47 protein-coding genes, 1 pseudogene and 1 riboswitch (1 of these 49 running past the window's edge) are annotated in these 57415 nt (G+C 71.6%); of the genes and pseudogenes, 14 read left to right on the forward strand and 34 right to left on the reverse strand.

Features of this window, described 5'->3' with window-relative positions; all coding sequences use genetic code 11:
* The 11 genes from BOQ63_RS18365 to BOQ63_RS18415 form a co-directional block, all read right to left on the reverse strand.
* Positions 1-4575, reverse strand: partial view of a non-ribosomal peptide synthetase gene (locus BOQ63_RS18365; RefSeq protein ID WP_072654637.1) — the 5' portion only. Its footprint begins 474 nt before the window's first position; only the first 4575 of its 5049 coding nucleotides appear in the window; it begins with the start codon at positions 4573-4575; the stop codon falls past the left edge of the window.
* Positions 4572-4817 carry an MbtH family protein gene (locus BOQ63_RS18370; protein WP_046386617.1) on the reverse strand — a complete coding sequence of 82 codons (246 nt, stop codon included), beginning with the start codon at positions 4815-4817 and terminating at the stop codon, positions 4572-4574. Before BOQ63_RS18370 ends, BOQ63_RS18365 begins: the two co-directional genes overlap by 4 nt.
* The gene (locus tag BOQ63_RS18375; protein WP_030286995.1) at positions 4814-6049 is read right to left on the reverse strand and encodes an aminotransferase class V-fold PLP-dependent enzyme; all 1236 of its coding nucleotides are present in this window, start codon (positions 6047-6049) and stop codon (positions 4814-4816) included. The genes BOQ63_RS18370 and BOQ63_RS18375 overlap by 4 nt, the downstream gene beginning before the upstream one ends.
* Entirely contained in the window at positions 6046-7332 is a 1287-nt protein-coding gene (locus BOQ63_RS18380) for a phenylacetate--CoA ligase family protein (protein ID WP_030286997.1), read from the reverse strand. The genes BOQ63_RS18375 and BOQ63_RS18380 overlap by 4 nt, the downstream gene beginning before the upstream one ends.
* Complete coding sequence (locus tag BOQ63_RS18385; protein ID WP_078867471.1) at positions 7329-8339, reverse strand: TauD/TfdA family dioxygenase; 1011 nt, start codon at positions 8337-8339, stop codon at positions 7329-7331. Before BOQ63_RS18385 ends, BOQ63_RS18380 begins: the two co-directional genes overlap by 4 nt.
* On the reverse strand, positions 8339-11446 hold the full coding sequence (locus BOQ63_RS18390; protein WP_197697971.1) for a non-ribosomal peptide synthetase: 3108 nt from the start codon (positions 11444-11446) through the stop codon (positions 8339-8341). The genes BOQ63_RS18385 and BOQ63_RS18390 overlap by 1 nt, the downstream gene beginning before the upstream one ends.
* Positions 11446-12045 (reverse strand): DUF6817 domain-containing protein, encoded by a 600-nt coding sequence (locus tag BOQ63_RS18395; RefSeq protein WP_072654639.1) that lies wholly within the window; start codon positions 12043-12045, stop codon positions 11446-11448. The genes BOQ63_RS18390 and BOQ63_RS18395 overlap by 1 nt, the downstream gene beginning before the upstream one ends.
* A 249-nt stretch (positions 12046-12294) precedes the next feature.
* Positions 12295-13110 carry a phytanoyl-CoA dioxygenase family protein gene (locus tag BOQ63_RS18400; protein ID WP_499504368.1) on the reverse strand — a complete coding sequence of 272 codons (816 nt, stop codon included), beginning with the start codon at positions 13108-13110 and terminating at the stop codon, positions 12295-12297.
* 30 nt (positions 13111-13140) lie between these two features.
* Positions 13141-14529, reverse strand: coding sequence for a condensation domain-containing protein (locus BOQ63_RS18405; RefSeq protein WP_030287008.1), 1389 nt, complete (start codon positions 14527-14529; stop codon positions 13141-13143).
* 590 nt (positions 14530-15119) lie between these two features.
* A complete protein-coding gene (locus BOQ63_RS18410; protein WP_030287010.1) occupies positions 15120-15818 on the reverse strand; it encodes an SDR family oxidoreductase in 699 nt (232 codons plus the stop codon).
* Between the two features lie 13 nt (positions 15819-15831).
* On the reverse strand, positions 15832-16356 hold the full coding sequence (locus tag BOQ63_RS18415) for an LOG family protein (RefSeq protein WP_030287012.1): 525 nt from the start codon (positions 16354-16356) through the stop codon (positions 15832-15834).
* 85 nt (positions 16357-16441) lie between these two features.
* Between BOQ63_RS18415 and BOQ63_RS18420 the strand changes: the two genes are divergently transcribed.
* The gene (locus BOQ63_RS18420; RefSeq protein ID WP_046387365.1) at positions 16442-17236 is read left to right on the forward strand and encodes a class I SAM-dependent methyltransferase; all 795 of its coding nucleotides are present in this window, start codon (positions 16442-16444) and stop codon (positions 17234-17236) included.
* An 87-nt stretch (positions 17237-17323) separates the two neighbouring features.
* Here the strand turns inward: BOQ63_RS18420 and BOQ63_RS18425 are convergent, their stop codons facing one another.
* The 3 genes from BOQ63_RS18425 to BOQ63_RS18435 form a co-directional block, all read right to left on the reverse strand.
* Complete coding sequence (locus BOQ63_RS18425; protein WP_072654640.1) at positions 17324-18505, reverse strand: alpha/beta hydrolase family protein; 1182 nt, start codon at positions 18503-18505, stop codon at positions 17324-17326.
* A 121-nt stretch (positions 18506-18626) separates the two neighbouring features.
* Positions 18627-19763, reverse strand: a complete 1137-nt coding sequence (gene mnmA, locus BOQ63_RS18430; protein ID WP_030287018.1) for a tRNA 2-thiouridine(34) synthase MnmA — start codon at positions 19761-19763, stop codon at positions 18627-18629.
* Positions 19764-19824: 61 nt separating this feature from the next.
* Positions 19825-21006 carry a cysteine desulfurase family protein gene (locus tag BOQ63_RS18435; protein ID WP_030287020.1) on the reverse strand — a complete coding sequence of 394 codons (1182 nt, stop codon included), beginning with the start codon at positions 21004-21006 and terminating at the stop codon, positions 19825-19827.
* A 168-nt stretch (positions 21007-21174) separates the two neighbouring features.
* On the opposite strand from BOQ63_RS18435, the gene BOQ63_RS18440 reads away from it, so the two are divergent.
* On the forward strand, positions 21175-21951 hold the full coding sequence (locus tag BOQ63_RS18440) for an IclR family transcriptional regulator (RefSeq protein WP_030287022.1): 777 nt from the start codon (positions 21175-21177) through the stop codon (positions 21949-21951).
* Here the strand turns inward: BOQ63_RS18440 and BOQ63_RS18445 are convergent.
* The 8 genes from BOQ63_RS18445 to BOQ63_RS18480 form a co-directional block, all read right to left on the reverse strand.
* Positions 21857-22516 (reverse strand): trimeric intracellular cation channel family protein, encoded by a 660-nt coding sequence (locus BOQ63_RS18445; protein WP_030287024.1) that lies wholly within the window; start codon positions 22514-22516, stop codon positions 21857-21859. The two genes, BOQ63_RS18440 and BOQ63_RS18445, sit on opposite strands and share 95 nt — an antisense overlap.
* 45 nt (positions 22517-22561) lie before the next feature.
* Positions 22562-23647 carry an ABC transporter ATP-binding protein gene (locus BOQ63_RS18450; protein ID WP_072654642.1) on the reverse strand — a complete coding sequence of 362 codons (1086 nt, stop codon included), beginning with the start codon at positions 23645-23647 and terminating at the stop codon, positions 22562-22564.
* A 34-nt stretch (positions 23648-23681) separates the two neighbouring features.
* Entirely contained in the window at positions 23682-24752 is a 1071-nt protein-coding gene (locus BOQ63_RS18455; protein WP_030287028.1) for an ABC transporter ATP-binding protein, read from the reverse strand.
* Positions 24749-25759 (reverse strand): ABC transporter permease, encoded by a 1011-nt coding sequence (locus BOQ63_RS18460; RefSeq protein WP_030287030.1) that lies wholly within the window; start codon positions 25757-25759, stop codon positions 24749-24751. Before BOQ63_RS18460 ends, BOQ63_RS18455 begins: the two co-directional genes overlap by 4 nt.
* 99 nt (positions 25760-25858) lie before the next feature.
* Positions 25859-27631, reverse strand: a complete 1773-nt coding sequence (locus tag BOQ63_RS18465; RefSeq protein WP_030287032.1) for an ABC transporter substrate-binding protein — start codon at positions 27629-27631, stop codon at positions 25859-25861.
* A 51-nt stretch (positions 27632-27682) separates the two neighbouring features.
* On the reverse strand, positions 27683-28672 hold the full coding sequence (locus BOQ63_RS18470) for an ABC transporter permease (protein ID WP_030287034.1): 990 nt from the start codon (positions 28670-28672) through the stop codon (positions 27683-27685).
* 457 nt (positions 28673-29129) lie between these two features.
* The gene (locus tag BOQ63_RS18475) at positions 29130-30092 is read right to left on the reverse strand and encodes an enhanced serine sensitivity protein SseB C-terminal domain-containing protein (protein ID WP_079183665.1); all 963 of its coding nucleotides are present in this window, start codon (positions 30090-30092) and stop codon (positions 29130-29132) included.
* Positions 30093-30207: 115 nt separating this feature from the next.
* A complete protein-coding gene (locus BOQ63_RS18480) occupies positions 30208-31017 on the reverse strand; it encodes an enhanced serine sensitivity protein SseB C-terminal domain-containing protein (protein WP_030287038.1) in 810 nt (269 codons plus the stop codon).
* Positions 31018-31203: 186 nt separating this feature from the next.
* A riboswitch (glycine riboswitch) is annotated at positions 31204-31308 on the forward strand.
* Between the two features lie 246 nt (positions 31309-31554).
* Between BOQ63_RS18480 and gcvT the strand changes: the two genes are divergently transcribed.
* The 4 genes from gcvT (at position 31555) to BOQ63_RS18500 (ending at position 36035) form a co-directional block, all read left to right on the forward strand.
* Positions 31555-32676, forward strand: coding sequence for a glycine cleavage system aminomethyltransferase GcvT (gcvT, locus tag BOQ63_RS18485; RefSeq protein ID WP_030287040.1), 1122 nt, complete (start codon positions 31555-31557; stop codon positions 32674-32676).
* Between the two features lie 100 nt (positions 32677-32776).
* A complete protein-coding gene (gene gcvH, locus BOQ63_RS18490) occupies positions 32777-33157 on the forward strand; it encodes a glycine cleavage system protein GcvH (RefSeq protein WP_030287042.1) in 381 nt (126 codons plus the stop codon).
* A 79-nt stretch (positions 33158-33236) separates the two neighbouring features.
* The gene (gene glyA / locus BOQ63_RS18495) at positions 33237-34517 is read left to right on the forward strand and encodes a serine hydroxymethyltransferase (RefSeq protein ID WP_030287044.1); all 1281 of its coding nucleotides are present in this window, start codon (positions 33237-33239) and stop codon (positions 34515-34517) included.
* Positions 34518-34667: 150 nt separating this feature from the next.
* On the forward strand, positions 34668-36035 hold the full coding sequence (locus BOQ63_RS18500; RefSeq protein WP_030287046.1) for an L-serine ammonia-lyase: 1368 nt from the start codon (positions 34668-34670) through the stop codon (positions 36033-36035).
* Between the two features lie 72 nt (positions 36036-36107).
* Here BOQ63_RS18500 and BOQ63_RS18505 read toward each other — a convergent pair whose 3' ends face one another.
* Positions 36108-37652: an MDR family MFS transporter gene (locus BOQ63_RS18505; RefSeq protein WP_223885970.1), complete on the reverse strand. Its 1545-nt coding sequence runs from the start codon at positions 37650-37652 to the stop codon at positions 36108-36110.
* Positions 37653-37674: 22 nt separating this feature from the next.
* A complete protein-coding gene (locus BOQ63_RS18510) occupies positions 37675-38268 on the reverse strand; it encodes an NADPH-dependent FMN reductase (RefSeq protein WP_072654645.1) in 594 nt (197 codons plus the stop codon).
* A gap of 142 nt (positions 38269-38410) precedes the next feature.
* Here BOQ63_RS18510 and BOQ63_RS18515 point away from each other — a divergent pair, with 142 nt between their 5' ends.
* Positions 38411-39172 (forward strand): TetR/AcrR family transcriptional regulator, encoded by a 762-nt coding sequence (locus BOQ63_RS18515; RefSeq protein WP_030287052.1) that lies wholly within the window; start codon positions 38411-38413, stop codon positions 39170-39172.
* A gap of 5 nt (positions 39173-39177) precedes the next feature.
* On the opposite strand, the gene BOQ63_RS18520 is transcribed toward BOQ63_RS18515, so the two are convergent.
* Together BOQ63_RS18520 and BOQ63_RS18525 are read right to left on the reverse strand one after the other, a co-directional pair.
* The gene (locus tag BOQ63_RS18520) at positions 39178-39636 is read right to left on the reverse strand and encodes a nuclear transport factor 2 family protein (protein ID WP_037830396.1); all 459 of its coding nucleotides are present in this window, start codon (positions 39634-39636) and stop codon (positions 39178-39180) included.
* A 90-nt stretch (positions 39637-39726) separates the two neighbouring features.
* Positions 39727-39942, reverse strand: coding sequence for a hypothetical protein (locus tag BOQ63_RS18525; RefSeq protein WP_030287055.1), 216 nt, complete (start codon positions 39940-39942; stop codon positions 39727-39729).
* Positions 39943-40097: 155 nt separating this feature from the next.
* On the opposite strand from BOQ63_RS18525, the gene BOQ63_RS18530 reads away from it, so the two are divergent.
* Entirely contained in the window at positions 40098-41171 is a 1074-nt protein-coding gene (locus BOQ63_RS18530; protein ID WP_150475982.1) for an SUKH-4 family immunity protein, read from the forward strand.
* Positions 41172-41424: 253 nt separating this feature from the next.
* On the opposite strand, the gene BOQ63_RS18535 is transcribed toward BOQ63_RS18530, so the two are convergent.
* The 3 genes from BOQ63_RS18535 to BOQ63_RS18545 form a co-directional block, all read right to left on the reverse strand.
* Positions 41425-42351 carry a DMT family transporter gene (locus BOQ63_RS18535; RefSeq protein ID WP_046385508.1) on the reverse strand — a complete coding sequence of 309 codons (927 nt, stop codon included), beginning with the start codon at positions 42349-42351 and terminating at the stop codon, positions 41425-41427.
* 236 nt (positions 42352-42587) lie between these two features.
* Positions 42588-42812 carry a PIN domain-containing protein gene (locus BOQ63_RS18540; protein ID WP_223885971.1) on the reverse strand — a complete coding sequence of 75 codons (225 nt, stop codon included), beginning with the start codon at positions 42810-42812 and terminating at the stop codon, positions 42588-42590.
* Positions 42813-43040: 228 nt separating this feature from the next.
* On the reverse strand, positions 43041-43490 hold the full coding sequence (locus BOQ63_RS18545) for an ATP-binding protein (protein ID WP_043388647.1): 450 nt from the start codon (positions 43488-43490) through the stop codon (positions 43041-43043).
* Between the two features lie 163 nt (positions 43491-43653).
* Between BOQ63_RS18545 and BOQ63_RS18550 the strand changes: the two genes are divergently transcribed.
* The 3 genes from BOQ63_RS18550 to BOQ63_RS18560 all read left to right on the forward strand — a co-directional run bounded on the left by BOQ63_RS18550 (position 43654) and on the right by BOQ63_RS18560 (position 45745).
* Positions 43654-44460 (forward strand): helix-turn-helix domain-containing protein, encoded by an 807-nt coding sequence (locus BOQ63_RS18550; RefSeq protein WP_305953114.1) that lies wholly within the window; start codon positions 43654-43656, stop codon positions 44458-44460.
* Positions 44457-44657 carry a DUF397 domain-containing protein gene (locus BOQ63_RS18555; RefSeq protein WP_072654647.1) on the forward strand — a complete coding sequence of 67 codons (201 nt, stop codon included), beginning with the start codon at positions 44457-44459 and terminating at the stop codon, positions 44655-44657. Before BOQ63_RS18550 ends, BOQ63_RS18555 begins: the two co-directional genes overlap by 4 nt.
* A gap of 209 nt (positions 44658-44866) precedes the next feature.
* Positions 44867-45745: a hypothetical protein gene (locus BOQ63_RS18560; RefSeq protein WP_223885972.1), complete on the forward strand. Its 879-nt coding sequence runs from the start codon at positions 44867-44869 to the stop codon at positions 45743-45745.
* Between the two features lie 243 nt (positions 45746-45988).
* Here BOQ63_RS18560 and BOQ63_RS18565 read toward each other — a convergent pair whose 3' ends face one another.
* The 4 genes from BOQ63_RS18565 to BOQ63_RS18580 all read right to left on the reverse strand — a co-directional run bounded on the left by BOQ63_RS18565 (position 45989) and on the right by BOQ63_RS18580 (position 50513).
* Positions 45989-46546: an ATP-binding protein gene (locus BOQ63_RS18565; RefSeq protein ID WP_435796351.1), complete on the reverse strand. Its 558-nt coding sequence runs from the start codon at positions 46544-46546 to the stop codon at positions 45989-45991.
* A 149-nt stretch (positions 46547-46695) separates the two neighbouring features.
* On the reverse strand, positions 46696-47910 hold the full coding sequence (locus BOQ63_RS18570) for a L,D-transpeptidase (protein ID WP_223885974.1): 1215 nt from the start codon (positions 47908-47910) through the stop codon (positions 46696-46698).
* A 162-nt stretch (positions 47911-48072) separates the two neighbouring features.
* The gene (locus BOQ63_RS18575; RefSeq protein ID WP_223885975.1) at positions 48073-49314 is read right to left on the reverse strand and encodes a L,D-transpeptidase; all 1242 of its coding nucleotides are present in this window, start codon (positions 49312-49314) and stop codon (positions 48073-48075) included.
* Between the two features lie 200 nt (positions 49315-49514).
* Positions 49515-50513 (reverse strand): L,D-transpeptidase, encoded by a 999-nt coding sequence (locus tag BOQ63_RS18580; RefSeq protein ID WP_232543120.1) that lies wholly within the window; start codon positions 50511-50513, stop codon positions 49515-49517.
* A 548-nt stretch (positions 50514-51061) separates the two neighbouring features.
* Between BOQ63_RS18580 and glgX the strand changes: the two genes are divergently transcribed.
* Positions 51062-53236, forward strand: a complete 2175-nt coding sequence (gene glgX, locus BOQ63_RS18585; RefSeq protein WP_046386490.1) for a glycogen debranching protein GlgX — start codon at positions 51062-51064, stop codon at positions 53234-53236.
* Position 53237: 1 nt separating this feature from the next.
* Here glgX and BOQ63_RS18590 read toward each other — a convergent pair.
* Positions 53238-53387: pseudogene (locus BOQ63_RS18590) on the reverse strand (Crp/Fnr family transcriptional regulator); the annotation flags it as partial.
* 233 nt (positions 53388-53620) lie between these two features.
* Here BOQ63_RS18590 and BOQ63_RS18595 point away from each other — a divergent pair.
* Positions 53621-55456, forward strand: a complete 1836-nt coding sequence (locus BOQ63_RS18595) for an ABC transporter ATP-binding protein (RefSeq protein WP_030551390.1) — start codon at positions 53621-53623, stop codon at positions 55454-55456.
* Positions 55453-57312 (forward strand): ABC transporter ATP-binding protein, encoded by a 1860-nt coding sequence (locus tag BOQ63_RS18600; protein ID WP_072654650.1) that lies wholly within the window; start codon positions 55453-55455, stop codon positions 57310-57312. The genes BOQ63_RS18595 and BOQ63_RS18600 overlap by 4 nt, the downstream gene beginning before the upstream one ends.
* Positions 57313-57415: the final 103 nt, after the last annotated feature.

Genomic DNA, 57415 nt, shown 5'->3' on the forward strand with positions numbered 1-57415 from the left:
CAGCCGCTGCTCGCCCGAAGGCATCCGGTCCGCCAGGACGGCCGCCTGCCCGACGCCGGGACAGCCGAGCAGCACGTTGACGATCTCGTCGAGCTCGATCCGCACGCCGCGGATCTTCACCTGGTCGTCGACCCGGCCGAGGAACTCGATGGCGCCGTCGGCCCGGAATCGCGCCCGGTCGCCCGAGCGGTACATGCGGGTGCCGGGTGGACCGAAGGGGTCGGCCACGAAGCGACCGGCGGTCAGGTCGGGCCGGTTGAGATAGCCCCGTCCCACGTTCTCGCCGGCCAGGTACAACTCCCCGACGACTCCGGGCGGGACCGGTCGCAGGGTGTCGTCGAGGATGTGCACCCGGCAGTTCCCGATCGGTCGGCCGATCGGGGCCGTGGCCGGCCACTCGTCCACGTCCTCGGGCAGTGTGGCCGCGGTGATGACATGGGTCTCCGACGGTCCGTACTCGTTGTGCAGCGTGACGTGCGGCCGTTCCTGGAAGAACCGGACCACCTGCTCCGTCAGCCGCAGCGCCTCGCCCGCCTGCCGGATGTGCCGCAGGTCCGCCAGCTTCAGCCCCAGGTCGTTGGCCGCCTCACAGACCGCGTTCACCACCAGGTCGGGCGCGAAGAGCTCGGTGGCGCCCTCCCGGTCCAGCCAGCGGGCCAGCGCCACCGGGTCGAGCCGGGTCTCCTCCGTGGGAACGAGCAGCGCCTTGCCGTGCAGGAAGGCGGCGAGGAACTCGTGGATCGACGCGTCGAAACTGAGCGAACTGAAGTGCGCAACCCGGCAGTTCTCGCCGCCCGGGTACACGGTGCGCCCCCAGGCCAGCAGGTTTACCATCACCCGGGACTGGACGACGACGCCCTTGGGCTTGCCCGTCGACCCCGAGGTGTAGATGACGAAGGAGGCGTTCTCGGGTCCGGCGACGCCGAGGACCTCGTCCGGAGCCAGGTTCGTCCCGTCGTACGCCGCGACGATCCCGGCCCAGCCCGCCTCGTCCAGGCGCACCGAGGGGACGCCGGGCAGCAGGTCGTCGTCCAGCGTCAGCGCCAGTGCGGGCCGCGCGTCACCGGCAATGTAGGCGCGGCGGTCGGCCGGATACTGCGGATCGACGGGCACGTAGACCGCGCCCGCCTTGAGGATCGCCACGTACGCGAGCACCAGGTCGATGGAGCGCGGCAACGACACCGCGACCCGGGCCTCCGGGCCGACGCCCCGGCTGACCAGGAGTCTGGCCAGGCGGTTGGCGCGCTCGTTCATCTGGGCATAGGTGAGCCGCGTACGGTCGTCGGCGAGGGCCAGGCTGTCGGGGGCCTCGGCCACGCGCTGTTCGATCTGCGCGGCGAGGGAGGTCCCCGGCAGCGGCATCGCGGTCGCGTTCCACTCCCGGAGCAGCCCGCGCTCCCGGGGGCTGATCAGGTCGATCGTCTCGATCCGCCGGTCCGGGCTCGACACCACCGCCCGCAGCAGCCGTTCGAGGCGTTCGACCATGGCCTTCACGGTGGAGCGGTCGAACAGGCTGGTGGCGAACTCGACGCTGCCCGCCACCCCGCCGTGCCCGCCCTGGTCGTCGAAGTGCTCGGCCAGGTTGAACAGCAGGTCGAACTTGGCCGTGTCGGTGCCCAGCGTCTCGACGCGGTCGGCGAGGGCGGGGGCCTCGAAGCGGTCACCGTTGACGTCCTCGAAGACGAGCATGGTCTGGAACAGCGGGTGCCGGGCGGGGGAACGCACCGGGTTGACCGCCTCGACCACCGCCTCGAACGGCACGTCCTGGTGGGCGAGCGCGGCCAGGGTCCGGGTGCGCACGCGGTCCAGCAGGTCGCGGAAGGTCGGCCGGTCGCTGAGGTCCGTGCGCAGCACGACGGTGTTCACGAAGAATCCGACCAGGTCGTCCAGGGCCTCGTCGGTGCGCCCGGCGATCGCGGAACCCAACGGGATGTCGTCGCCGCCGCCCAGCCGGTGGACCAGGGCGGCCAGCGCGGCCTGCACGGCCATGAACACCGTGCAGCCGTTCGCCCGCGCGACCGCGGCGAGCTCGCGGTGCAGGCCGGCGTCCAGACGGATGGCGATCCGGCCGCCCCGGTGGTCGGCGACGGCCGGGCGGGACCGGTCGTAGGGCAGCGCCAGCTCCTCCGGCAGGCCGCTCAGCGTGTCCCGCCAGTACCGGACCTGCCGGGTGAACCGGCTTTCCGGATCGGCCGGATCGCCGAGCAGCAGCCGCTGCCAGAGGGTGTAGTCGGCGTACTGGACCGGCAACGGGGCGAAGTCGGGCGCGCGGCCCTGCGAGCGGGCTAGGTACGCGGCGTCCAGGTCGCGGCCGAGCGGCACGTCGGACCAGCCGTCGGTGGCGATGTGATGCACGGTCAGCAGCAGCAGGCGCCGACCGTCGGTGACGTCGAGGACCTTCGCGCGCAGCGGAGGCTGCGAGGTCAGGTCGAACGGCTGGGCCGTCTCGGCTCCGACGGCCGCGTCGAGCCCGTCGGCCGAAACCGTCGCCCGCGACAGCGCCGGGACCGCCGCGGGCCCCTCCAGGACGTGCTGGTAGGGCTCGCCGTCGGACTCCGGGAAGACGGTGCGCAGGCTCTCGTGCCGTCGCATCACGTCGGCGAGCGAGTCCCGCAGGACGTCCAGCTCGACGTCATCGCGCAGGGCCAGGCCGACCGTGGTGTTGTACGTGGCCGAGGGGCCTTCGAGCCGGTCGAGGAACCACACCCGTTGCTGCGCGTACGACAGCGGGACGCGTTCCGGGCGGGCACGGGACGCCAGCGTCGGTGGCGCGGGCTCCGAGCCCGCCAGCCGCTCGGCCAGCAGGGTGGCGGTCGGCGCCTCGAACACCGCCTGCACGTCGACCGCCGCGTCCAGGGCCGACCGGATGCGGCTGGCCAGCCGGGCCGCGGCCAGCGAGTGCCCGCCGAACGCGAAGAAGTCGTCGTCCGGGCCGATCCCCGGCAGCCCGAGCACCTGGGCGAACAGGTCGCACAACAGCCGCAGTCGCGGGTCCCGGACGTCGGGGTGGGCGGCCGGCGTCGCGAACCGCGGCTCGGGCAACGCGGCCCGGTCGACCTTTCCGCTCGCGCCGGTGGGCAACGCGTCGAGCTCCGTGATCACCTCCGGCACCAGGTACTCCGGCAGTTGCTCCCGCATCCGGGCGAGGACGCGTTCGGCGGAGAAGTCGCCGCCGGCGGCCGGCACCGCGTAGGCCACCAGGTGCTTCTCGCCCGCGCCGTCCGGGCGGACGACCGCGACGGCCTGCGCCACGCCCGAGACCCGGCGTAGGACGGCCTCCACCTCGCCGAGTTCGATGCGGTGTCCGCGGATCTTGACCTGGTCGTCCGTCCGGCCCAGGAAGAGCAGTGTGCCCTCCGGCGTCAGGCTCACCCGGTCGCCGGTGCGGTACATGCGTGCGCCCGGCTCGTCGGTGAACGGGCACGCGACGAACCGCGACGCGGTGAGGCCGGGCCTGCGGAGGTAGCCGTCGGCCAGGGCCTCCCCCGCGATGTAGAGTTCGCCCACTCCGCCCTCCGGCACGGGCCGCAGCCGGCCGTCGAGCACGAAGTACCGGAAGCCGGGGTTGGGCCGGCCGATCGTGACGGGCGCGCCGGACACCACCTCGACGCCCGACGTGTCGACCGTGCACTCCGTGGGACCGTACGTGTTGTGCGCGACCACCCCGGGGGCCCCGGCGAGCCGCTCCCACAGCGGCTCCGGCAGCGCCTCTCCGCCGAGGACGCACAGCAGCGGACGCCGGGCGGCCCGCGCCAGCAGTCCGTCCTCGACGAGCGCCTCGAAGTAGGTGGGCGTGCCGTCGAGGTAGTCGATCCCTGCCTCGTCCACGTACCGGACCACCTCGGCCGGATCCCGGCGCGTGCGCTCGTCCAGGAAGTGCAGCTCGTGTCCGGCGAACATCAGCAGCAGGGCCTGCAAGGACGCGTCGAAGGACATGGACGTCGTGTGCGCGATCTTGAACACGGTCCCGGCGGGCCGACCGGTCGCCCCGGCGAATCCGACGACCTTCCGCCGGTACTCGGCGGCCAGCCCGGCCACGCCGGTGTGCGGGACCACGACGCCCTTGGGCGTGCCGGTCGACCCCGAGGTGTAGATGACCCACGCGGGGTGGCCCAGGTGCAGCGGTCGCAGCCGGTGGGCGTCGGTCGGGTTGCCCGCATCCGTCTCCGCCCACCCGGACGGCAGCTCCGCGCCGAGCACCAGGACCGCCGCGTGCTCGCCGTACCGCCCGGCCCCTTCGGTCGAGTCGGTGACGATCAGACCGGGCCGGGCGTCGGCCACCATCAGGGCCAGCCGGGCCGCCGGGTACGCCGGGTCGAGCGGGAGGGAGGCCGCGCCGGCCTTCGCCACGGCGATGGTCGCCACGACGGTGCGCAGGTCGCGCGGGAGGGCGAGGCCGACCAGGTCGCCCGGACCGAGGCCCCGCCGGATCAGCTCGTGCGCCAGCCCGTTGGCGAGCCGGTTGAGGCGGTCGAAGGTGAGGGTGGTCGCACCGGCCGTCAGCGCGGGTGCGCCGGGCGAGGCGGCCACCCGCTCCTCGAAGAGGGCGGCCAGGGTGCGCGGTACCGGACTCATCGGTTCGCCGCCCCCTCGGCCGTCACGGTGCCGGAACGCTCCGGCGAGCCCACGCTCCTGGGCCGGATGTCGGTCCAGGAGGTCTCGACGTACTCCAGGGCGGAACCCCGGGAGCCGGGGCCGAAGACGGACTGCCAACCGGCGGGCACCGCGGCGAAGGCCGGCCACAGGGAGTGCTGCCCCTCCTCGTTGACCAGCACGTGGAACTCACCCGCGTCGTTGTCGAAAGGGTTCGCGGTCATGCCAGTTTCCCCTCCATCGCGGCCGTCGGCGCGATCCAGCTCACCAACTCGTCCAGCGCCTGGTAGAAGCCCTCGATCTCCGAGACGTCGTTGTAGAGGTACGCCGCCACGCGGAGGACCTCGCCCCCGGCCATCCCGCTGACCAGCGGCTGCGCGCACATGTGCCCGCTGCGCACCATGTAGCCGTACGAGTCGCTCAGCAGGCGGGCGACCTCGCCGGTCGGGATGCTGTCGTCGAGCCGCAGGCTCACCAGCGCGATCCGGTCGGTGGAGTCGGGAGGACCGATCAGGCGGACCCCGGGACGGGCGACGGCCCCGCCGATCAGGGCAGCACCGAGCTCCTGCGCGTGCCGGTGCCGCTCCGGCGTGTCCTGCGCCTCCAAGTAGCGGATCGCCGCCGCGCTGCCGATGATCGAGGCGATCGCCGGTGTGCCCGCCTCGAACCGGTAGGGGATGCGCCGGTCGACGCTGCCGTCGAGGTCGACCCAGTCGACCATGCCCCCGCCGACGGACGCGGGGCGCAACCGCGCCAGCCGCTCGCTGCGGCCGAACAGCACGCCGACGCCGGTGGGGCCCAGCATCTTGTGCATCGAGAACGCCATGAAGTCGACGTCCAGCTCCTGCACGTCGATGCGCTGGTGCGGCAGTGACTGCGCGGCGTCGAGGACGATGACCGCGTCGCAGGCGGCACGGATCTCGGCGACGAGTTCCGCGACCGGGTGGACGACACCCGTGACGTTGGAGCAGTGGGTGAGCGCCACCACATGGGGACGGCCGCGCAGCAGCGTCCGGAAGTGGTCGCGGTCGAGTCGGCCGTGCTCGTCCAGCCTGGTCAGTTCGAGCTGCCCCACCCTGCGCCACGGCAGCAGCTGGGAGTGGTGAGCGTCCAGGCAGCCGACCACGCGCGCGTCCGGGGGCAGGTCCAGGCCGCCGGCGACCAGGTTGAGCGCCTCGGTGGTGTTGCGCAGCAGCACGACCTCGTTCGCGGCCGCGCCGAGGTGCCGGGCGATCACCACCCGCGCGCCCTCGTACGCGTCGGAGGCCTCCTCGGAGAGCCGGTGCTTCCCGCGGTGGATGTTGGCCCCGTTGGTCTCGTAGTACTCGGTGATGGCCCGGATGACCGGGCGGGGCTTGAGGGTCGTCGCCGCGTTGTCGAGGTAGGAGATCGACTGACCGTCGAACTCCCTCCGCAGTACCGGGAAGTCGTCCCGGACGGCGTTGCGTGCGGTCATCGGGCACCTTCCGCGGAGAGGTGGGAAACACACGACTGGAACTTCCCGCTGCGTTCGCAGGAGATGTAGCCCACGGACTCCAGGCGGACCCGGTTCGGCGCCAGCGTCTCGGCGAGACGGGCTTCGAGCGCGGCCTCGTCACCGGGCCGCGCCGTGTCGTTGGGGAGGTAGCGGAACGTGCAGTCGCCGTCCTCGCCCTGCTCCAGCTTGTAGAGGTCGAGCCAGGGCGCGTCGCCGACCACGGCGTCCACGGCACCGGGGGTGACGACCCGCCCGTCACGCAGCCGCACCATGTGGGTGCCGCGGCCCTCGATCCGCACCACCGGCAGATCGGAGCCGCACGGGCAGGCCTCACCCGTCGGCGTGAACCAGTCGCCGGTGGCGTAGCGGATGCGCGGGATCAGCCCGTCGTCGATCGTGGTGACGTACAGCTCGCCCATCTCGCCGTTCTCGACGGGCCGGTCGTCACGGACGAACTCCGGGTAGAACTCACGGTCGTTGATGTGACGCTGCCCGAGGTGGCACTGGAATCCCAGGTAGCCGAGCTCGGACATCCCGATCATGTCGCCGATCGGCACCTCCGGCCCCATGAACTCCTCGATCTGGCGCCGCGCGACGCGGGTCATGAGGGTGTACCCGCACACCATGTGCAGTTTGCGCGGCGAGGTGATCTTCCGCCCGAGCCGGCGCGCCCAGCGGGTCAGGAAGGCGAAGTGCGTCGGGTCCACCACCAGCAGGTCGGGCTGGTACTGCTCGATCTCGTCGAGCGCCTTGACGATCTGCCATTCCGGCGTCGCCAGCAGGTCGTGGGCGACCGTCAGGACCAGGGTGCCGTCCGCGAGGATGCGGTCCTCCATGGTGGAGAACCCGGTGGCGCACTCGACGTCCGAACAGTTCGGCGGGGCGAACCGGCAGAGCCGGGGCCGGCTTCCGGGCTGCCACAGACCGTCGAACCCCCGGTGGACGCCGAACCCGGTGGCCTGCCGACGCGCCAGGTCATAGGACATGATGGCGCTGTTCAGGCGCTCACCGGAGGTGCCGGAGCTCTGGAAGCGCATGACGTTCGGCGAGGTGAGGGTGTACCCCTTGGCGAGCACGCCGGCCGGGAAGCCGCGGCGGTAGTGCCCCTTGGAGGTGGGCGGGATCCGCCGGAAGTCCGCCAGGCTCCGGATGTCCTCCGGCCGCAGGCCGTTGGCCTCCATGTGCTTGCGGAAGAACGCAGTGTTCTCGAAGGCGTACGCGATCTCCTCGCGGACCGCGTCGAAGAGGAGGGAGTCGGTCATGCCATCGCCACCAGCGTCGACCGGGTGCCGGAGTAGGGCCTGCGCCCGTGCGCGAACTGCTCGTTGTCGATGATCACGATGTCACCGCTCTGCCAGGGGAACGCGATCTCCTCGGCCGCGTACGCCGCGCGGATCCCGGCCAGGTCGGCCGGGTCGAGCGGACTGCCGTCCCCGTACAGGGCGTTGCGCGGCAACTCGTCCTCGGCGAAGCTCTCGCGCAGCACCTTCTCGACACCGCCGGGAAGCGAGCTGACGTGGAACAGGTGGGCCTGGTTGAACCAGACCTTCCGCCCGGTCGTCCGGGACACCGTGGTCGCCTGGACCACGTGCCGGGTGCGGAGCCGATCGCCGCCCAGCCACTCGGTCTGCATGCCGTGCTCGCGGCAGTAGGCGTCGACCTCGTCGCGGTCCTCGGACTGGAACGCCTCCTGCCAGCTCAGGTCCACGCCGTGGCCGAAGTTGCGCACGTACATGACCCCGTGCCGCTCGAAGCGCTCCCTGATCCCGGCCGGCACCCGGTCGTACACCCGGGCGCTGTCGGCGAACGGCGTCTCGCCGCCCTCCTCGGCCGGGACCACGCAGGCGAAGAACAGCGTGTCCGGCCACGCGTCCGTGTACGACATCTCGTTGTGCAGCGGGATGGTCTGGTCGGCCGGGTACTCGGTCGAGGTGAACACGTTGCCGCTGACCCGAGTCCGCGGGGTGGAACGGTTGTTGTAGTCGAGCAGGCCCCCCGACATCGCCGTGGCGAGCTCTCCGAGCCCGTCCGCGTCCAGCGGGCTGAATCCCCGGAGCAGGACGGCGCCGTGCTCATCGCGCAGCCGCCGGAGCATGGTGCCCGAACCGGCCAGCCATTCCCGCGCGTCGAGCAGGGCGACCGTCGGGGTACAGGAGACCATCCGGGTTCCTTCGAACAGTGGCTCCACCGCGACCAGGGCCTCGGCACGGGCCGAGACGGGCTTGCGGGTGCGGCGCGTGCCGGCGAGCGGCGACGTCTTCTGGCTCATCATTCCCCCGCCTTCTGCTCGAGGAGCTGGTCGATGAACTCGGCCAGCTCCGACACGACGGGCCGCTCGAAGAGGGCCCGCAGCTTCAGGTTCACCTTGAACTCGTCGCGCAGCCTGAAGATCAGCTGGGTGGCCAGCAGCGAGTGGCCGCCGATCTCGAAGAAATCCTGGTCGGCACCGACGTCGTTGAGCAGCAGCAGCTGGGCGATGACGTCGGCGACCTTCTTCTCGGTCGGAGTCCGCGGCGCGACGCCCGAGGCCGATGCCGCGTTGTAGCTGGAGGGCGCGGGAAGCATCGAGGAGTCGATCTTCCCGGTGCCGGTCATCGGGAAGGCGTCGAGGGCCACGAAGTGCGTGGGGATCATGAACTCCGGCAGGCTCTCGGCCAGGAACGGGCGCAGCCACTCCGCCTGGCCCCGGCTGCCCTCGGCGTCGGTCAGGTACGCGACCAGGTGCATGGCCGTGCTCTCACCGGTCACCACCACCAGGCTGCCCGTGACGCGCGGGTGCCGACGCATGACCGCCTCGATCTCGCCCAGCTCCACCCGGAACCCGCGGACCTTGATCTGGCGGTCGACCCGGCCGAGGAACTCGAGGCTGTGGTCCGGGAGCAGGCGCACCTTGTCGCCGGAGCGGTACATCCGGGCCCCGGGCAGCTCGGCGAACGGGTCTTCGACGAATCGTTCCTGCTGCTCGGCGGTCCCGGCGAGATAGCCCTGCGACACCGACGAACCACCGATCCAGAGCTCTCCCGGAACGCCGACGGGCACCGGCCTGCGCTGCGGGTCCAGGACGTAGGTGCGCGCGTGGCGCATCGGCGTGCCCAGCGGCACGGTCGAGGTCAGCCCGGCGAACTCGTTCGAGGTGACCTGGCCGCACAGCACGCCGACGGTCGTCTCGCTCGGCCCGTAGTGGTTGTAGAGCCGGCAGTCGCCGAGGAATCCCTTGAGCATGGTGTACGTGCCCCAGCCCAGCGGCTCCCCGCCCAGGACCAGAGCCTCGCGGGGCAGCAGCTTCGCCGGGTCCTCGGCTACCGTGATGACGGCTTCCAGGTGCGTGGGCGTGATCTTGACGAGGTCGTAGCTCTCCGCGGCCAGCAGCTCCGCAAGCGCCTGGGCGTCCGAGGAGACGTCCGCGGCGACGATCCGGAGCCGGCCGCCGGTCATGAGCGGCGGGAACAGCGCCGTGTTGCCCAGGTCCGTGCCCAGGGTGCTCAGGGCCACCGAATCGATCGCGCCGGTGAGCCCCAGGCGGTCCATCGCGCCGTCGAGGTAGGCCGCGAGCTGCCCGTGGCCCACCAGCACGCCCTTGGGGGTGCCGGTGGAGCCCGAAGTGAACAGCACGTACGCCGGGGAGTCGTCGCGCGTCTCCACGTCCGGACGCTCGCTGTCGCGACCGGCGCAGACCGACAGGTCCGGGTCGACCACGACGACCTCGCAGTCCACCGGCATGTCCGGCACCTTCTCGGTGGTCGCCACGACGTGCCGCAAGCCCACGGCGGTCGCGATGGCGGAACGGCGCCGCGCGGGCAGCTGCGGGTCGACCGGCACGTAGCCGGCCCCGGCCTTGGCGATGGCCAGCATGGTCACGACGGCCAGGTCGGAGCGCTCCAGACACAGTCCGACCAGGCTCCCGGCGCGCACGCCGCGGGCGGTGAGCTCATGGGCCAGGCGGTTGGCGGCCCGGTCCAGTTCCCGGTAGCTCCAGTCGCGGACGTCCGTGCTGAGCGCCACGGCGTCCGGGGTGCGCTCGGCGGTCCCCTCGACCTGCCGGTGCCAGTGCATCGGCGCGGCGCTCGACGCACGCGCGGGCTGCGTGGCCGAGACGAGTGCCCGGGCCTCGTCCTCGTCGAGCAGGGCGAGCTCCGGTACGGCGGCCGAGCGGTCGCCGCCCAGCGCCGTCAGGGTGGCCCGCAGACAGGCCAGGACCGCTTCTGCGCCGCCCTCGGCCATGCCATTGGCCTGGTGGCGCAGCGTCACCCGGATCTCCTCGCCCGCGCCGCGCACCTGGAGGCCGATCTTGCGGCCGTCGTCCGACGGCTCGATCCACAGGCCGGAGAAGGCGGGGGCACCGACCGCCGTGAAGTCCGCGACGTCGCTGAAGCCGAACCCCGGCAGGGCGGCACCGTGGTGCCTGGGCGGCAGCACGGAGCCCTCGTCGGCCCGCTCCAGGGCCGAGAGCTGCTGGTCCACGGCGCGCAGCAGGTCCGCCAGCGTCGTCCCGTCGGAGATGTCCGCGAAGACCGGCATCGGCAGCTCGAAGAGCCCGATCGCGGATTCCAGTTCGCCCATGGCGCGCCGGGAGAGCGTCGCGTCGACGGCGAGGCTCGCCGGTCGGCCGGTGGCGTGCCAGAGCGCGGCGAGCCAGCCGGTCAGCATGACGCCCCGAAGGCCGCTGTCGTACGCGCCGCCGAGGGCACGCAACTCACGTGCCAGGGACGCCGGAACCGTCCAGTCCAGGGCCTCGTGAGCGGTCTCCGCGGAGCGGACTTCGAGCGGGAGGTGCCGGGGCGGCAGGTCCGCCAGGCGCGTCTGGCGGTCGGCGGCGGCCTCCTTGTCCTCCCGCGTTGGCATCGCCTCCTCGAACTGCCACTGCGCGTAGTCGGCGTACTGGACCTCGATGTCGCGGTCCCACCGCGCACCGTCCTGCCGTGCGGCATAGGCCTGTTGCAGGTCACGGAGGAAGACCTCGACGGAGCGGCCGTCCATGCTCAGCCGCGGCGCGGACAGGAGGAGCGACCGGCTCCCGTCGGCGTGGCCGAACAGCGCGAGCCGTACGACGCGGTCCTCGGGGTCCGCGTCGCGGAGCTCGTCGGCGACGGCCGCCAGGGTCGCGCCGTCCCCCGTGTGCTCCGTCACCCGGATCCGCGGCTCGTCCTCGATCACCATCAGCACGGTGCTGTTCTCGCCGAGGACCTTGCGGTAGGCGGTGCGCAGGCTCTCGTGCACGGACGCCACGTCGTGGGCGGCCCGCTCGAGCACCTCCCGGTCGACCGGCCCGGACAGCCGCACGCCGGAGACCGTACGACCCGCCGGCCCGCCGGCGACGCGGCCGAGCAGGTGCTCCTGCTGCCGCGACAAACGGAAACCTTCCCAGGACTCGTTCATCAGATCTCCTCCGGGTCGATCCACAGTTGCCCTCCGGTGATGCTCGTGGTCTTGTTCCAGGTGCTGATCGCGTCGGGGCCCAGCCATTCGGCGGCGGTCTTCCAGAAACCCGCGTACTCCGTCGGCACGTCGAGGACGGTGTGGCCGACCTGCTGGGGAAGGTGCGCCAGGACATCGCCCAGCTTCATGCGCAGGAGGTCCAGGAACTGCTCCCGCTCCAGCGGGATGTCCTCGCCGGTGCGCCGGTCCTTGAGCTCCGGGAGGCCCTTCGGGCGCATCACGTTGCGGAAGCTCTTCCCCAGCGACGCGTAGCTCATGACGGAGAAATTGAAGATCATCTGCTCGATCTCGGGGCCGATGACCCTCCGGACCTCGGCGCGCCTGTGGTCCGGAATGGACTCGACGTCGTCGTTGTGCAGTCCCTCCGTGCCGTAGACGCCATGGAACAGCCCGGCGACGCAGACCTGCTCCTTCGCCTTCATGTCCTGCAGGATGGAGCAGACTCGGAACATGTGATCGATCAGGCTCTCGTCCTGGTGCGCGATCTTGTGCAGGCCCAACCGGACCAGATCGTCGCGGTACACCTCGGCGTCAAGCATGTGACTTTCACTCCTTCCTCTGGCTTGGTTCGCCGCAGGGCGCGCGGATTCCGACCCGGCTCCGGGCACGGCGGAAGCAGCACCGTGAGGCTGCTCACCGAAGTCGGGAATCCGGGCCGATCGGAATCGGTACGCGGGAACGCGCGGCGTTGACGGTGTGTCGGAACGCGGGAAGTGCGCGGGGGACGGGCGCGCCGCCGGAAGGGAGCACGCGCGACGGCGGTCGGACGCTACCGCGCCCATCGCCGGTCAGAGGGTGTTCGCCGCCACCGGGGTCAGTGGGGTGGTGTCCCTGCTCACGAGGAACTCGGGCCGGCTCAGCCGCTCGGGGGCGTTGCTGACGGCGTTGTACGTCACCAGGAGCAGGGCCCGGCGGTCGTCCGAGAGGTTGTCGGTGGACGAGTGGACCAGCGTCGGATGGAAGGCGTAGATCGCCCCCTTCGGGCCGGTGGCGTACATGAGGCCGTACTCGCCCACGAGGTCGTCGGCGACCTGGTCGGGAACCGTGTACTCCAGGTCCGCCGAGACGTGGTTGCGCCAGTCGCCCCCGCCCCCGCTCGGCTCCTTGTCGAGCAGGCCCAGGTGATGGGTGCGCGGCACGATCTGCAGCGGACCGTTCTTCGCGTGCACCTCGTCGAGGTGGATCGCGATGTTGACCGCCTTGTCGGCGACCATTCCGTCCTCGTGGTGCCAGAAGGAGTAGTCCTGGTGCCAGGGCCAGGCGACGCCCTCCCTCGGCTGCTTCATGTTGACCTTGAACTGGTACACGTACACCGGCTCACCGAGCAGTTCCTCGGCGAGTCCGAGCAGCGCGGGCAGCCGCACGAGCCGCCGGCAGAGGTCGTCGAACAGATGACAGCCGTGGATGGCCCGTAAGGTGCGGGTGCCCTTCTCGTACACCGCCTCGGGCCGCTCCTGCGCGCTCAGTTCCTCGATGCGGGCGGTGATGCCCGCGACGAGTTCCGCGTCCAGGGTGTGCGGCGCCAGTAGCCAGCCCTCCCGCTCGTAGACGCTCTTGGCGGTCTCTGGCGTCGCGGCTTCCGGAACCCTTGTCACGTCGATCACGATGGTTTTCCCCCGGGGATCGGTGGTGGACTACGTTGTCGGCTGGAGTTTGACCGGTTTCCTCTGAACGGCTCTGAGCTTTCGCGGGGAGTTCATCGACGTCAGCCGGAGCTCCGGCTCGGCCGCGGCGGCCCGCAACAGCGCGAGGAACTTCTCCACGAGGTTCTGCATGGTGGCGCGATCGAAGAGGTCGGTGCTGTACAGCAGTTCTCCGACGACTCCTCGGCACTCCCCGTCCGGACCCTTCAGCTCGGTCAGACCGAGCCACATGTCGAAGCGCACGACGGGGAATTCGACGGGTTGGTCCAGGCATTCCACACCCGGCAGGCGGAGGGTGGAGTCACCCTTCTCGGTCACGTCGAGCACGACCTGGAAGAAGGCCTGCCGGGACAGTGAGCGACGCGGGTTCAGCTCCTCGACCAGCCGGTCGAACGGCACGTCCTGATGGCTGAAGGCCCCCAGGGCGGCGTCCCGGACCCGGGTCAGCAACTCCTCGAAGGTCGGGTCGCCGGAGGTGTCCGCTCTCACCACGAGCGTGTTGATGAAGAATCCGACCAGGTCGTCCAGGGCCTCGTCGACGCGGCCGGCGGTGGGGACCGCGATGGGAATGTCGTGTCCGGCGCCGAGGCGGGTCAGCGTCGCCGCCAGGGCGGCGTGGAACACCATGAAGGGGCTGGCACCGGCCCGCTTGGCCATCGCGGCCAACGACTCGTGCAGCTCCGCGTCCAGGTGCAGAGGGACGACGGCGCCGTGGCGCGAGGGGACCGCCGGACGCCGGCGGTCGAAAGGCAGGGGGATCTCGTCCGGTATTCCGGCGAGCGACCCTTTCCAGTACAGGAGTTGGCGGCTGATGAGACTATTCGGGTCCGACGCCTGCCCGAGCAGTTCGCGCTGCCATTCCGCGTAGTCGGTGTACTCGACCGGGAGGGGTTCCCACAAGGGCTCCCGCCCCTCGATCGCGGCGCGATAAGCGGCCGACATGTCGCGGAAGAGCGGCCCCAGGGACCATCCGTCCATCGCGATGTGGTGCATTACCAGGAGCAGGACGTGATCCTGTGGCCCGAGAATGAAGAGCCTTGCGCGTAAGGGGATTTCCTCGGCCAGATGGAAACCGCGAAGGGACTCGGCGGTCAGCCGCTCGGCCAACTCGGAACGGGTGGCCGGCGCCGTGAGAATCTCCAGCGGGACGTGCACCTCGCTCGGCTCCAGGATCCGCTGCCAGGGAACGCCACCCACGTCGACGAACACCGTCCGCAGCGTGCTCTGCCGGATGACCGTTCTCCGTAAGGCCGTTGTCAGCGCATCGTGGTCCACGGGACCGCGCAGCCGCACCGCGACGGGGACGTTCCAGGTGCCATTGGATTCTTCCAACTGATTTAGGAACCACAATCGCTGCTGGGTCAGCGATGCCTGGATCACGCGACTACTCCCAACGGGCTTGCCAAACGAAGAGGGATCGCTGGTTCTGAAGGGAAACGAGGGCCCTCACTGATCCGGTCGGCCCGAAAAGCGGGAAAGGGGACGACGCGGAATCGCATCGCGACGGTGCCCCTCCGTCGCCCTGTCGGGGACCTGACCATCTTCGCCCGTCCCAGGGCACCGCGCAAGCCCCTTTGACCACCATCCGTCACAACCGGGAGCTAAGCTCGCGTTCCCCGCCCTGTCGAATTTCAAACTCTGAACTTTGCCTTTAGTGACCATAATTGATGCTTATTCAGAGATGCATGGGAACGTCGGTCACGGTCCCTCGGCGGCCGCTGCTCTCGTGATCGACTTGGCGCTTCGCCCGAAATACTCCCGTAACGGAGGAGGGGGTTGAGCGGGGCGAGCGGGATGAGCGGTGGTGTCCCGAGATGATGCAGCCGATCAGGGCGAGGCGGCCGGGGTGGGCCCGCTACCGGGCCCACCCCCACGAGAACGGGTTTTGGACCCGGTCTTCGCGGACCTTCATGTGCACGCGGTCGATGGAGATCACCGGGTGGACGGAGTCGAGGGGTCGGTTCTGCCCCTCACCGCGCGCCGGGCCCCGGGCGGACGGTGATCTCCGTGATCTCGGCGTCCCGGGAGGCGTCCAGGGCGGCGATGATCGCCTTGGCCACGGACGCCGGCTCGATCCAGCGGCTGGCGTCGTACTCCTTGCCCTCCTGCTGGTGCACCTTGGCCTGCATGGCGGTGGCGGTGCGGCCCGGGTAGACCGAGGTGACCCGCACGCCGTTCGCGTGCTCCTCCTGGCGCAGCGCGTCGGCGAGCGCCTTCAGACCGTGCTTGCTGGCCGCGTACGCCGACCACTCGGCGTGGGCGGTGAGGCCGGCGCCGGAGTTGACGAACACCACGTGGCCCTTGGACTGCCGCAGCGAGGGCAGCAGCAGACGGGTCAGTTCGGCGGGCGCGAGCAGGTTGACGTTCAGCGTCTCCTGCCAGGCCTTCACCGGCAGGTCGCCGACCGGCCCCAGCTCGACCGTGCCCGCGACGTGCAGCAGCGAGTCGAGGGTGACGGGCAGCGCCTGGTGCCCGAACGCCCAGGACAGCTTGCCCGGGTCGCCGAGGTCCCCGACCAGGGTGTTGGCGCCCGGGAAGCGGTCGCGCAGTTCGGCGGCCCGGCGGGCGTCACGGGCGAGCAGCCAGAGCTCGTCCCCGCGCTCGGCGAGCTTCTCGGTCAGGGCGGCGCCGATGCCGGAACCGGCGCCGGTGATCAGATGTGCAGCCATGGATCCGATCCTCTCAGGCCTTGAGCTGCGCGAACACCTCGGCGGGCGTGTCGGCGAAGGTGATCAGCTCGGTGAGCGGGCGCGGCAGGAAGCCCTCGGCGTCCATCCGCTCCAGCTGGGTGCGCAGCCCCGAGTAGAAGCCCTCGGTGTCCAGGACGACGACCGGCTTGTCGAACATCCCGTGCTTCTTGAGCTCCACCACCTCGGTGACCTCGTCCATGGTGCCCATCCCGCCGACCAGGACGACGATGGCGTCCGCGCGGGCCGCCAGCTCCGCCTTCCGCTCGGCGAGGTCGCGGGTCACCACCAGCTCGTCGGCGCCGACGTACCCCTTGTGCTTCAGCATCTCGACCATCACCCCGACGAGCCGCCCGCCCGCCGCCTTCACCTCGTCGGCGAGCAGACCCATCAGTCCGGCGTTCGAGCCTCCCCACACCAGGGTGTGGCCACCCTCGCCGAGGAGCCGGGCGAACTCGGCGGCGGGGGCGGAGTAACGGTCGTCGAGCGAGTACGCGGAGCAGAAGACGCAGATATTCATAGTGCCGTCTGGTCTATCACGCCCGGCCGCCCCCGCTCACCGGCATTACGCCCCGCCCCCGTAGCCGTCCCCTAAAGTGCACCGCGTGCGTCACCTCGAGATATCCGACCTGATCACGGCCGTGGAGCCGCGCAACGGCCGGCGGCTCCCGGTCCGGCGCGCCGATGTCGTCCGGCAACTGCGCGCGAGCGGGGACGAACGCGCGGCCCGGATCGTCGGCGGACTGCCCGTCGACGGGGACGGCGTACTCGACCCCGACGCCGTGGACGGCCTGCTGATCAGCGTGCACACCGAACTCCAGCAGCTGAGCGAGGAACTCCGCATCGGCGAACGCCTGGTCCACGTACTCGGCCCGCTCTTCACCGCGATCCGGACGGCCACCGGACAGCCCGGGCCGTACCGCCTGGTCGACATCGGATGCGGCCTCGGCTACCTGGTCCGCTGGCTGGCCGCCACCGGCAAGCACCGGCCTGCCGTCCGGGCCGCCCTGCGCGGGACGGCCGTCGGAGCCCTGCTGCTGCTCGCCTCCGCGCTGACCGCCGTCATGCTCCTGCTGACGGCCCCCGACCACGCCCGGACCTACGCCACCCTGGCCGCCGGTGGCAACGGATTCCTGCTCCCGCTCATCCCCTACGCCGCCGCCGTACTCCTCTCCCTCGCCGCCTACTTCACCCTGCCGTTCCGCGCCGGCACACTCGCGATGGTCATCGGCCTCGGCCCGCTGACCCTGCTGCGCCCCCTCGCGGTCGCCGCCGGCTGTCTCGGCGCGGTGCTCAACGGCGGCGGCGCGTCCGGCCTGCTGGTCGGCGCGGTCGCGGGCGGCGCCGTGCTGTGCGTGGAGCCGCTGGTGCACCGGCGGTGGTACCGCCGGGTGCAGTGAGGGATGTGTTCGCCCGGCGGCCCGCTCGCCGAGCAGGCCACCGGGTCACAGCAGGTGTCGCCCGTCATGGCTTCGGATGCGAGACGATCACGGGTGTTGGAAGAGCACCTCCGGGTTCGCCGCCGACGGGCCGTCGAGCAAGGGCTGGTGGATTCCCTTCAGGGACTGGTCGAAGAAGGCTCCGACGTACTCCCGGGTCAGCTGCATCCCGCGCTCCGGCGAGGTGGTCGTCCCCGGGGGGAACGGCAGGCCGGCCGCGGCGGCCAGGACCGGGACGTCCGTGAAGCTGGAGTGGTTGGTGCCCGCGACGGCCAGCCAGGGCTTGTAGCCCTCCCAACCCGCCCAGGTCCGCCCCCAGGACGTCTCCCCGCCGCCGACGGCGTGGTCGCTCTGCTTGCCGAGCAGGAGGAACGCGCGTCCCTCGAGCTTGTCGGTCGGAATCGGCGGCCAGAACGCTCCGTCCATGTTCACCCCGGCCAGGATGCGCCGGTCCTCGGCCATCGCCGTCAGCGCCGACGCGCCGCCGATCGAGTGCCCGGCCATGCCGATGCGGTCGCGGTCGATCAGGTGCGCCAGGCTCCAGGCCGGGTGGTGCCCGGTCAGTTGGTCCAGGACGAAGGAGACGTCCTTCGCCCGACTGTCCGGGAGCGAGTCCGGTGCGCCGGTGTCGCACAGCGCGCAGCCGGGGGTGCTGCCGTCGGCGAGGGTCTCGCCGGAGTCCTCGTGGGTGTGGCCGACCAGGGCCACCACGTAGCCGTGACCGGCCAGGTCGGTGGCCAGGCCGGTCAGCGTGGCGCGGGGGTTCTCGAAGCCCGGGGAGAGGACCACCAGCGGGAACTTCCCGCCCGCGGCCTTCGCGCCGGTGTAGGCGTGGGTGTCGATGTTCACAACGTCCTGCGGCTGCAGTCCGGTACCCGCCGGAACCCGCGTCGCCACGAAGCCCTGTGCCTCGCCGAGGGTCATGTACGGAGCGGGCTCGCCGGTGCCGGGCCGGGCCGGGTAGAACATCGAGACCGCCAGCTGCCGCGGCCCGGCCGAGGGCACCCAGGGGTCGGTGCGGCTGTGGTCGGTCAGGTGCAGCACCTCCTCCCCCACCGCGTACCGCCCGGTCGGGCGGGGCAGCTCGGCGTGGAAGGCGGCAGGGGCAACGGCCGCGGCGGCAGCCGTAGTTGCGGACGGCGACGGCGAGGCCATCGCGGCCCCGGCCATCGGAAGCGGCAGAGCGAGCACAAGGGCGGCGACGGCCGCGATGCGGCGGGATCGGTTCATGCCCCTGACGTTAGGTTCGCCGCCCGCACCCTCGAATCAGCCCGATGGATGCCTTCTCCGGCCACGGCCATCCGGGCGATTCAGCGGCGTCATCCATTCGGATGACGCCGCCATGGCCCGCTCAGGCGTTGACGGCCGGGCGCTCGGTGGTGGCGATGGTGGCGGAGCCGATGACGCGGGTGCCGTCGTAGAGCACCACTGCCTGGCCGGGGGCGATGCCGCGGGCCGGGGCGTCGAGGCGGACGTGGAGGGTGTCGCCGACCATCGAGGCGGAGACGGGCACCTCCTCGCCGTGGGCGCGGAGCTGGGCGGTGTAGCGGCCCTCGGTGAGGGGCTCGGTGCCGCACCAGCGGGGGCGGATGGCGGTCAGGGCGGTGACGTCGAGGCCCTCGACGGGGCCGACGGTGACGGTGTTGTTCACCGGGGAGATGTCGAGGACGTAGCGCGGCTTGCCGTCGGCGGCCGGGCGGCCGATCCGCAGGCCCTTGCGCTGGCCGATGGTGAAGCCGTAGGCGCCGTCGTGCTCGCCGAGCTTGGTGCCGTCGACGTCGAGGATGTCGCCGGTGGCGGTGCCGAGGTGCCGGGCCAGGAAGCCCTGGGTGTCGCCGTCGGCGATGAAGCAGATGTCGTGGCTGTCGGGCTTCTTGGCGACGGCCAGGCCGCGGCGCTCGGCCTCCGCCCGGATCTCCTCCTTGGTGGTGTCACCGAGCGGGAAGAGGGAGTGGGCGAGCTGGTCGGCGTCGAGCACGCCGAGGACGTAGGACTGGTCCTTGGCGCCGTCCACCGCGCGGTGCAGCTCGCGCTCGCCGGACGGGAGGTCGACGATCCGGGCGTAGTGGCCGGTGCAGACGGCGTCGAAGCCGAGCGCGATCGCCTTGTCCAGCAGCGCGGCGAACTTGATCTTCTCGTTGCAGCGCAGGCAGGGGTTCGGGGTCCGTCCGGCCGCGTACTCGGCGACGAAGTCGTCGATCACGTCCTCGCGGAAGCGCTCGGCGAGGTCCCAGACGTAGAAGGGGATGCCGATCACGTCGGCGGCCCGCCAGGCGTCCCGGGAGTCCTCGATGGTGCAGCAGCCGCGCGCGCCGGTGCGGAAGGACTGCGGGTTGGCGGAGAGCGCCAGGTGGACGCCGGTCACCTCGTGCCCGGCTTCGACGGCGCGGGCGGCGGCGACGGCGGAGTCGACTCCGCCGGACATCGCCGCGAGCACGCGCAGGCGGCCGGTGGACGGAGTGGTCGGGGCACCCGGGAAGTCAGTCATGGTGAGTACAAGCGTACGGGGCCGCCGGACATGCCCAGGGCGGGCCCTCTCCCCGTACGGACTACCGGCGTACGGTCACCAGCCCGGCGTTGCGGGCCCGCTGCACGGCCGGGCCGATCGCGGCCGTCAGCGCCGTGACGTCCTCGCGCACCGAGGTGTGCCCGAGCGAGAACCGCAGCGAGGCGCGCGCCAGCAGCGGGTCGACGCCCATCGCGAGCAGCACGTGGCTGGGCTGCGGCACCCCGGCCGAGCAGGCCGAGCCGGTGGAGCACTCGATGCCCTGGGCGTCCAGCAGCATCAGCAGGGCGTCGCCCTCGCAGCCGGGGAAGGAGAAGTGGGCGTTGGCGGGCAGCCTGCCCTCCGCCGCCGGGTCGCCGTTGAGCACCGCGTCCGGGACGGCCGCCAGCACCCCGGCCACCAGCTCGTCGCGCAGCGCGCCCAGCGTCACCGCGTGCTCGGCCCGGTGCTCGACGGCCCAGGCCGCGGCGGCCGCGAAGCCGGCGGCGGCGGGGGCGTCCAGGGTGCCGGAGCGCACGTCGCGCTCCTGGCCGCCGCCGTGCAGCAGCGGTACGGGCGTGGCGCCGCGGGAGAGCAGCAGCGCGCCGATGCCGAACGGGCCGCCGATCTTGTGGCCGGTGACGGTGAGCGCGGTGAGCCCCGACTCGGCGAAGGAGACCGGGACCTGGCCCAGCGCCTGCACCGCGTCGGCGTGCATCGGGATGCCGTACTCGGCGGCCACGGCGGCGAGTTCGCGCACCGGCTGGACGGTGCCGACCTCGTTGTTGGCCCACATCACGGTGACCAGGGCCACCGACGCGGGGTCGCGCTCGATCGCCGCCCGCAGTTCCGCGGGGTGCACCCGGCCGTACCCGTCCACCGGCAGGTACTCGACCGTCGCGCCCTCGTGCTCGGAGAGCCAGTGCACCGCGTCGAGCACCGCGTGGTGCTCGACCGGGCTGGACAGCACCCGGGTGCGGGCCGGATCGGCGCCCCGGCGGGACCAGTACAAGCCCTTGACCGCCAGGTTGTCCGACTCGGTGCCCCCGCCGGTGAACACGATCTCGCTCGGGCGGGCGCCCAGCGACTCGGCCAGCGACTCGCGGGACTCCTCGACCACCCGGCGGGCCCGGCGGCCGGCCGCGTGCAGGGCCGAGGCGTTGCCGACCACCCCCAGGTGCGCCGTCATCGCGGCGATCGCCTCGGGCAGCATCGGCGTGGTCGCCGCATGGTCCAGGTATGGCATAACCATCCGATTGTAGAGGCCGCGACCCGGGGCCCCACCCGGTGCGCACCGATCCGGCCACCGATCCGGCCACTGATCCGGACGACGGCGTCCGGCACTGGTTTGTACCACTGTGCCGCCCAGCGGTTAGCCTGACGAACACTTCTCGAACGAACCAGGGGGGCGTCCATGTCGCAGTCGGTCGACCGCGCACTGACGCTGCTCGGCTCGCTCGGCGACGGACCGCTCTCGCTGGATCAGGCCGCGAGCAGCCTCGGGGTGCACAAGTCCACCGCGCTGCGGCTGCTGCGCACCCTGGAGGAGCACGGATTCGTCCGGCGCCAGCCCGACCTGCGCTACCGGGTCGGCGGCCGGGTGCTCTCGCTGGCACACCGCGCACTGGAGGACTTCGACGTCCGGCAGGTCGCCGCGCCGTACCTCGCCGCGCTCAACGCCCGCTGCGGCTACACCGTCCAGCTGGCCGTGCTGCACGACGGCGAGGTGCTCTACCTGGACGAGGTGGGCCCGCCGCCCACCGCCCTGCCGCCCCGGATCGGACGCCGCGCCCCGGTGACCGGGACGGCGGTCGGGCGGGTGCTGCTCGCCGGGCTGCCGGAGGACGGCACCCGCGAGGAGGAGCTGCCGGCCGAGCTGGCGGCGGTGCGCCGCCGGGGCTGGGCGGCCGAGTCGGCCGAGCACCGGGAGCCGGTGACCTGCGTGGCCGCGCCGGTCGCGGGCAGCGGCGGGCGGACGGTCGCGGCCTGCGCGCTGAGCGCCCCGGCCAGCCAGGTGGCGCCGGCCGAACTGGCCCGGATGCTGCCGGAGCTGCTCTGCACGGCCGAGGCGATCTCCCTCGCGTACGGCGGCTCGCCTACTCCTCGCTGGTGCGAGAACCGTTGCGGTGCCAGGCCCGCGGGGCGCGCCAGCCGTACCTCAGGGCGAGCATCCGCAGCCCGAAGGCGGTGAGCGCGGCGGCCGTGCCGGTGGCGCCGGTGAGCCGGTTCGCGCCGATCAGCGCGGCCACCAGGGCGGCGCCGACCAGGGCCGGGACGGCGTAGATCTCGCGGTCCCAGCGCAGCAGCGAGGGGATCTCCCCGGCCAGCACGTCGCGGATCACGCCGCCGCCGGCCGCGGTCACCATGCCGAGCGCGATCGCGGCTACCGCGCCCAGCCCGTAGTCGTGCGCCTTGGCGGTGCCGGTGACGCAGAACAGCCCGAGGCCGAGGGCGTCCAGGGTCTGCACCGCGCGGTTGATCCGCTCGACCTCGGGGTGCAGGAAGAACACCACCAGTGCGGCCGCGAGCGGGGTCACGAAGTAGCCGAAGTTGCTGAAGGCGGCCACCGGCGTGGCCCCGATGACCAGGTCGCGGATCACCCCGCCGCCCAGGGCGGTGGCCTCCGCGAGCACACAGATCCCGAAGATGTCCATGTTCTTGCGGACGGCGAGCAGCCCCCCGGAGAGGGCGAAGACGAATATGCCGGCCAGGTCGAGCGACTGCTGGACGTCGGAGGGGAAGATCTGCGAGGTCACCCTACAACTATGACCTGTCGCGAAACCTTCCCCTCCGATTCGAACCTAGGAACCCTGATTCTCCGGCGCATTCTCAGGGCTGTGCCCATCGTTCCCCTCGCTCCGCTCAGGGAAGTGGCAGGCCACCTGGTGCCCGGTCTCGAGCGCCGTCAGGAGCGGCTCCTGGCTCGCGCACACGTCCTGCGCCTTCCAGCAGCGGGTGCGGAACCGGCAGCCGCTCGGCGGGTTGATCGGCGAGGGCACGTCGCCCTTGAGCAGGATGCGCTCGCGGCCGCCGCTCTGGCGCCGGCGCGGGTCCGGCACGGGGACGGCCGACATCAGGGCGTTGGTGTACGGGTGCATCGGGCTGCGGTAGAGCGAGTCGCGGTCGGCGATCTCGACGATCTTGCCGAGGTACATCACCGCCACCCGGTCGGAGACGTGCCGCACCACCGAGAGGTCGTGCGCGATGATCAGGTAGGTCAGGCCGAGCTCCTGCTGGAGGTCGTCCAGCAGGTTGACCACCTGCGCCTGGATCGACACGTCGAGCGCCGAGACCGGCTCGTCCGCGACGATCATCTTCGGCTTCAGCGCGAGCGCCCGGGCGATGCCGATGCGCTGGCGCTGGCCGCCGGAGAACTCGTGCGGGTAGCGGTTGTAGTGCTCGGGGCTGAGCCCGCACAGCTCCAGCAGGTCCTGCACGGCCTTCTTGACGCCGCCCTCCGGCTGGACGCCCTGGAGCCTGAACGGCGCGCTGACGATGGTGCCGACGGTGTGCCGCGGGTTCAGCGAGGAGTACGGGTCCTGGAAGATCATCTGGATGTCGCGGCGCAGTGGCCGCATCGCGCCGACGCCCAGGTGGGTGATGTCGGTGCCCTCGAACTGGATCTTCCCGCCGGTGGGTTCGTCGAGCCGGGTGATCAGCCGCCCCATCGTGGACTTGCCGCAGCCGGACTCGCCGACGACGCCCAGCGTCTCACCGGCGTTGACCGTGAAGTCGATGCCGTCGACGGCCCGCACCGCGCCGGTCTGGCGCCGGAGCAGTCCGCCGCGGATCGGGAAGTGCCGGGTCAGGCCGGTCACCTTCAGCAGCGGCTCGCGCTCGGGCGCGGGTGCCGGCGAAGGGATGGTCGCCCCCTGAGTGTCCGTCATCGGTTCTCTCCAGAAAGGTGGTACGGGGCCGGGCTCACAGCCGGGGCGCGATCTCTTCGGTGAAGATGCGGTGCCGCTCGTCGGCCGCCAGGTGGCAGGCCGCGTGGTGCCCGGGCGCGGCCTCGGTCAGCACCGGGACCTCGCTCGTGGAGCGCCCGCCGGTCAGGGCGGCGTACGGGCAGCGCGGGTGGAACGCGCAGCCGGACGGCACGTTGATCAGGCTGGGCGGGGTGCCCTTCACCGGGACGAGCCGTTCCTGCAACTCCCGGTCCAGCCGCGGCATCGAGCCCAGCAGGCCCCAGGTGTAGGGGTGTTCGGGCGCGTCGAAGAGGCTCGCGGCGGGTCCGCGCTCGACGCACTTGCCGCCGTACATGACCAGGATGTCGTCGGCGAGCTCGGCGACCACCCCGAGGTCGTGGGTGATGATGATGACGGCGGAGCCGAACTCCTCCTGGAGGTCGCGGATGAGGTCCAGGATCTGCGCCTGGACGGTGACGTCCAGGGCGGTGGTGGGCTCGTCGGCGATCAGCAGCGAGGGGTCGTTGACCAGGGCCATGGCGATCATCGCGCGCTGGCGCATGCCGCCGGAGAACTGGTGCGGGTAGTCGTCCAGCCGGCGGTCGGGCTGCGGGATGCCGACCCGGTCGAGCATCTCGACGGCCCGGGCCCTGGCCTCCTTTTTGGTGGCCTTCGGGTGGTGCACCCGGTAGGCCTCGATGATCTGCGCGCCGACCGTGTAGTACGGGTGCATCGCGGTCAGCGGGTCCTGGAAGATCATCGCCAGTTCGCGGCCGCGCAGTTGGCGCACCCGGTCCGGTCCGGCCGCGATCAGGTCCTCGCCGTCGAGCAGGATCTCACCGCTGATCCGGGCCCGCTTGGAGCGGTGCAGGCCCATGATGCCGAGCGAGGTGACCGACTTCCCGGAGCCGGACTCGCCGACGATGCCCAGGGTGCGGCCCTTGTGCAGGTCGAAGCTGACCCCGTCCACCGAGCGGACCAGGCCGTCGTCGGTGTCGAAGTGGATCCGCAGGTCGCGGACGGACAGGAACGGGTCTCCCAGAGGAGCGGGAGCGGAGTCCGCCGGGGTCTTCTGGAGGTCGGTCACGAGAGCCTCACGCGGGGGTCGACGAGGGCGTACAGGAGGTCGACCACGAGGTTGCAGACGACGATGAAGAAGGCGGCGAGCAGCGTGACGCCGAGGACCTTGGGCAGGTCGTTGTCGTTGATCGCCTGGACGGCGAACTGGCCGACGCCGTTGAGCGAGAAGACCTGCTCGGTGATCAGCGCACCGCCGAGCAGCAGGCCGAGGTCCATGCCGAAGATGGTGACGATCGGGGTGAGCGCGGAGCGCAGTCCGTGCTTGACGACCACCTTGCGCTCGACCAGGCCCTTGGCCCGGGCGGTGCGGATGTAGTCCTCGCTCATCGTCTCCAGCATCCCGGCGCGGGTGAGCCGGGCGTAGAGCGCGGAGTAGAGGAAGGCCAGCGAGATCCACGGGAGGATCAGGTTGCGGGCCCACATCAGCGGGTCCTCGGTGAAGTCGACGTAGTGCAAGTTGTCCAGGATCGGCCACTCGTAGCTGAACACCGTCAGCAGCAGGGCGCCGGTGAAGAAGACCGGCAGCGAGACGCCGGCCAGGGCGACGCCCATGGAGAGCCGGTCGAAGACCGACCGCGGCTTGAGCGCGGAGATCACGCCGGTGGTGATGCCGGAGACCAGCCAGAGCACCGCCGCGCCGATGGCGAGCGAGATGGTCACCGGGATCCGGCTGGTCATCTCCGGCCAGACCTCCAGGTGGTTCTTGAAGGAGTAGCCGAAGCAGGGCACGTGGCAGGTGGCCGGTTCCGGGCCGAACTTGTACTCGGCGCCGCTGACCAGCCCCTTCAGGAAGTGCCAGTACTGGGTGTACAGCGGCTGCTCGAAGCCCAGGTTCTTCTTGACCGCCGCGATCGCCTCGGGCGACGGGTTCTTCCCGATGTACTGCGCGGCCAGCTGGTCGGCGGTCTCGCCGGCGAAGCGCGGAAGCAGGAAGAAGATCGCGAAGGTGACCGCGCTGACGACCAGCAGCAACGCCGCGGCCGCGAAGATCCTGCGGATGATGTAGGCAAACACAGTTGGGCGGCTCCGGCGGCCCGCCGCCGTCCGGGATCTGCCGGACGGCGGCGGGCGCCGCTGCCTTCACCTGCCTTCAGGGATGCGGAGCCAGGCTCTTTACTTGGTGGTGCCGATGTTCAGGTAGTCGTACTCACCCGAGAAGGCCGAGGTGGAGGCGACGTTGGTGGCGTTGTCCGGGCGGTACAGGAAGACCTTGAAGTCGGTCAGCGGGACGTAGACCGCGGACTCCATGACCTTCTTGTCGATGTCGCCGTAGATCTTCTCGCGGGCGGCCCGGTCGGGGTTGATCGCGGCGTCGTCGATCATCTTGTTGACGGCCGGGTCGTTCAGCTGGGCGATGTTGGTGTTGCCGGACGGCTTGATCGCGCGACCGTCGACGACCTGCTGCAGGAAGCCGTAGCCGGTCGGCCAGTCGGCCCCCCACTGCATCATCATCAGACCGATGTTGTGGTCCTCGGTGAACTGCGGGGCACCGGCCGAGTCGGTCAGGTACTTGCCCTGCGGGAACTGCTGGATCTCGGCGTTGATGCCGATGTTCTTCAGCTGCGCCTGGATCTGGGTGGCCGCGGCGACCTCGGTGGCACGCTCGGTGCGGGCGGTCAGGACGGTGCTGAAGCCGCCCTCCTTGCCGCAGGCCTTCAGGGATTCCTTGGCCTTGGCCTGGTCGCCCTTGTTGTCCTTGGTCTCGTACAGGTTGAAGTCCTGGTGGCCCGGGATGTCCGGCGGGAGCACGGTGTTGGCCACCTGGCCGCGGATCGGTCCGCCGAGCGCGGTCTGCACCGCGACCTTGTCGATCGCGTACTGGACGGCCTTGCGGCAGTCGATGTTGTCGAACGGCGCGACCTTGGTGTTGATCGCCATGTAGACCAGGCGGCCGCCGTAGGCGTTGTCGGTCTTGGCCTTGAGCTTCGGGTCGCGCAGGATCTGCGCCTGGGTCTGCGGGTCGACGCCGCCGCCCACCAGGTCGACCTGGGCGTTGCCGGCCAGCAGGTCCTTGTCGATGGTGGCCTGGTCGATGTTCATCTTGAGCACGATCTTGTCCGACAGCTGCTTGCGGATCGGATCAGTGCTCTTGTCCCAGTTGGTGTTCGGGACCAGGACGGCCTGCTTGCCGTCCTCGTAGGACTCGAACTTGTAGGTGCCCGAGGACATGATGTGCTTCACGTAGTCGGCACCGGTGTCCTTGGCCTGCGGGACCGGCGCGGTCTGCGGGGCGCTGACCAGGTAGTCGAAGTCGGCGAAGGGGTGCTGCAGGTGGAAGACGATCGTGGTGTCGTCCGGGGTCTCGATCGACTTCAGGTCGCCGGTCTTGTCCTTGTACGGGCCCTGGTACGGCGTCGGGTTGTCGACCAGCAGGTCGTGGAAGTACGTCGGGCCGTTGGAGTTCACCTCGGGCGCGTAGTTCGAGCGCTCCACGGCGTACTTGACGTCCTTGGAGGTGATCGGGGTGCCGTCGTCGTACTTCAGGCCCGCGCGCAGCTTGTACGTCCAGGTCAGGCCGTCCGCGCTGGGCTGGCCCATCGACTCGGCGAGGTCCGGGACCAGCTTGTTGCCGTCCGCGCCGGCGGCCGGGTTGAAGGTGGTCAGCGGACGGCCGTACAGGCGCGAGAAGTTGTAGATGTACGCGTAGTACGTGTTGCCCGGGTCGAGGGAGTCCGGGGTGCCCTTCATCTCGTAGGTGACCGTCCCCCCCTTCTTGTCCGAGGCGTTGACGATCTGCTTGGTGGCCGCGTCGGCACCGCCGCCGCCCGCGTTGCCGGAGGAGGAAGAGGAGCTGTCGCCGCTCTTGGAACTGGACGAACAACCGGTGACGACCAGGACCGCGGCGGCGGCCGCGGCGGTCAGCGCGACGGTACGGGACCTACGCATGGGTGAGATCAACCCCTTGAGGTGTGGAGGAAGGAGGGTACTGACGGGAAGTCAGTTGCTCTTGGGATCGAGGGCGTCACGCAGCCCGTCGCCGAGCAGGTTGAACGCGAGCACGGTGATGAAGATCGCCAGGCCGGGGACCACCATGTACTGGGGGTCCACCTGGTAGTAGTTCTTCGCGTCGGCGAGCATGCCGCCCCAGGAGGACTGCGGGGGCTGGATGCCGACGCCGAGGAAGCTCAGGCCGGCCTCGAAGAGGATGTTGGTCGGGATCAGCAGGGTCGAGTAGACCAGGATCGGGCCGACCAGGTTCGGCAGCAGCTCCTTGAACAGGATGAACGGGCCGCGGGCGCCGAGGCTGCGGGCCGCGTGGACGAACTCCCGCTCGCGCAGCGAGAGGGTCTGTCCGCGCACGATCCGGCCCATGTAGGGCCAGTTGAAGAATCCGATCACGAAGATCAGCACCATGATGTGCAGCGGGAGGCCGTGCAGGCCGAACGCGCCGCCCTGGAGCGAGGCGGAGATCGCGATGGCGAACAGCAGCAGCGGGAACGCCAGGAAGACGTCCATCAACCGGCTGATCACGGTGTCCACCCAGCCGCCGTAGTAGCCGGCCATCACGCCGAGCACGGTGCCGAGGGTGTTGGACAGGACGGTCGCGCCGAAGGCGACCAGCAGGGAGACCCAGGAGCCGTCGACCACGCGGGCGAGCAGGTCGCGGCCCTGCAGCGGGTCGATGCCGAGCGGGTGGTCCGCGCTCATCCCGCCCCAGTCGCCGAGCGGGAGTCCACCGAGGTCGGCGTCCAGCAGATCGGTGTTCGGCTGGTCGGGGTCGAGCCCGAACAGGGACTCCAGCGGCCCGGCCAGGAGGGCCAGCAGGATCAGCAGGATCACCACGATGCCGCCGGCGACGGCGGCCTTGTCCCGCTTGAAGCGGGTCCAGGCGATCCGACCGAGGGAACGGCCCTCGATCGTCTTGGCCGGGCTCGGGGAGGCGGGTGCCTCGGGTGCGTTCCCGGCGGTTGTCATGGGTGCGGTCATGGTCAGTTGGTCCCCTCGCCGACGGTGGCCGGCCCACGGGTGCCGGGCGCCGGTTCGGCGGTACGGCTGCGGACGTGCGGAGGTGCTAGGTGCAGGTGTTCGCGGCAGTACGTCGTGCACGGGTACTGCCTCCACGCGGGATGGGCGTCGCGTGGATCGAGCGGTCGGCGTGCGCGTTCACCTTCGTGGGGTTTCCAGTACGCGCGATGCGTTGCGCAGAACTCTCTGCCATCCGAACTGGCTTGCGCCAGCCCTGACAAGCGACAGATGCCCAACTGTGATCTGCACGCATGCACCTTCCCGATCTTCGGCATATCCCTCTTCACACGGCTGTAACTGCCATGTCAAGATGTGCCGGCACCCGGAACGGAAATTCGTCCCGAAAGCACCGAAGCCGACCTGATCAGGGATCAAGTCGGCTTCGTGGTAAAGGCTTTAACAAGAGCGGGTTTGGCAATCAGCGGCCGGGGTATCCGGGCCACGGCGGCTGGGGCTGCTGCCCCCAGCCCGGTGCGGGCGGCTGGGTGCCGTAAGCCCACCCCGAAGACGGCTGCCCGGGCATCGACTGACCGGGGATCGGCCGGCCCGGCATCGACTGCCCCGGGTACGGCGGCACCGGCGGGTACGGGCCCGTCGGCGGGCGGCCCGCCTCCCGGTCGAAGAACGGCCGCGCGTTGGCGCGCATCCACAGCGCCACCGGGTCGTACTCGTCCGCCATCGCCACCGTGGACACCGCGAGCCCCTCCGGGGCCACCGCGATCGCCCGCTGCATCAGCGCCCGCACCGCCTCCACCGCCGGCGGAGAACTCTCGTACAGGTCGAGGCCGATAGCCAGGTACGGCTCCCCCACCGAGGGCTGCACCCAGGCCCGGCGCAGCGCCCGGACGGCGCGCACCTCGCCCGCCTGCCGCTCCAGCAGCGCGAAGAACTGCTGGGCGTTCACCTGCGGCTCGCTCAGCTTCAACGGACCGGCCGGCAGCCGGTCCAGGCCCGCGGCGATCCGCCGCAGGTCCGCCCACGGCACCCCGACCCCGCCGCCCGGCGCGTGCGGGTTGAGCCACAGGCCCCAGCGGGTGCGGTACAGCGACGCCGCGATCTCCCGCCCGGAGATGACCTCGTGGGCCCGCGCCCAGCCGGAGGCCGTCAGCTGCTCGGGCGAGGTGACGGCCGGCGCGTAGCCGTGGCCGCTGATCTCCATGTTCCCGTACTGGGCATCCGGACTGCCCGGGCTGCCGTGCCACAGCAGCATCAGGACCTGGCCCTCGGCCAGCGCGTGCAGCAGCCGCTCGTACGCGTCCCAGCGCTCCGGCGCGACCTCGCGCAGGGCCTGCTCCAGCGCGCCCGGATCCGCGCCCGGGCGCCCGGCCGGTGCCTGGCCCCAGGGCCCCGGCACCCCGCCCGCTCCCGTTCCCGCACTCATGCGCCCACCTCGCCGCGCCTCGTTCCTGAACCCGCCGGCCCGTCAGCCGCCTGCACGCACCCTATGGCGCGGCACCGGCCGCCGCCACGGCGACGTGCCTGTGAAGGATCCCCGCTCACACCCGCGAGTAGAAGGGCATGACCTGGGTCAGCAGCCACTCGACCACCGGGTCGTCGGCGAGGTCGAGCAGCACGAGGTGGACGCCGCCCGGCAGCGGCGCGGTTCCCAGGGCCCGCCCGAGCGCCTCGTTCACCGCCCCCGGGTCGGCCGGGGCCGCCGGGTCCAGCTGGACGCCCACGAACATCACGGTCGGCTCGCCCTCGATGCTGGCCAGCGCCCGGCGCGCGGTCAGGACACCCGGCAGGGCCGACAGTTCGGCCCGGCAGGCGGCCAGGAAATGCTCCGGGTCCTCGCCCGGCACCGGCTCGCGCAGCGCCACCCGGCCGCCGGTCGGCGCCTCCGACGCGTTCTCGGTGTGCTCCCAGCGGGCGGCCTCCCGAGGGCCCCGGCGCAGCTCCGCCACGCCCTGCGGAGGCACCGGGATGCCCACCGCCGCCTCCGGGTTGACCGCGATGCCCACGCCCAGCGGCAGTCCGCGGGCGAACTCCCAGGCCGGCGCGATCGCGAAGGCCATCCCCGGCGCCTGCTGCAGGAACACCTCCTGCGAGGAGAACACCGGCACGTACGGGGCCCCGGCCAGCTCGACGGTCGGCAGGTCCAGCGACTGCCCGTTCGGGTCGCCCCCGGCCGGCAGCGGGATCCACACCTGGCTGCGGGCCAGCACCTCGATCACCCGCGGCGTCGCCCCCGGGTCGCCCAGCGCGGCCGTCAGCACCTGCTCCAGCTCGTTCGCCGGCCACGCGCCGCCCGACGGCGCCGCCTGCGGCCCGTCCCACCCCTGCTGCTGCTCCACCGGGTACCCCATGCGCCGCCGTCCGCCCTCGTGCCGGGTCGGCCGCCCACTGCTGCGCCGACGCGGAAGAGTTTAGGGCTCGTGTTCGGCTCCGTGCCGTGCGACCGGGTCCCCCCTCCCCTCCTCCGCGCGGACGTGCCATGATGTGCGCGTCCGACGGCATGCGCCGCGGGCCCCCACAACTCCACACCGGCCGCTCGAACCCGCGCGGGAGAGCCCGGAGTGCCCCGCAGGGGGCACAGCCGGCGCCGAAGGAGCAAGTCCTCCCCGGAATCTCTCAGGCCCCCCTACCGCGCGGGTTAGGCACATCTGGAAAGCGGCGCACGGCCCTGTCGCGCGCCCACCCACGGTGCAAGCCGCCGTCCTGTCCCCGATGCTGGAACCAGCTGATGCTGGCACCAGCTGCGGGCAGGTGGGCGGTGAAGCTCTCAGGTTCGACGACAGATGGGGAGACCCACGCCGCCGCATGCCCGCGCGCAGGGTCGGTCCCGAGCGGGTCCGGTTCCGGCGCGCGCACCCCTGAGTGCCCCGACCGAGGAGTTCCTGGCCATGTCGTCCCTCCGCCTCACCGCGCTCGACGCGCTGCACCGCGCCCTCGGCGCGACCATGACCGACTTCGCCGGCTGGGACATGCCGCTGCGCTACGGCAGCGAGCGCGAGGAGCACCTCGCCGTCCGCACCAAGGCCGGCCTGTTCGACCTCTCGCACATGGGCGAGATCACCGTCACCGGCCCGCAGGCCGGCGAGATGCTGGACCACGCCCTGGTCGGCTTCGTCTCGGCGCTCGGCGTGCTGCGCGCCCGCTACACCATGATCTGTGCCGAGGACGGCGGCATCCTGGACGACCTGATCGTCTACCGCCTGCGCGAGGACGCCTTCCTGGTGGTCGCCAACGCCTCCAACGCCCAGCTGGTGCTGGACGAGCTGATCGCCCGCGCCAAGGGCTTCGACGCCGTCGTCACCGACGACCGCGACACCTACGCGCTGATCGCCGTCCAGGGCCCGGAGGCCACCGCCATCCTGGCGAAGACCACCGACGCCGACCTGCCCGGCCTGAAGTACTACGCGATCCTCCCGGCGAAGGTGGCCGGCCGCGAGGTGCTGCTGGCCCGCACCGGCTACACCGGCGAGGACGGCTTCGAGATCTTCTGCCACCCGGTCGACGCCGAGCCCGTCTGGCAGGCGCTGACCGCCGCGGGCGAGGGCCACGGCCTGGTCCCCTGCGGTCTGTCCTGCCGCGACACGCTGCGCCTGGAGGCGGGCATGCCGCTGTACGGGCACGAGCTGTCCACCGACCTGACTCCGTTCGACGCGGGCCTGGGCCGGGTCGTCCGCTTCGACAAGACCACCAACGACGGCGCGTTCGTCGGCCGCAAGGCGCTGGAGCAGGCGGCGGCCGCGGCCGAGAGCAACCCGCCGAAGGTGCTGGTCGGCCTGGTCTCCGAGGGCAAGCGCGTGCCGCGCGCCGAGTACACGGTGGTCTCCACCGACGGCGCCCCGATCGGCCGGATCACCTCCGGCGCGCCGTCCCCGACGCTGGGGAAGCCGATCGCGATGGCCTACGTCGACGCGGCCCACGCCGAGCCGGGCACCACCGTCGCCGTGGACGTGCGCGGCAAGCACGAGCCCGTCCAGGTCGTGGCGCTGCCGTTCTACAAGCGCGCCCGCTGAGGCCTCGCAGGACCCCTCGATTTCCCATACGCGCACGTCGGAGCCGTCCGTGCGGCGGCCCGCTGCGTCGTACCCGCTTCCCATCCTGGAGAATGACGCCATGAGCAACCCCCAGCACCTGCAGTACACCAAGGAGCACGAGTGGCTGACCGCCGCCGTGGACGGTGTCTCCACGGTCGGCATCACCAAGCACGCCGCCGACGCGCTCGGTGACATCGTCTACGTGCAGCTGCCCGAGGTCGGCGACACCGTGACCGCCGGCGAGACCTGTGGCGAGCTGGAGTCCACCAAGTCGGTCAGCGACCTGTACTCCCCGGTGACCGGCGAGGTCACCGAGGTCAACCAGGACGTCCTGGACGACAACGCCCTGGTCAACAGCGCCCCGTTCGAGGCCGGCTGGCTGTTCAAGGTCCGCGTCGAGGCCACTGACGAGCTGCTCAGCGCCGACGAGTACGACGCGCTCACCAACCCCCAGGGCTGAGCCCCGCAGGGACGGGCCGCGGCAGCGCGGTCCGTCCCGCCCCGGCCCCTTTCCCTCCTCCTCCCGGGAAGACCACACCATGACGGTTCTCAACCAGTCCCTGCACGCCCTCGACCCGGAGATCGCCGCCGCGGTCGACGCCGAGCTGCACCGCCAGCAGACCACCCTGGAGATGATCGCCTCCGAGAACTTCGCCCCGGTGGCGGTCATGGAGGCCCAGGGCTCGGTGCTCACCAACAAGTACGCCGAGGGCTACCCCGGCCGCCGCTACTACGGCGGTTGCGAGCACGTCGACGTGGTCGAGCAGATCGCGATCGACCGCATCAAGGCCCTGTTCGGCGCCGAGCACGCCAACGTCCAGCCGCACTCCGGCGCGCAGGCCAACGCCGCCGCGATGTTCGCGCTGATCCAGCCGGGCGACACCATCCTGGGCCTGAACCTGGCCCACGGCGGTCACCTGACCCACGGCATGAAGATCAACTTCTCCGGCAAGCTCTACAACGTGGTCGCGTACCACGTCGACGAGAAGACCGGTCAGGTCGACATGGCCGAGGTCGAGCGCCTGGCCAAGGAGCACCAGCCGAAGCTGATCATCGCCGGCTGGTCCGCCTACCCGCGCCAGCTGGACTTCGCCGAGTTCCGCCGGGTCGCCGACGAGGTCGGCGCGCTGCTCATGGTGGACATGGCCCACTTCGCCGGCCTGGTGGCCGCGGGCCTGCACCCGAACCCGGTGCCGTACGCGGACGTGGTCACCACCACCACCCACAAGACCCTGGGCGGCCCGCGCGGCGGCGTCATCCTGTCCAAGGCCGAGTGGGCCAAGAAGATCAACTCCGCGGTCTTCCCCGGCCAGCAGGGCGGCCCGCTGGAGCACGTGATCGCGGGCAAGGCCGTCGCCTTCAAGGTCGCCGCCTCGGAGGAGTTCAAGGAGCGCCAGCAGCGCACCCTGGAGGGCGCCAAGATCCTCGCCGAGCGCCTGCTGCAGGCCGACGTCGCCGAGGCCGGCGCCTCCGTGCTGTCCGGCGGCACCGACGTCCACCTGGTCCTGGTCGACCTGCGCAACAGCCAGCTCGACGGCCAGCAGGCGGAGGACCGGCTGCACGAGGTCGGCATCACCGTCAACCGCAACGCCGTCCCGAACGACCCGCGCCCGCCGATGGTCACCTCCGGCCTGCGCATCGGCACCCCGGCCCTGGCCACCCGCGGCTTCAAGGCCGAGGACTTCCGCGAGGTCGCCGACATCATCGCCGAGGCGCTCAAGCCCGCCTTCGACGAGACCGTCGCCGCCGCCCTGAAGGCCCGGGTCACCGCCCTGGCCGAGAAGTACCCGCTCTACCCGAACCTGGCCGGCCAGGAGTGATCCCGTTCGGGATGAGGTGACCGGCCTCACCCCGCCGGTGCACCTGCGGCCCCGGGGCACCGCGCACACTGGACAGTGCGCGCGGTGCCCCGTCCCGTGTCATCCCCCTGCCCGCAAGTCCTTCCACGAGACCAGACAAGGACGTCCCCCGTGGCCATCAGCGTCTTCGACCTCTTCTCCATCGGCATCGGTCCGTCGAGTTCCCACACCGTCGGCCCGATGCGCGCGGCCCGGATGTTCGCCCGCCGGCTGCGCTCCGAAGGCCTGCTGGACCGGGTCACCGGCGTGCGCGCCGAGCTGTACGGCTCGCTGGGCGCCACCGGCCACGGCCACGGCACCCCGAAGGCCGTCCTGCTGGGGCTGGAGGACAACTCGCCCCGCACCGTCGACGTCGACCAGGCGGACAAGGACGTCGAGCGGATCATCGCCGAGAAGCGGCTCAGCCTGCTCGGCGAGCACCCCGTCGACTTCGACCCCGACACCCAGCTGGTCCTGCACCGGCGCCGCTCGCTGCCGTACCACGCCAACGGCATGACCCTGTGGGCCTACGCGGCGGACGGCTCCACGCTGCTGGAGAAGACCTACTACTCGGTCGGCGGCGGCTTCGTCGTGGACGAGGACGCGATCGGTGCGGACCGGGTCAAGCCCGACGACACCGTGCTGCGCTACCCCTTCCGCACCGGCGAGGAGCTGCTGCGGCTCACCCGGGAGACCGGGCTGTCGATCTCCGGCCTGATGCTGGAGAACGAGAAGGCCTGGCGCAGCGAGGAGGAGATCCGGACCGGTCTGCTGGAGATCTGGTCCGTGATGCAGGAGTGCGTGCGGGCCGGGATGACCCGCGAGGGGATCCTGCCAGGCGGGCTGAAGGTCCGCCGCCGGGCCGCCGCGGCAGCGCGTGCGCTGCGCGCCGAGGGGATCGGCCCGGCCAACGCGATGGAGTGGGTGACGCTCTACGCGATGGCGGTCAACGAGGAGAACGCCTCCGGGCGCCGGGTGGTCACCGCGCCCACCAACGGCGCGGCGGGCATCATCCCCGCCACCCTGCACTACTACCTGAACTTCATCCCGGGTGCCGACGACGACGGCATCGTCCGCTTCCTGCTCGCAGCCGGCGCCATCGGCATGCTCTTCAAGGAGAACGCCTCCATCTCCGGCGCCGAGGTCGGCTGCCAGGGCGAGGTCGGCTCCGCCTGCTCGATGGCCGCGGGCGGCCTCGCCGAGGTCCTCGGCGGCACCCCCGAGCAGGTCGAGAACGCCGCCGAGATCGGCATCGAGCACAACCTCGGCCTCACCTGCGACCCGGTCGGCGGCCTGGTCCAGATCCCCTGCATCGAGCGCAACGGCATGGCGTCGGTCAAGGCCGTCACCGCGGCCCGGATGGCGCTGCGCGGCGACGGGCGCCACCACGTCTCGCTGGACAAGGCGATCAAGACGATGAAGGAGACCGGCGCCGACATGAAGATCAAGTACAAGGAGACCTCGCGCGGCGGCCTCGCCGTGAACGTCATCGAGTGCTGATCACGGACGCCTGACGGTCGGCCCCCGGACGCAACCCCGTAGCGCCCGGGGGCCGACCCGCTAGGCCGTGGCCTAGTTCGGGACCGCCGCCCGCTCCGCCGGCGCCGCGGCTTCCCGCGGCTCCGGTGCGGAGGCCGGCCGGGCCAGGCAGGCGACCGCCGTCGCCACCGCCGCCAGGGCTGCGCCCCCGGCCACCGTGCCGTGCAGCCCGCTGGTGACCGCCGTCCCGACGGCGTCCCGGACGGCCGGCGGAAGGCCCGCCAGCGAGGCCGGGGTGAGCCCGCCACCGCCGGTCAGCCGGCCGGCCTCGGCCGGGCCCAGCCGCGCCCCCAGCGAGGCGGTCAGCCGTGCCGTGTAGACCGCGCCCAGGGCGGCCGTCCCGAGCGAGCCGCCGATGCTGCGCAGCAGGGTCACCACGCCCATCGCGGCACCCATGTCCCGGCGCGGCACGGCGGCCATCGAGGTCAGCATGGTGCTCTGCATCAGCAGTCCGATGCCGATCCCGGCGACGGCGGTGAGCCCGGAGGCCCACGCCAGCGGCGTGTCCGTCCCCAGGAGCAGCAGGAGCGCGGACCCGGCCAGGGCCAGCACCCCGCCCAGCAGCGGGTAGCGCCGCTCGCCGCCGGGCCGGCCCATCAGCCGGGCGGTGACCAGCTGGGTGCCCATCATGCCGAGCATCAGCGGCAGCAGGAGCAGCCCGCCGGTGGTCGGCGACGCGCCCTGGACGAGCTGGAGGTACTGCGGCAGGTAGCCGATCAGGGCGAGCATGACCGCGCCGGTGAGGAAGCCCAGCACCTGGGACACCGTGAAGTTGCGGTTGCGGAACAGCGCGGGCGGGACCAGCGGTCCGGGGGCGCGCCGCTCGGTCCGGACGAACAGGGCCAGCGCGGCGACCGCGACCGCCCCCGTTCCGAGGATCAGCGGGGACGTCCAGGCGTACAGCGTCCCGCCCCAGCTGCTGACCAGGGTGAGCCCGAGGATGCCGGTGGTCAGCAGGACGACCCCGGCCCGGTCGAAGGGGGCACGGGCCCGCTCGGCCTTCGGCAGCCGCACCCCGGCGCCGACCGCGAGCAGGGCGAACACACCGACTGGCAGGTTGACGTAGAAGGCCCAGCGCCAGCTGAGCCGGTCGGTGAGGAAGCCGCCGAGCAGCGGGCCGCCGACGAAGGCGATCGGCATCAGCACGCCGATCACCGACTGCACCCGGCCCCGGTCGGAGGCGGGCACGAGCACCCCGATCACCGAGAGCGCGCCGACCATCAGCCCGCCGGCACCGATCCCCTGGAGCGCCCGGAAGGCGATCAACTGGCCCATGTCCTGCGACAGCCCGGAGAGCATCGAGCCGACCAGGAACACCGCGACCGCCCACTGGTACGCGCCCTTGCGGCCGTACAGGTCGCCGAGCCGGCCCCACAGCGGGGTGGCGGCGGCGGAGGTGAGCAGGTAGGCGGTGACCGCCCAGGCGAGGTGTTCCAGTCCGCCGAGGTCGCCGACGACGGTCGGCAGCGCGGTGCCGATGATCTGGCCGTCGAGAGCCGAGAGGAAGATGCCGAGCATCAGCCCGAGCACGCCGAGCAGTGGCGGCTTGGGGCGGTCGTCGAGCGGTTCCGCGGTCATGGCCGTTCCCCCTTTCCGGGGCTCAGGCGGCGAACGGGCGGGTCCGCCGGGCATCCCGCAACGCGTGGGCCCACCAGGCCAGCTGGTCGAGCAGGGTCTTGGCGGCGGCGTCGGCGGCCGGGTCGCGCGGCTTGCCGTCGGCGTCGAAGGCCTGCGCGGCGCCGTGGAAGCTGACCGTGTTGCGGATCGTCACACTGTTCAACTCGGCCATCACCACGCGCAGTTGCTCCACCGCCCGGAGGCCGCCGGAGAGCCCGCCGTAGGAGACGAAACCGATCGGCTTGCCGTGCCACTGCTGGTTGTGCCAGTCGATGGCGTTCTTCAGCGGGGCCGGGAAGCTGTGGTTGTACTCGGGCGTGACGAACACGAAGGCGTCGGCGGCCGCCAGCCTGGGCGACACGGCCGCCAGCAACTCCGCCTCGCCGGGCGGCAGTTCGCCGCCGAAGGGCGGAAAGACGGTGGGCAGCGGGGTGGCGGCCAGGTCGACCAGGTCGGCGGTCATGTCCTCGCGGGCGCCCAGGTGGCCGAGCAGCCAGTCGGCGACGACCGGGCCGAAGCGGCCGGTGCGGGTGCTGCCGAGGATGACCGCGATCTTCAGGTCCTGATCGATGGACATGATTGTTCCCCCTCCGGGACGATGTGTACGCCGTATCGGCTCGATACAACGTACACACGAATATGTACGGCGTCCACTCTCGAGATACGCCGTACACGCGAGTGGTACGGTGGACACCTCCAGCCGGAAGGAGCCCGCCCCCATGCCCGCTCAGCAGGCCCCCACCGGGGACAGCGACGCCGCAGCCGACGACCGCGACAAGCCGCAGCCCTCACTCTGGGAGCGGCTCGACCGCCCCTCCCCCGCGCCGCGCACCACCCTGACCCCGCACCGGATCGCCGAGGCCGCGGTCGCCATCGCCGACACCGAGGGCCTGGACGCCGTCACCATGCGCCGCCTCGCCACCGCCCTCGGCGTGGCCCCGATGGCCGCCTACCGGTACGTCTCCGGCAAGGACGAACTCATCGAGCTGATGGTCGACTTCGTGTACGGGCAGCTCCCCCTGGACACCCCCGCCGACGGCTGGCGCGAAGCCATGCACTCCCTCGCCGTCCACCTGCGCGCCATGAACCTGGCCCACCCCTGGATCGCCCGGGCGGCCACCCCGTTCTCCCTCAGCCCCAACCAACTCGCGGTCCCGGAACGGGCGTTCGCCGCCCTCGCCGAACGCGGCCTGGACGCCGACACCACCATGGCGGTCTTCCGCACCGTCGCCGTCTACGTCCACGGCTCGTCCGCCTCCGAGGTCGCCCTTGAGGACCTGCGCCGCGCCCGCGGCTGGTCCGACGGCGACGAGACCCGGGCCGGCCTGGCCCCCCGGATGACCTACCTGATGGGCACCGGCCGCTACCCCTCCTACCAGCAGTACCTGCAGCAGGCCACCCGCAAGGACGACCCCGACTGGCACTTCACCACCGGCCTCGACTGCGTCCTCGACGGCATCGCCGCCCACTTCGGCATCTGAGCCCGCTACGACCCCGCCGCCTCCAGGCGGGCAGCGACGGCCGACAGCCGCCCCATGGCACGCGCCACGCCGAGCCCGTCCATGTAGTCGCGGACGTGCACCAGTTGCCCTCCCCGGGCCCGCATCACCAGCAGTCCGGGGAGGGCGAACTCCTTGCCCGTGGAGGCCACCGTCCCGACCACCAGCTGCTCCACGGTGAGCACCTCCGGATCGGCGCCCGGGTGGACCGCGACCTGCCGGATCTCCCGCGGCCGGGCCTCACTCGCACCCCAGGCCGCCCGGTACCCGGCCCGCACCTCCTCGCGCCCCCGGTAGCGCTCGGGCATCCCCGGGAACAGGAACGGGAACTCGTGCACCCCGTCCTCGGCGTACAGCTCGGCCAGCGCATCCGCATCCAGGTCGAGCATCGCCCGCCGGTAGCGGGCGAGCAGCTCAAGCGGGCCGGGCGTAGCGGATTCCGACATGACTGCAGACCCCTTCGTCAACGGACGGGAAGACCAGAACCCCTGCGCGGCAGTCCACTTGGCCCCGCTGATCGCTCGATCAACCGCACCCTACCCACTGAGCGGCGAGTCCCCCACGGAGAGGTATCCCACCCAGCGCCGGTGCCCTTCCAGCAGTCGTACCGCCGTCCCACGGACGGAGTCCTCCGGCGCGAGGCCGAGCCGCCGGGCCACTTCGTCCAGGTCCACGGTGAGCCGGGCCAGTGGGCGCAGCGCCTCGGCTGCGGACTGGAACAGCGAAAACCGGGAGATCTCCGGTTCGTCCACGGCGCCCAGTCAACCAGCCGCCGCTGCACAGGAAGTCGGCCGGTCCGACTTCCTGTGCGTGGAACTTCGAACCCCCGCAGGAGTCGCTGTCGGGGGCCTCTCGTACGCTCTCGACCGATCGATCGCGGAGCTGAAGAGCGGGACGGGGAACGGGGATGCCGGACGTGATGGACCTGCCGGAGGGGCTGACGCACGAGCCCAGTCGCGAGCACCTGTTGACGGAGGGGCTGCCCGGGGACGGCGCGTTCCTGGAGTTCCGCGCTCCCGTCGCTGCGCCTGGTGGAGGCGGGCGCTGGTTCGTCATCGGTGAGGCGGTGTACGGCGACCCGGTCGCCCTGGACGGGGTGACCGGCGAGCTGCGGCTCGGCGACGGGTCCGAGGGCGACCTGCTGGCCACCTCGCTGCCCGCGCTGGTGGCCCTGGTCCGGGAGGTCGAGGCGGTCGCGACCGGCGCCGGGGGCCCCGGCGCCCACGGGGGCCGCCGGGGCGCGGCGGTGGTGGACGCCGTGGTGGCGGCCGCCGAGCAGCGGATGCGGGCGGTCGACGAGCCGCTGTTCGCCGGTACCGCCCGGCCGGCGCACTGGTGCACGGCGCTGCTGGTCGCGTCGCTGGCCTGGGGTGCCCGCCCCGGCGAACCGGGCGGCCCCGCCTACGCCTTCGAACCGGACCTCGTCGAGGACCTCGCCCGGCTGGTCGGCGGGGACGGGGACGGCGCCGTCCGCCGCTACCGCGCCGAGGACCTGCCCGCCGAGCTCACCCACGAGCCGACCCGGCGGCTCCTCGTCGAGGCGGGCCTGCCGCTGGACAGCGAGATGTTCGGCGTCGACCCCGACGACCCGCTCGCCGCCCTGGACTCCACCCACCCCGGCCGCCTCGCCCTCGCCTACTGGCCGCACGACCTGGTGATCGCACTCGACGGCGCGACCGGCCGCCTGGAGCTGCCCGGCCTGTACGGGGCCGACGACCCGGCGTCGTACCTGCACCGGGACGTCTCCGCCCTGCTCTACGCCCTGTGGACGTACGAGCGGCTGCGCGCCGACCATGACCGCTGGGAGTACGTGGAGGACGAGGCCGAGGGCGAGGACTGGCACGTGTTCGACCCCCAGTTGTTCCTGCGGACCGTCGTCGAGGAGCTGGTCGAGCGGGTGGACCCGGAGGCCTGGGCGACCCCTCGCCACTCCTGGCGCCTCCTCGCCGAAGACCCGTACACCGGCGGCCTCCTGGGCTGAGCGGGCCGCCCGCCGCACCAGAAGTCGGACGGGCCGACTTCTGGTGCGGCACCATGCCCACCACCAGGCCCGCAGCTGGCCCCCCACGGCCACCACGAACACACCGCACAACCTCACACACAGAAAGTCGGCCCGTCCGACTTCCTGTGCAGCAGCAGACCGAGCAGCATCAGGACCGCCAGAGCGACCGCAAGCACAGCGAGCCCGCGCACCAGAAGTCGGCCCATCCGACTTCCTGTGCGGCAGCAACCGCCTACCGCCGGGCGGGGAGGGTCAGGACCCCCAGGCCGCCCGCGAGCACCGCGAGCCCGCACCAGGACACCGTCGGCAGGCGCTCGCCCAGGGCCGCGACGCCGAGGACGGCGGCGACAGCGGGTTCGGCAAGGGTCAACGTGGTGGCGATCTGTGCCGGGGTGTGCCGCAGTCCGTGGCCGAAGAGCCGGTAGGCGAGGAAGGTGGTGACCACCCCGAGATGCAGCACCACGCCCGCCCCACGCACCGAGAGCAGCCAGCCGGTCGGACCGGCGAGCAGCACCGACAGCACCAGCACGGCCGCCCCGCCGAACATCGCGCCCATCACCCCGCCGGACGGGTGCCCGGCCGCGATCAGCCGCCCGGCGATCAGCGAGTACACCGCGTACGAGAGCCCGGAGAGCGCCGCCAACAGCGCCCCGAGCAGATCCACCGTCGAGCCGCCACCGGTGAGTTGGGGCCCGAGCACCAGCACCCCGCAGCCGAGCACGGCCAGCGCGGTGGCCCCGGCCCACCGCCCGCTCGGCCGCCCCTGCCGGGCGAGCCACCCGAGCAGTCCGGTGAACACCGGCGCGCTGCCCAGCGCGATCACGGTCGCCACCGCGACCCCGGTGCGGGTCACCGCCGGGTAGAAGGTGACCGGGTACCCCACCACGGCCACCGCCCCGACCACCAGCAGCCACCGCTCAACCATCCCGCACACCCGGGGCAGCGCCCACGCGGCGCGGTCGGTGAGGAACAGCAGCGAGCCACCGAGCACCAGCGCGGCGGCCCCGATCCCGGCCGCCGGAGCGCCTGCGGGCGCGAACGAGGCGGCCGTTCCGGTGGTGCCCCACAACAGCGCGGAGACCAGGATCGGCAGCGGCCCGTCGATCGGGCGGGTACGGCGAGGAGCGGGGGTCAGACGAGCGCGCTCAGGCGCGGACAAACGATTCGGCACAGTCGTGAACTTCCGTCGTCGAAGACCATCAGAGGAACTGGTTTCGAAGCGGGCGCACGCCACAGAACCCCCTGGGCGGGGGCGACGGGATCAAGCCACCGACTGCGTGCGCCCGGTCAGGCGCTGAGCGGTGGCAGCACGACGTGCCAGTACGAGTTCACGGGCCCGATGGTACCCGGCCTGCGCGGGAAGTCGACGGGCCCGACTTCCTGCGCAGGCACACTTCAAGCCGGGGTGATCGCCGGAACGCCGGGCAGGCCTGCGAATCCGGCGGAGGCGTCGGTGGTGACCACCGTGCGGGCGGTGGTCAAGGCTGTGGCCGCGATGATCAGGTCGTGAGCCCCGCGCGGCTTGCCCTGTCTCCGCACGTGCGCCATCAGCCTGGCGTGAATACGGGCCGTGTCGGGCGTGTAGTCCTCCACCGGGACGACCGCGAGAATCGCATCCACGAAGCTCTGACGGCGAAGATGACGAACATCGTCGGGGAGCTCACTCCCAGGTGCAGTTCGGCTGCGGTGATTGCCGCGATGGCCACGTCATCGGCGGGACCGAACAACGCAGGGGCGCCGGTGCGCTCTGCCTGGATCAGGACACCCGTGTCGAGATCGTCCCGCCGTGTTCTGCCGAGTCCAGCACGGCGGCGAAGCTTCTGGAAGCCTCTGTTGCAGTCATCCGCCTCATGGAATCAGATGATCTGAGGCCGAGCAGGCCGGCGAGGGGAGCGCGAGCTCGAACCAGACGGTTTTGCCGATGTAGCCCTCGCCGCGCGGGTGGGCGCCCCAGGAGGAGGCGAGGGCGGCGACGAGTTCCAGGCCCCGGCCGGACTCGTCGTCGGGGGCGGCGTGGCGGAGGGTCGGCAACTCGGGGTTCGCGTCGGAGACCTCGATGCGGAGCAGGGAGGCGGTGGGGAGGAGAACCCGGACTCCGATCATCCGGTCACGCGGCGAGCGGGCGTGGCGGCAGGCGTTGGTGACCAGTTCGCTGAGCAGGATCAGCGCGGTCTCGGCGGAGTCGACGGGCACCTCCCACTCGAAGGCCAGCCGGAGGAAGCGGATCCGGGCACGGCCGGCACTGCGGGGCAGGCGGGGGAACATCCACTCGACGGCATCGAGGGGCTGAGTGAGCATCGGATTCCTTGAGGAGGTGTACGGAGGGCGTCACTCGGGAGGGCTGAGTTCGGCCATTTCACCCTTCAAGGGTCGGCAGGCGGGCATAGCCTCGGGAGTAACGCCGGTGGTACGGCGAGAGCTTGAACCGCCCTGTGACCAGGGCAGGGAGGGGCGCGGGACCGTGAGCACGCCGAAGGAAAACCCGATGTCGTGGAAGTACTGCGGCGATCAGCTCAAGCGGTGGCGTGAAAAGGCGGGCGTGACGCGGGAGCAGCTGAGCCAGGCGGCGTGCTACGACATCGAGAGCGTGCGGTCGATGGAGGCGGGGAGGCGGAAGCCCTCGCTCAAGCTGCTGCAGGTGGCGGATGAGCTGTGCGACGCGAAGGGGATGTTGGTGGGCGCGGCAGAGTTTCTGAAGCCCGAGAAGTTCCCCTCCTTCTCCCAGGACTTCATGAAGTACGAGCCCGAGGCGATTGTCTTGAGCTCATACGAAAGCCAACTCATCCCAGGCCTGCTTCAGACCGAAGCTATCGCCCGGTCTCTGTTGAACGCACACTGGCCGCCGCTGGACGACGACACCGTGGAAGAGCGGGTTTCAGCCCGATTGGCTCGGCAGGCGATCCTGGGCAAGCAGACCAAGTCATTCAGCTTTCTCATCGATGAGTTCGCCCTCCTGCGCCGGTTCGGCACCGCTCCGGAACACAAGGAGCAGTTGAGGCACCTGCTTGACGCCAGCAAGCCTCGACACATCGACATCCAGGTAGTGCCGGCCAGGTGTGTTCACCCGGGAGTCAATGGCGCATTCGTCCTGCTGGAAACGGCCGATCACGAGCGCTTTGCCTACGAGGAGGGCCAGTCCATGGGCTTCCTGTATGCCGAACCGGAGAAGGTAAATCTGCTGTGGCAGCGCCATGCAATGATCCTCCGGCAGGCCCTCAGCCCCGAGGAGTCGGCTCGTTTCATCAGCAAGTTGGCGGAGGAGCTATGAGCACCAACCTGACCTGGGTGAAGTCCAGCTACAGCGGGACTGAAGGCGGCAACTGCGTCGAAGTCGCTTCCAGCCCCTCCGCCGTCCACGTCCGCGACTCCAAGGACAAGGCCGGCCCGACCCTCGCCTTCTCCCCCGAGGCCTGGTCCGCCTTCGTCTCCTTCGCGTCCGAAGCTCAAGCAGCGCGAGTCGAGTGACCCTTTAGTCGAACGGGTGGGTAACCACCTACCAACCACACCCGCACGCAGCAGATATGACTTATCGTCACGAGTTCTCCACAGCCGGTTCCGCCGTGTAGCGTGCGCAGCGACGAAACAACCCCCGCCGGTGCGCCAACACCGAACGGGGGTCTGACCGGCACGATCGAAAGAGACTCGATCCTGTGGCTACCCACGACTCTACCGCCATGGCCACCCCCGGGTACGGCAAGCAGTCCGCCCCGGAGCAACTCCCCCGCTCCGCTGCCGACTTCTCCCACCTCCCGGCGCGCGAGGCCTACATCGCCTCGCTCATCGACCACCTCCCCGACGGCGCCGCCATGGACGTCAAGACCCTCGCCGTCCTCCAGCCCCACTACGGGCAGATGGCCTGCCGCACGGTGCTCAACAACCTCTCCACCGCAGGTCACCTGCGCCGGGTCCGCGAGCGCATCAGCTCCAAGGACTGCCGCTGGGTGTTCCGCACCTACTTCTCCCGCACGCCCCGCTCCGACGCGTGGTGGACGCAGTTCCTCACCACTGGCGAGGCGTCCGAGGCAGGCGAGGCGTCAACGTCCGGAGCACCCGATCCCCCCAAGGAGCGAACGCTCAACCGCACCTCTCCCACCTCGGCCGCGTACGCGGCGCTCGCCGGTCTCGGCCTTGCCGACGCCCGCCTCGCCCTCTCCGCCGCCGACTGCGCGGCCCTCGAACCGCTCGCCGCCGAATGGCTGGCCCGGGGCGCCACCCCCGCCCTCTTCACCGCCGCTCTCACCGCAGGCCTCCCGCCGGACGGCGTCCACAGCCCGGCGGCCTTCACCCGCCGCCGTCTGACTCGACAAGATGCCCCCCGAACGGCCCCGCCCGGAGTCTCCCGCCACCCGCGTCATCGAGTGCACCGACTGCCGCACACCCTGCCGCCCGCACGCCCTCCTCGGCGGCCTCTGCCGCGCCTGCCGTGGCACCCCGAAGGCCCCACCACCCCGTCGGCATCTCTCCCCCGCCGCTGTTCGCGAACATGCCGCCCGGGCCCGTCAGGCAATGATCAGCTCATCGGGATCATGAATAATCACAGGCTAGGGCGTTAACCTATGCAAAATCCAAAGGTGAAGTAGATGACAAACCTTTCAATCCAAGACGCCCGGTTTGCCCGCATGCTGAGATCCGTGCGATAGTCGACTCGTCGAACTTCGGCGGGCCCGACCTGGCACTGCCGACGCCCATCGCGCGGCACGCACCCCCTTGGCCGGCGCGATGACTTGCAGGGGCCCCCACCGCCGACCACGGCGAGCCCGGGGGCCCTGCGCGTATCCGGAGCCGGAAGAGTCCCCTCAGTGCCGCTCGCGGATCTTCAGCTCGAACCAGACGCCCTTGCCGCGCGGCAGCAGGTCGGCGCCCCAGCGGTCGGCGAGGTCGTCGACGATCCTCAGCCCGCGGCCGCGCTCGTTCACCGGCTTGGCCTCGGCGAGGATCATGCAGGGCAGCGCCCGGGAGGAGTCGCGGACCTCGATCCGCAGCCAACCGGGCTTTCGGCTGACCTCCAGGCCGATGGTGCGCCCCGCGGCGTGCCGCACCGCGTTGGACACCAGCTCACTGGTCAACAACTCCCCGGCCTCCAGGTGCTGGTGGAGGTCCCAGGACTCCAGGACGTTCAACACCAGCCGGCGGGCCACCGGGCCCGACTCCGGACGGGACGGCAGCCGGACCTCGTTCGGCGCGGACGGGTCGCACAGTCTGCCGGAGTACATCTCCTGCAGCTCCTCCGAGCTGAGCCGCTCCAGTGCCGAGAGCGCACCCTGGACGTCGATCCACGACGCCTCCGCGACCACGCCGGCCGCGGGAACCGATGACTGATCTGTTTCGCCCCAACCCGCCATGCGGTCCATCATTGCGGAACGCAAGCAGCCGCGTACGGACAATGAACAAACGATCTCCCCCGAGTCGGCATATGCCCGGAGCAACCCTGCGCCGGAAAAGAGTCGACCCGGGCCGACCGAAGTCAAGCCCGGGTTGACGTCGAACCGCGTCTACCTGGCGATCACCACTTGCTCCACGGCACGTTCCAGCCGCTCAGCCCGTTCGCCGGGTCGAGCGTCTCCTTCTTGACCGAGTTCTTCACGATGACCACGTCCCCGACCAGCGAGTCCGCGTAGAACTTGCCCATCGTGGTGGAGTCACCGCCGCCCTTGACGTCGCGCAGGCCCACGCAGCCGTGGCTGACGTTGTCCTCGCCGAAGGCGCCACCGCTCCAGTAGTTCCCGTGCACGTACGTGCCGGTGGTGGTCAGCCGCATCGAGTGCGGGACCTGGAGGTCGTACGGCGAACCGGTCATGCCGGGCAGCGTGCTGGACTGCATCCGCACCGTGCCCTCCTTCGACATGACCACCATCGTGCCGTTCCAGGTGGGGTGTTCGTCCGAACCGGAGGTGATGTCGATGTCGCTCGACGCCCCGTTCTCGGCCACCGTCATCCTGTGCGCGGCGGCGTCAACCGTCGAAACCTTGGATCGCCCGATCGTGAAGGGCTCGTCCCGGTCGGTGCCGTACACCCCGGGGGCGATCTCCACGCTCTTGAGGCGGTATTGCACCGTCACCTTGGTGCCCGGCTTCCAGTACTCCTCCGGCCGGAAGTCCAGCCGCCGGTCGTCGAACCAGTGGCCCTTGACCGCGGTGCCGTTGTCGGTCTCGAAGGTGATGCCCTTCGCGACCGCGTCCTTGTTGGCGACGTCCTTGCTGAACTCCACCGAGACGATCATGCCGACGCCGTACGTCGCGTTGTCGTCCACGTTGTCGGAGGCCTTGGCCAGCGCCGCCGGGGTCAGCGTGGTGAAGCTGCTGTCCGCCGTGGCGACCGCGCCGTTGGCGTCCGCGGCCATCGCGCTGACCTGGTAGGCGGTGCCCACCGCGAGCCCGGCGGACGGGGTCCAGCTGGAGCCGTCCGCGGCGATCGTGCCGGGGACTTCCTTGCCCGACTTGTCGCTCACCTTGACGGTGGTGAGCTTGCCGCCCGTCGCCCCGATCTTGAGCGCACCCGGCGCCACGTCCACCGCGCCGTTCTTCGGCTCGATGCTCACCGCGGCCGTCGAGACCTTCGGCGCCGAACTCCCGGGCGCCGCCGCGGACGCGGCCGCCCCGGCCCCGATATCGGCCTTGGCGGCGCTCCCGCCCCCACCACCGCCGCCACTGCAGGCCGCGGTCAACGCCATCGCCCCGCCGATCAGACCGACGGCCATCACTCTGCGTATCGACCTCACGTCGATCCCTCCCTTGCTCCCCGCGGCCCCGACGGACCCGACCCCATAGATGTGCCGCGCCACCGGAAAGGTTGCGCCATTCGGGGGGCTTCCCGCCCCGAAAACCGGGGGGCCCGACCCCAACGGGTGAGGTCCGGGCCGCCCGGCGACGAACTGACGGGCCTACCAGTTGGCCCAGGACACGTTCCAGCCGCCCAGCCCGTTGGAGGGCGAGACGGTCTTCTCCTTGGTGTTCACGATCTTCACCACGTCGCCGACCATCGAGTCGTTGTAGAACTTGCCGGCGACCGAGCTGTCGCTGCCGCCCTTCACGTCCTGCATCGAGATGCAGCCATGGCTGCCGTTGGACTTGCCGAAGGGGTTGGACCAGTAGTTGCCGTGCAGGAAGGTGCCCGAGGTGGTCAGCCGCATCGCGTGCGGCACGTCCTGGATGTCGTACTCGCCACCGAGACCGACGGTCTGCGAGTTCATCCGGGTGACCTTCTCCTTGTCCATGATCACCATCGTTCCGCCCCAGGAAGGCGTCGCGTCCGCGCCCAGGGTGACCGGCAGGGTGGTGCTCTTGCCGTCCCGCTCGACCGTCATCTGGTGCGTCTTGGCGTCCGCGGTGGAGATCATCGACCGGCCGATGGTGAACGGCTCGTCCTTGTCCACGTCGCCGTAGACCCCCGGCGCGATCTCGACGCTCTTCAGCCGGTACTTGATGGTCACCTTGGTGCCCGGCTTCCAGTACTCCTCCGGGCGGAAGTCCACCCGGCGGCTGTCGAACCAGTGGCCCTTGACCACCGTGCCGTTGTCGGTCTCGAAGGTGATGCCCTTGAGGACGGCGTCCTTGTTCTTGACGTCCTTGTTGAAGTCCACCGAGACGATCATGCCGACGCCGTAGGTGGCGCCGTCGGCGATGTTGTCGTTGGTGGAGACCTTCTTCTCCGGCGTCAGCGTGGTGAACGAGGTGGTCGACGCGGCCACCAGGCCCGCGTCGTCCTTCGCCTGCGCGTTCACCTTGTACGCCATGCCGACGGCCAGCGCCGCCGCGGGCTTCCAGCCGCTGCCGTCCGCGGTGATCGCACCCTCGACCGGCTTGCCGTTCTTGTCGGTCACCTCGACCGTGGTCAGCTTGCCCTTGGAGACGGACACCTGCAGCGCGTTCGGCGCGACGTCCTGGGCGCCGTCCTTCGGCTCGACCGCGAGCACGGCCGCCGAGGCCTTCGCCGCCCCCGGGGCAGCGCTCCCGTTGGCGTCGGCCGGCGCCGAGGCCGCACTGTCGCCGGACGAGCCGCCCTTGTCGTCGTTGCACGCCGCGGTGAGCAGCAGCACCCCACCCATGACCAGCGCCATCGCACCCCTGCGCCGGTAACGGCTGGTGGTCCGTATCGCTGCGCCGACCGTCTTCCCCGTCTTCACGGAATCTCCCCTCCCGGTACTCACTCACTTGACGCGCTGGGCGCCCCCATGAGTTGCACGGGGTACCGAACTTTCACGCCGGACCCCGACGCGCCGGAGCAGGATAACTGGGCCGTCCGGGTGAACCATCGGAGGAGGTGGGGTGAAGAGCGCAGGACGTGCCCGACAATTCGCGCCCCGCGGGAATTGTCGGACACTCCCTACTGCCCCCACTGCTCCCAGGGCAGGTTCCAGTCCCCCAGCCCGTTCGACGGCGGCACGAAGTCCCCGGCCGAGGCCCGCACCTCGAGCACGTCCCCCGGAATGGTGTGCTCGAACAGCCAGGCCGCCGGGGTGTCCTTGCCCGTCCCGCCCTTGACGTCCGCCAGGCCGATGCAGCCGTGGCTGAGGTTGGCGGTGCCGAACACCCCCGGGTCCGCCCAGTAGTTGCCGTGCACGAAGGTGCCGGAGGCGGTCAGCCGCATCGCGTGCGGGACGTCCTTGATGTCGTACTCGTCCCCCATGCCGACGGTCTGCGAGTTCATCCGGGTCAGCTTGTACTTCTCCGACACCACCATCACCCCCCGGTAGGTGGGGTGGTCGGGGCTCCCCCCGGACACCTTGAGCACCCGGAGCACCTTCCCGCCCTGCCCGGCCCGGACCGTCAGCGTGTGGGCGTCCAGATCGACCGTGGAGACCTGCGCCCGGCCGACGGTGAAGTGCAGGTCCCGGCTCTGCGTACCGAACTCCCCCGGCGCCCCCTGCACGTCCTTGAGCCGCAGCGCCACCGTCACCCTGGTCCCGGCCGCCCAGTACTGCCGCGGACGGAAGTCCAACCGCTGGTTGCCGAACCAGTGCGCGGCCACCGGCACCGGCGGATCCGCCGTCACCCGCACGGCCCGCTCCACCGCCGCCCGGTCGGTGATCGGCCTGCTCAGCCGCAACGAGACCGGCATCCCGACACCGACCGTCGAGCCGTCCTCCGGCGTGAAGAACGCCACGAAGGTGTGCGCCCGGGCCACCGTCGAGAACGCCGAATGCTGAGCCGCCCGCTGCCCCTGGTCGTCCTCCGCCACGGCATCCAGCGTGAACGCGGTACCGAGAGGCAACGGCCCGTCCGGCACCCAGGCGGCCCCGTCCGGACCGATCGTCCCGGGCAGTTCGACGCCCTTCGCATCAGCCAGCCGAACCGACACCAGCCGCCCCTGGCCGACGGTCACCCGCACCGCTCCCTCCGCCGCCACATCCTGCGCACCGTCAGCGGGCACCGCGGTCACCACCGCCCGCGACGGCGCCGGAGGCGGCGTACGCGACCCCACCCCGGCCACATCCCCACCGGACCCGCCCGACACCCCACCCCCGCACCCGGCAACCACCAGCACGCACCAGGCCGCCACCACCCGCCGCGCCCACACCCCGACCCGGCGTCGCATCCCGGGGCCTCCCACCACTCGGCTCCGACCTCAGGAGCATCCGACGCCCGTGACAACGACCGCGAACCAACCGAAGACACGCCCACCCGCCCACACCCCCTCCCCCCACCACGGGCGCGCGGGCAACGCCCCGCGCGCCCACCAAGCGCCCCCCACCCCTCCCGCCCGACCAGGGCGACAGGGACGCACTGCGGGAAGGGCGGCACCCACCCTGCCGAGAGCCCCCACCCCCCGACACCACCCCCCACCCCCCGTTCAGCCGCTTCCTCCCCCCACATTCCGGGAAAGAAGAGGTGAACAGTCCCACGACACCCCCGCCCAGGGAGGCTACGACCATGGCGTCAGGGCAAGAGCCGGAAGCCGGGGTACGGCCAGGCAGCTGGCAACCGCTCGGCGCCCGCTTCCGGACGGACCACCTCGCCGGCCCCGGCACCAACTTCGCCCTCTGGGCGGCCGGCGCCGAGGCCGTCGACCTGTGCCTGTTCGACGAGGACGGCCGGGAGAGCCGCCACCGCCTCACCGAGCAGGACTTCCAGATCTGGCACGGCTTCCTCCCCGGTGTCCGTCCCGGCACCCGCTACGGCTTCCGGGTGCACGGCCGCTGGGACCCGTGGACGGGCGCCCGCTGGAACGCCGCGAAGCTGCTGCTCGACCCGTACGCCCGCGCCGTCGACGGCTGTTACACCTCCCACGACGCGGCCTGTTCGGCCGTCCGCAACTGGCCCGAGGCCGACGTCGCCGACACCGTCCGGGACAACCGCGACTCCGCCCCCCACGTCCCCAGATCCGTGGTCGTCCACGACGACGACGACTGGTACGACGACCACCGCCCGAAGACCCCCTGGTCCGAGACGGTGCTCTACGAGCTCCACGTGCGCGGCTTCACCATGCGCCACCCGGACGTCCCGCCCCACCTGCGCGGCACCTACGCCGGCCTGGCCCATCCCGCCGCGATCGCCCACCTCACCCGCCTCGGGGTGACCGCCGTCGAGCTGCTGCCGGTGCACCAGTTCGCCGACGAGGACCACCTCCAGGCCCGCGGCCTGGTCAACTACTGGGGCTACAACACGGTCGGCTACTTCGCCCCGCACGCCGGCTACTCCGCCTCGGGCTCCCGCGGCGGCCAGGTCGGCGAGTTCAAGCGGATGGTCCGCGCCCTGCACGCCGCCGGGATCGAGGTGATCCTCGACGTGGTGTTCAACCACACCGCCGAGGGCGCCGAGCTCGGCCCGACGCTGTCGCTGCGCGGCATCGACAACGCCGCCTACTACCGCCTGGCCCCGCACCGCCCGCGCGGCTACGCCGACTACACCGGCTGCGGCAACACGCTGGACACCCGCCGCCCGCAGGTGGTCCGGCTGATCACCGACTCGCTGCGCTACTGGGTGACCGAGATGGGCGTGGACGGCTTCCGCTTCGACCTGGCAACGGCCCTGGCCCGGGCCGCGGACGGGGTCGACATGGACCACCCCTTCCTCGCCGCCGTCTCCCAGGACCCCTTGCTCAGCCGGGTGAAGCTGATCGCCGAGCCCTGGGACATCGGCCCGGGCGGCTACCAGGTCGGCGGCTTCCCCCCGCTGTGGGCCGAGTGGAACGACAGGTACCGCGACACCGTACGGGACTTCTGGCGCGGCGCCCGCCCGGACGTGCGCGAGCTGGGCTACCGGCTGTCCGGCTCCTCCGACCTCTACCAGCGCGGCGGCCGCCGCCCGTACGCGTCCGTCAACTACGTGACGGCGCACGACGGTTTCACCCTGCGCGACCTGGTCTCCTACGACCGCAAGCACAACGAGGCCAACGGCGAGGCCAACCGGGACGGCACCGACGACAACCGCTCGTGGAACCACGGCGTCGAGGGCGAGACCACCGACCCGGAGGTCAACGCGTTGCGGCTGCGCCAACTGCGCAACCTGATGGCCACCCTGCTGCTATCCGCGGGCGTCCCGATGATCACCGCCGGGGACGAGCTGGGACGCACCCAGGGCGGCAACAACAACGCCTACTGCCAGGACGGCGAACTCAGCTGGCTGGACTGGTCGTTGCTGGAGCAGCCCGGCTGGCGGGAGCTGTGCGAGCTGACCGCCGGGCTGGTGCGGCTGCGCCGGGCCCACCCGGTGCTGCGCCGGCGGGCGTTCTTCTCCGGCCGGGCCGTCACTCCCGGCGGCCAGCCGGACCTCGCCTGGTTCACCCCGCTCGGCAAGGAGATGACCGAGGCGGACTGGTTCGGCCCCACGGCCTGCCTGGGCATGCTGCTGTCCGGCACCGCGATGTCCGAACGGGACGGCGCGGGGCGGCCGTTGGACGACGACAGCTTCCTGCTGCTGCTCAACGCGGGCCACGAGCCCACGGTGTTCACCCTGCCCGGCGAGCCGTGGGCGGAGCCGGAGGCCGCGTACGAGACGGTGCTGGACACGGCGGCCGCGGGCACGGGCGAGCCGTCCCCGCGGGGCGCGGTGGTGCTGGCCGGACGCTCGCTGCAACTGCTGCGCGCGCCCGACCGACCGGCGTGAACAGCCAGCGGGAGGTGATCTCCTGCGCCTGCGGCTTGGACTTGGTCGTCGTCGCCAGGTTCCGCGCGGCGGTGGTGCTGAGGCTGAGCTGGGCCCGTACCTGCACGGTTGCGGAGCCGGGGCCGGGGGTGGGCTCGGTGTCGACCGCCATGTCCACACTCCCGTCACTCGCGTATCAATGAGCGTCCGTCACGAGATGTAATCGGCCGTTCGGCGGACGCTCGCAAGAGGCGCACGGCTCACTCCTCCCTGCACGAACGGCAACGCGCGCCCCGCATTCCGCTCCCGCCCCGCCCGAGCGGGTGGCCGGTTCTCGCCGGGCGGCAGCGACAGGGGCGAAAAACCGGATGAGAAGTGACGGCCTCTCTGCCTACCCTCACCGCGATGGCCGAGAACAGACAAGACGCGCCGAACCCGTCGACCGGCGACCCCACCGGGCGCCGCCGCTCCACGGTCCGCTCGCTGCTGCGCCTGTGGCCCTACGCCCGGGCGGTGCGCGGCCGGCTGGCCGTCTCGGCGACGGCCGCCACGCTCGCCATGCTGAGCACCCTCGCCGTCCCGGTGGTGCTCGGCCGGATCGTGGACGGCCCGCTCGCCCGGCACGACCTCGCCGCCCTCTGGCCGCCGGTCGGCCTGCTGCTGCTCCTCGGGCTGGTCGAGTCCGCACTGTTCTACACCCGCCGGGTCGTCCTCGCCCGCCCGCTGGGCCGGCTGGAGGCGGCCATGCGCGCCGACCTCTACGCCAAGCTCCAGCGGCTGCCGGTCTCCTTCCACGACCGCTGGGGCTCCGGCCAGATGCTCTCCCGGGCCACCACCGACATGAACGCCATGCGGCTCTTCCTGGCCTTCCCGCTGGTGTTCCTGATCGTCAACTCGGTGACCTTCCTGGCCGGCATCGTGCTGATGTTCACCCAGGAGTGGCGGCTCGCCCTGATCGTCCTGCTGCCCTGCGTGCCGCTGGTGGTGCTCACACGGCGCTTCGAGTCCGACTACTCGGTCACCGCCCGGCTCGCCCAGGACCAGAACGGCGACCTCGCCACCGTGGTCGAGGAGTCCGTGCTCGGCATCCGCATCCTCAAGGCCTTCGGCCGGCACCGGACCATGGCCGAGCACTTCCGCGAACAGTCCCACCGGCTGCGCCGCACCGAACTGCGCAAGGCCCACCAGCTCGCCAACCTGTGGGCGGTCATCGTCGGCCTGCCGGAGATCGCCCTCGGCTGCGCCCTGGCCGTCGGCGCCTACCTGGTCGCCCACGACGAGCTGAGCGCCGGCACCCTGGTCGCCTTCCTCTCCACCGCGCTCGCCCTGCGCTGGCCGGTCGAGTCGCTCGGCTGGCTGCTCGCCTACGCCAACGAGGCCGCCACCGCCACCGACCGCTTCTTCGAGGTCATGGACGAGCCCGAGCCCGAGGACCCGGGCAGCGCCCACGCGCTCGGCGCCCCGGACGGCATCCGCTTCAGCGGCGTCCGCTTCCGCTACCCCGACGCCCCCGACGGCACTCCCGACCTCCTGGCCGGCATCGACCTGCACGTGCGCAGCGGCGAGACGATGGCCCTGGTCGGCGCCACCGGCAGCGGCAAGACCACGCTCACCGCGCTGCTCCCCCGGCTGTACGAGGCCACCGGCGGCCGGATCACCCTGGACGGCCGGGACATCACCGAGCTGCCCCGGGAGAGGCTGCGCGAGCTCGTCGCCGTCGCCTTCGAGGAACCCACCCTGTTCTCCGCCACCGTCCGGGAGAACGTGCTGATGGGCGCACCCGGCGCGGACGACCGGCAGCTGGCCTCCGCCCTGGCCACCGCCCAGGCCGGCTTCGTCGAGAAGCTCCCGGCCGGGGTGGAGACCCAGGTCGGCGAGCAGGGACTGAGCCTGTCCGGCGGCCAGCGCCAGCGCCTCGCCCTGGCCCGGGCGGTGGTCGGCTCCCCGCCCTTCCTGGTGCTGGACGACCCGCTCTCCGCCCTGGACGTGCACACCGAGGCGCTGGTGGAGCGGGCGCTGCGCGAGGTGCTCGGCTCCACCACCGCCCTGGTGGTCGCCCACCGCCCCAGCACCGTGCTGCTCGCCGACCGGGTCGCGGTGCTCGCGGACGGCCGGATCGAGGCCGTCGGCACCCACCAGGAGCTGCTGCGGGACTGCCCGCACTACCGCGAACTGATGTCGGGCGAGGCCGCCCTCGTGCCCGAGGGCCCCCTCGTCCCCGAGGAGGGGGTCGTCCGATGACCACCACCGCCGAGCCCGCCGAGTCCGTCGAGGAGGAGCTGCCCCCGCCACCGGCCGACGACGAGGACATCCCCGTCCCGCCCGGCGCGCCCCGGGCGCTGCTGCGCTCGCTGCTCGGCCCGCACCGGGCCCGGATCGCCGTCGCGATGGTGGTGATCCTGGTCCAGCAGGCCGCCCTGCAGTCCGGTCCGCTGCTGGTCGCGGTGGCGATGGACCGCGGCATCCCGGCGCTGCGCGCGCACGACTCCGGCCCGCTGATCGCGGTGGTCGCCGGGTACCTGTTCTGCGCGCTGCTCAGCCCGCTGCTGCAGTGGGCGTTCATCAAGATCAGCGCGCGGGTGAACCAGGACGTCCTGCTGGAGCTGCGCGGCCGGATCTTCCGGCACGCCCAGCGGCTCAGCCTGGACTTCCACGAGCGCTACACCTCGGGCCGGATCATCTCCCGGGCCACCAGTGACATCGACGCGCTGCGCGAGCTGCTCTCCGAGGGCCTGCAGGAGCTGCTGACCGTCTTCCTGTCGGTCTGCTACATCTCGGTGCTGCTGGTGGTGCTGGACTGGCGGCTGGGCCTGGCCTCGCTGGTGTGCTTCCTGCCGCTGGCGCTGGTCGCCCACTCCTTCCGGACCCGCTCCCGCCGGGTCTACCGCCGTTCGCGGACGGCCGCCGCCTCGATGATCGTGCGCTTCACCGAGACGATGAACGGCATCCGCCCGGTGCAGGCCTTCCGCCGCGAGAAGGCCAACGACGCCGCCTTCGCCGTGGTCAACCTCCGCTCCTCCGGGGCCAACGCGGAGGGCTTCCTGGAACTCGCCCGGTACGTCGGCCTCTCCCGCGCCACCGCCAACGTCTGGACCACCGGCATCCTGCTGCTGGGCGCCTACCTGGTCACCGAGGACTCCCTGGAGCTGGGCGTCCTGACCGCCTTCGTGCTCTACCTGCGCCGCCTGTTCGACCCGATCGACCAGCTGGCGATGTTCCTGAACAGCTACCAGGCCGCCGCCGCGGCGCTGGAGAAGATCGCCGGGCTGCTCGCCCACGAGCCGACCGTCGCCGAGCCGGCCGAGCCGAGGGAACTGCCCCCACCGCCCCGAGCGGAGGCGAGCGGGCGAGTCACCCTCAAGGGCCGGGAGGTGTCCTTCGAACGGACCCGCTTCGCCTACCGCACCGGCAAGGAGGTGCTGCCGCCCTTCGACCTGCTGATCCCGGCCGGTCAGACCGTCGCGGTGGTCGGGGCGACCGGCGCGGGCAAGTCGACGCTCGCCAAGCTGCTGGCCCGCTTCTACGACCCGACCGACGGCCGGATCCGGCTGGACGGCGTCGACCTGCGCGACCTCACCACCCCGGAGCTGCGGCGCGCGGTGGTGATGGTGACCCAGGAGTCCTTCCTGTTCTCCGGCACCGTCGCCGAGAACATCGCGATCGGCCGCCCCGGCGCCACCCGCGCCGAGATCGAGCAGGCCGCCCGCGACATCGGCGCGTACGAGTTCGTCGCGGCGCTCCCGGACGGCTTCGACACCGACGTGCGCAAGCGCGGCGGCCGGATCTCCGCCGGGCAGCGCCAGCTGGTCGCCTTCGCCCGCGCCCTGCTGGCCGACCCGGCCGTGCTGATCCTGGACGAGGCGACCAGTTCCCTGGACGTCCCCGGCGAGCAGGCCGTGCAGCGGGCGATGCGCACGGTGCTGGCCGGCCGCACGGCGGTGATCATCGCGCACCGGCTCTCCACCGTGGAGATCGCCGACCGGGTCCTGGTGATGGATCGGGGCCGGATCGTCGAGGACGGCTCGCCGCAGCGGCTGATCGACGGCTCCGGGCGTTTCGCCACCCTGCATCGCGCCTGGCGGGACAGCCTGGTGTAGAACAACCCCTCAGTGGTGCCCGTCCAGGAAGCCCCACAGTTGTGCCCGTCCGGGTGCGCCGTCACGCACCCGGGCGGGCATCCCCTTCTCCGGGGCCGGTACC

It is taken from the genome of Streptomyces viridifaciens, assembly GCF_001888885.2.
GTDB classification, from domain to species: Bacteria; Actinomycetota; Actinomycetes; order Streptomycetales; family Streptomycetaceae; genus Kitasatospora; species Kitasatospora aureofaciens.

Coding starts and splice junctions, on each gene's coding strand:
- gcvH (WP_030287042.1), top strand. CDS start 32,777: ATGAGCAACCCCCAGCACCTGCAGTACACCAAGGAGCACGAGTGGCTG.
- BOQ63_RS18385 (WP_078867471.1), bottom strand. CDS start 8,339: ATGAGCCAGAAGACGTCGCCGCTCGCCGGCACGCGCCGCACCCGCAAG.
- BOQ63_RS18380 (WP_030286997.1), bottom strand. CDS start 7,332: ATGACCGACTCCCTCCTCTTCGACGCGGTCCGCGAGGAGATCGCGTAC.
- BOQ63_RS18505 (WP_223885970.1), bottom strand. CDS start 37,652: ATGACCGCGGAACCGCTCGACGACCGCCCCAAGCCGCCACTGCTCGGC.
- BOQ63_RS18390 (WP_197697971.1), bottom strand. CDS start 11,446: ATGAACGAGTCCTGGGAAGGTTTCCGTTTGTCGCGGCAGCAGGAGCAC.
- BOQ63_RS18595 (WP_030551390.1), top strand. CDS start 53,621: ATGGCCGAGAACAGACAAGACGCGCCGAACCCGTCGACCGGCGACCCC.
- BOQ63_RS18370 (WP_046386617.1), bottom strand. CDS start 4,817: ATGACCGCGAACCCTTTCGACAACGACGCGGGTGAGTTCCACGTGCTG.
- BOQ63_RS18545 (WP_043388647.1), bottom strand. CDS start 43,490: ATGCTCACTCAGCCCCTCGATGCCGTCGAGTGGATGTTCCCCCGCCTG.
- BOQ63_RS18375 (WP_030286995.1), bottom strand. CDS start 6,049: ATGACCGCACGCAACGCCGTCCGGGACGACTTCCCGGTACTGCGGAGG.
- glyA (WP_030287044.1), top strand. CDS start 33,237: ATGACGGTTCTCAACCAGTCCCTGCACGCCCTCGACCCGGAGATCGCC.
- BOQ63_RS18565 (WP_435796351.1), bottom strand. CDS start 46,546: ATGATGGACCGCATGGCGGGTTGGGGCGAAACAGATCAGTCATCGGTT.
- BOQ63_RS18480 (WP_030287038.1), bottom strand. CDS start 31,017: ATGGGGTACCCGGTGGAGCAGCAGCAGGGGTGGGACGGGCCGCAGGCG.
- BOQ63_RS18415 (WP_030287012.1), bottom strand. CDS start 16,356: ATGAATATCTGCGTCTTCTGCTCCGCGTACTCGCTCGACGACCGTTAC.
- BOQ63_RS18395 (WP_072654639.1), bottom strand. CDS start 12,045: ATGCTTGACGCCGAGGTGTACCGCGACGATCTGGTCCGGTTGGGCCTG.
- BOQ63_RS18530 (WP_150475982.1), top strand. CDS start 40,098: ATGCCGGACGTGATGGACCTGCCGGAGGGGCTGACGCACGAGCCCAGT.
- BOQ63_RS18475 (WP_079183665.1), bottom strand. CDS start 30,092: ATGAGTGCGGGAACGGGAGCGGGCGGGGTGCCGGGGCCCTGGGGCCAG.
- BOQ63_RS18440 (WP_030287022.1), top strand. CDS start 21,175: ATGTCGCAGTCGGTCGACCGCGCACTGACGCTGCTCGGCTCGCTCGGC.
- BOQ63_RS18470 (WP_030287034.1), bottom strand. CDS start 28,672: ATGACCGCACCCATGACAACCGCCGGGAACGCACCCGAGGCACCCGCC.
- BOQ63_RS18515 (WP_030287052.1), top strand. CDS start 38,411: ATGCCCGCTCAGCAGGCCCCCACCGGGGACAGCGACGCCGCAGCCGAC.
- gcvT (WP_030287040.1), top strand. CDS start 31,555: ATGTCGTCCCTCCGCCTCACCGCGCTCGACGCGCTGCACCGCGCCCTC.
- BOQ63_RS18600 (WP_072654650.1), top strand. CDS start 55,453: ATGACCACCACCGCCGAGCCCGCCGAGTCCGTCGAGGAGGAGCTGCCC.
- BOQ63_RS18560 (WP_223885972.1), top strand. CDS start 44,867: ATGGCCACCCCCGGGTACGGCAAGCAGTCCGCCCCGGAGCAACTCCCC.
- BOQ63_RS18520 (WP_037830396.1), bottom strand. CDS start 39,636: ATGTCGGAATCCGCTACGCCCGGCCCGCTTGAGCTGCTCGCCCGCTAC.
- BOQ63_RS18450 (WP_072654642.1), bottom strand. CDS start 23,647: ATGACGGACACTCAGGGGGCGACCATCCCTTCGCCGGCACCCGCGCCC.
- BOQ63_RS18510 (WP_072654645.1), bottom strand. CDS start 38,268: ATGTCCATCGATCAGGACCTGAAGATCGCGGTCATCCTCGGCAGCACC.
- BOQ63_RS18425 (WP_072654640.1), bottom strand. CDS start 18,505: ATGAACCGATCCCGCCGCATCGCGGCCGTCGCCGCCCTTGTGCTCGCT.
- BOQ63_RS18555 (WP_072654647.1), top strand. CDS start 44,457: ATGAGCACCAACCTGACCTGGGTGAAGTCCAGCTACAGCGGGACTGAA.
- BOQ63_RS18410 (WP_030287010.1), bottom strand. CDS start 15,818: ATGGCTGCACATCTGATCACCGGCGCCGGTTCCGGCATCGGCGCCGCC.
- mnmA (WP_030287018.1), bottom strand. CDS start 19,763: ATGACTGACTTCCCGGGTGCCCCGACCACTCCGTCCACCGGCCGCCTG.
- glgX (WP_046386490.1), top strand. CDS start 51,062: ATGGCGTCAGGGCAAGAGCCGGAAGCCGGGGTACGGCCAGGCAGCTGG.
- BOQ63_RS18435 (WP_030287020.1), bottom strand. CDS start 21,006: ATGCCATACCTGGACCATGCGGCGACCACGCCGATGCTGCCCGAGGCG.
- BOQ63_RS18465 (WP_030287032.1), bottom strand. CDS start 27,631: ATGCGTAGGTCCCGTACCGTCGCGCTGACCGCCGCGGCCGCCGCCGCG.